This is a genomic window from Streptomyces sp. JLBJ103, from assembly GCF_058215575.1.
In genome coordinates this window covers 5,781,168-5,838,082 of sequence record NZ_CM177089.1, presented here as the reverse complement: position 1 = coordinate 5,838,082, position 56,915 = coordinate 5,781,168, and the positions used below count along the sequence as shown (strand labels likewise).

At 71.1% G+C, this 56,915-nt stretch carries 51 protein-coding genes and 1 riboswitch (2 of these 52 cut by a window edge); of the genes, 24 read left to right on the top strand and 27 right to left on the bottom strand.

Translation table 11 applies throughout. The annotated features are described in order from the left end of the window. The 6 genes from AC4BEG_RS25785 to AC4BEG_RS25760 all read right to left on the bottom strand — a co-directional run. Positions 1-767, bottom strand: the 5' portion of a protein-coding gene (locus AC4BEG_RS25785; protein ID WP_490702128.1) for a glycosyltransferase family 4 protein. 376 nt of this gene lie to the left of the window's left edge; the window shows 767 of its 1,143 coding nt (coding positions 1-767); its start codon is at positions 765-767; its stop codon lies beyond the left edge, outside the window. Positions 768-836: 69 nt separating this feature from the next. Further along, the gene (locus AC4BEG_RS25780; RefSeq protein WP_490702127.1) at positions 837-2,114 is read right to left on the bottom strand and encodes a hypothetical protein; all 1,278 of its coding nucleotides are present in this window, start codon (positions 2,112-2,114) and stop codon (positions 837-839) included. A gap of 32 nt (positions 2,115-2,146) precedes the next feature. Then, the gene (locus AC4BEG_RS25775; RefSeq protein ID WP_490702126.1) at positions 2,147-3,205 is read right to left on the bottom strand and encodes a C40 family peptidase; all 1,059 of its coding nucleotides are present in this window, start codon (positions 3,203-3,205) and stop codon (positions 2,147-2,149) included. A gap of 282 nt (positions 3,206-3,487) precedes the next feature. Then, positions 3,488-4,513, bottom strand: a complete 1,026-nt coding sequence (locus AC4BEG_RS25770) for a C40 family peptidase (RefSeq protein ID WP_490702125.1) — start codon at positions 4,511-4,513, stop codon at positions 3,488-3,490. Positions 4,514-4,784: 271 nt separating this feature from the next. After that, on the bottom strand, positions 4,785-6,146 hold the full coding sequence (locus AC4BEG_RS25765; protein WP_490702124.1) for an NYN domain-containing protein: 1,362 nt from the start codon (positions 6,144-6,146) through the stop codon (positions 4,785-4,787). A 17-nt stretch (positions 6,147-6,163) separates the two neighbouring features. Beyond that, a complete protein-coding gene (locus AC4BEG_RS25760; RefSeq protein ID WP_362434813.1) occupies positions 6,164-6,409 on the bottom strand; it encodes a hypothetical protein in 246 nt (81 codons plus the stop codon). 187 nt (positions 6,410-6,596) lie between these two features. Here AC4BEG_RS25760 and AC4BEG_RS25755 point away from each other — a divergent pair, with 187 nt between their 5' ends. Then, positions 6,597-7,319 carry a rhomboid family intramembrane serine protease gene (locus AC4BEG_RS25755; protein ID WP_490702123.1) on the top strand — a complete coding sequence of 241 codons (723 nt, stop codon included), beginning with the start codon at positions 6,597-6,599 and terminating at the stop codon, positions 7,317-7,319. Then, a complete protein-coding gene (locus tag AC4BEG_RS25750) occupies positions 7,316-7,597 on the top strand; it encodes an Lrp/AsnC family transcriptional regulator (protein WP_490702122.1) in 282 nt (93 codons plus the stop codon). Before AC4BEG_RS25755 ends, AC4BEG_RS25750 begins: the two co-directional genes overlap by 4 nt. Before the next feature lie 91 nt (positions 7,598-7,688). Here AC4BEG_RS25750 and AC4BEG_RS25745 read toward each other — a convergent pair whose 3' ends face one another. The 6 genes from AC4BEG_RS25745 to ctaE form a co-directional block, all read right to left on the bottom strand. Next, a complete protein-coding gene (locus AC4BEG_RS25745; protein WP_490702121.1) occupies positions 7,689-9,086 on the bottom strand; it encodes an aminotransferase class V-fold PLP-dependent enzyme in 1,398 nt (465 codons plus the stop codon). Between the two features lie 207 nt (positions 9,087-9,293). Continuing rightward, positions 9,294-9,411, bottom strand: a riboswitch (SAM riboswitch). A 79-nt stretch (positions 9,412-9,490) separates the two neighbouring features. Continuing rightward, entirely contained in the window at positions 9,491-10,564 is a 1,074-nt protein-coding gene (gene trpD, locus AC4BEG_RS25740) for an anthranilate phosphoribosyltransferase (protein ID WP_490702120.1), read from the bottom strand. Between the two features lie 237 nt (positions 10,565-10,801). Then, positions 10,802-12,439, bottom strand: coding sequence for a cytochrome bc1 complex cytochrome b subunit (gene qcrB, locus AC4BEG_RS25735; RefSeq protein ID WP_490702119.1), 1,638 nt, complete (start codon positions 12,437-12,439; stop codon positions 10,802-10,804). Further along, a complete protein-coding gene (gene qcrA, locus AC4BEG_RS25730; protein ID WP_490702118.1) occupies positions 12,436-13,494 on the bottom strand; it encodes a cytochrome bc1 complex Rieske iron-sulfur subunit in 1,059 nt (352 codons plus the stop codon). The genes qcrB and qcrA overlap by 4 nt, the downstream gene beginning before the upstream one ends. Continuing rightward, positions 13,491-14,300 carry a cytochrome bc1 complex diheme cytochrome c subunit gene (gene qcrC, locus AC4BEG_RS25725; protein ID WP_490702117.1) on the bottom strand — a complete coding sequence of 270 codons (810 nt, stop codon included), beginning with the start codon at positions 14,298-14,300 and terminating at the stop codon, positions 13,491-13,493. The genes qcrA and qcrC overlap by 4 nt, the downstream gene beginning before the upstream one ends. A 68-nt stretch (positions 14,301-14,368) precedes the next feature. Continuing rightward, the gene (ctaE, locus tag AC4BEG_RS25720; protein WP_362434792.1) at positions 14,369-14,989 is read right to left on the bottom strand and encodes an aa3-type cytochrome oxidase subunit III; all 621 of its coding nucleotides are present in this window, start codon (positions 14,987-14,989) and stop codon (positions 14,369-14,371) included. A 199-nt stretch (positions 14,990-15,188) separates the two neighbouring features. Here ctaE and AC4BEG_RS25715 point away from each other — a divergent pair, with 199 nt between their 5' ends. Beyond that, positions 15,189-15,590: a hypothetical protein gene (locus AC4BEG_RS25715; RefSeq protein WP_490702116.1), complete on the top strand. Its 402-nt coding sequence runs from the start codon at positions 15,189-15,191 to the stop codon at positions 15,588-15,590. Between the two features lie 47 nt (positions 15,591-15,637). Here AC4BEG_RS25715 and AC4BEG_RS25710 read toward each other — a convergent pair whose 3' ends face one another. From AC4BEG_RS25710 to ctaC, 4 genes are all read right to left on the bottom strand, one after another. Continuing rightward, positions 15,638-16,888, bottom strand: a complete 1,251-nt coding sequence (locus AC4BEG_RS25710; RefSeq protein WP_490702115.1) for a L,D-transpeptidase — start codon at positions 16,886-16,888, stop codon at positions 15,638-15,640. A gap of 145 nt (positions 16,889-17,033) precedes the next feature. After that, complete coding sequence (locus AC4BEG_RS25705; RefSeq protein ID WP_201873976.1) at positions 17,034-17,432, bottom strand: cytochrome c oxidase subunit 4; 399 nt, start codon at positions 17,430-17,432, stop codon at positions 17,034-17,036. Next, positions 17,429-19,168 (bottom strand): aa3-type cytochrome oxidase subunit I, encoded by a 1,740-nt coding sequence (ctaD, locus tag AC4BEG_RS25700; RefSeq protein ID WP_490702114.1) that lies wholly within the window; start codon positions 19,166-19,168, stop codon positions 17,429-17,431. Before ctaD ends, AC4BEG_RS25705 begins: the two co-directional genes overlap by 4 nt. Next, on the bottom strand, positions 19,165-20,127 hold the full coding sequence (gene ctaC, locus AC4BEG_RS25695; protein ID WP_490702113.1) for an aa3-type cytochrome oxidase subunit II: 963 nt from the start codon (positions 20,125-20,127) through the stop codon (positions 19,165-19,167). Before ctaC ends, ctaD begins: the two co-directional genes overlap by 4 nt. A 316-nt stretch (positions 20,128-20,443) precedes the next feature. On the opposite strand from ctaC, the gene AC4BEG_RS25690 reads away from it, so the two are divergent. Beyond that, positions 20,444-21,877 (top strand): cysteine desulfurase/sulfurtransferase TusA family protein, encoded by a 1,434-nt coding sequence (locus tag AC4BEG_RS25690; protein ID WP_490702112.1) that lies wholly within the window; start codon positions 20,444-20,446, stop codon positions 21,875-21,877. A gap of 41 nt (positions 21,878-21,918) precedes the next feature. Here AC4BEG_RS25690 and AC4BEG_RS25685 read toward each other — a convergent pair whose 3' ends face one another. Then, on the bottom strand, positions 21,919-22,893 hold the full coding sequence (locus tag AC4BEG_RS25685) for a carbohydrate kinase family protein (protein WP_490702111.1): 975 nt from the start codon (positions 22,891-22,893) through the stop codon (positions 21,919-21,921). A gap of 177 nt (positions 22,894-23,070) precedes the next feature. On the opposite strand from AC4BEG_RS25685, the gene AC4BEG_RS25680 reads away from it, so the two are divergent. Then, a complete protein-coding gene (locus AC4BEG_RS25680; protein ID WP_490702110.1) occupies positions 23,071-23,283 on the top strand; it encodes a hypothetical protein in 213 nt (70 codons plus the stop codon). A gap of 92 nt (positions 23,284-23,375) precedes the next feature. Further along, positions 23,376-24,941: a hypothetical protein gene (locus tag AC4BEG_RS25675; RefSeq protein ID WP_490702109.1), complete on the top strand. Its 1,566-nt coding sequence runs from the start codon at positions 23,376-23,378 to the stop codon at positions 24,939-24,941. Between the two features lie 90 nt (positions 24,942-25,031). On the opposite strand, the gene erpA is transcribed toward AC4BEG_RS25675, so the two are convergent. Further along, positions 25,032-25,385: an iron-sulfur cluster insertion protein ErpA gene (gene erpA, locus AC4BEG_RS25670; protein WP_135340779.1), complete on the bottom strand. Its 354-nt coding sequence runs from the start codon at positions 25,383-25,385 to the stop codon at positions 25,032-25,034. A 231-nt stretch (positions 25,386-25,616) separates the two neighbouring features. On the opposite strand from erpA, the gene nadA reads away from it, so the two are divergent. Further along, complete coding sequence (gene nadA, locus AC4BEG_RS25665; protein ID WP_490702108.1) at positions 25,617-26,804, top strand: quinolinate synthase NadA; 1,188 nt, start codon at positions 25,617-25,619, stop codon at positions 26,802-26,804. Between the two features lie 72 nt (positions 26,805-26,876). Here the strand turns inward: nadA and AC4BEG_RS25660 are convergent, their stop codons facing one another. The 4 genes from AC4BEG_RS25660 to AC4BEG_RS25645 form a co-directional block, all read right to left on the bottom strand. After that, entirely contained in the window at positions 26,877-27,560 is a 684-nt protein-coding gene (locus AC4BEG_RS25660) for a response regulator (RefSeq protein ID WP_490702107.1), read from the bottom strand. Further along, positions 27,557-28,849, bottom strand: a complete 1,293-nt coding sequence (locus tag AC4BEG_RS25655; protein ID WP_490702106.1) for a sensor histidine kinase — start codon at positions 28,847-28,849, stop codon at positions 27,557-27,559. Before AC4BEG_RS25655 ends, AC4BEG_RS25660 begins: the two co-directional genes overlap by 4 nt. Positions 28,850-28,939: 90 nt before the next feature. Continuing rightward, positions 28,940-29,218: a PspA-associated protein PspAA gene (gene pspAA, locus AC4BEG_RS25650; RefSeq protein WP_490702105.1), complete on the bottom strand. Its 279-nt coding sequence runs from the start codon at positions 29,216-29,218 to the stop codon at positions 28,940-28,942. A gap of 44 nt (positions 29,219-29,262) precedes the next feature. Beyond that, the gene (locus tag AC4BEG_RS25645; RefSeq protein WP_490702104.1) at positions 29,263-30,048 is read right to left on the bottom strand and encodes a PspA/IM30 family protein; all 786 of its coding nucleotides are present in this window, start codon (positions 30,046-30,048) and stop codon (positions 29,263-29,265) included. Positions 30,049-30,296: 248 nt separating this feature from the next. On the opposite strand from AC4BEG_RS25645, the gene AC4BEG_RS25640 reads away from it, so the two are divergent. Then, entirely contained in the window at positions 30,297-30,893 is a 597-nt protein-coding gene (locus AC4BEG_RS25640; RefSeq protein ID WP_490702103.1) for a DUF3043 domain-containing protein, read from the top strand. Between the two features lie 71 nt (positions 30,894-30,964). Continuing rightward, on the top strand, positions 30,965-31,717 hold the full coding sequence (locus tag AC4BEG_RS25635) for a methyltransferase domain-containing protein (RefSeq protein ID WP_490707186.1): 753 nt from the start codon (positions 30,965-30,967) through the stop codon (positions 31,715-31,717). Between the two features lie 123 nt (positions 31,718-31,840). On the opposite strand, the gene AC4BEG_RS25630 is transcribed toward AC4BEG_RS25635, so the two are convergent. Next, positions 31,841-32,044 carry a hypothetical protein gene (locus tag AC4BEG_RS25630; protein ID WP_490702102.1) on the bottom strand — a complete coding sequence of 68 codons (204 nt, stop codon included), beginning with the start codon at positions 32,042-32,044 and terminating at the stop codon, positions 31,841-31,843. 140 nt (positions 32,045-32,184) lie between these two features. Here AC4BEG_RS25630 and AC4BEG_RS25625 point away from each other — a divergent pair, with 140 nt between their 5' ends. From AC4BEG_RS25625 to AC4BEG_RS25615, 3 genes are all read left to right on the top strand, one after another. Further along, the gene (locus AC4BEG_RS25625; RefSeq protein WP_490702101.1) at positions 32,185-33,384 is read left to right on the top strand and encodes a bifunctional adenosylcobinamide kinase/adenosylcobinamide-phosphate guanylyltransferase; all 1,200 of its coding nucleotides are present in this window, start codon (positions 32,185-32,187) and stop codon (positions 33,382-33,384) included. 109 nt (positions 33,385-33,493) lie between these two features. Beyond that, positions 33,494-34,609 (top strand): nicotinate-nucleotide--dimethylbenzimidazole phosphoribosyltransferase, encoded by a 1,116-nt coding sequence (gene cobT, locus AC4BEG_RS25620; RefSeq protein WP_490702100.1) that lies wholly within the window; start codon positions 33,494-33,496, stop codon positions 34,607-34,609. Between the two features lie 94 nt (positions 34,610-34,703). Next, on the top strand, positions 34,704-36,494 hold the full coding sequence (locus AC4BEG_RS25615; RefSeq protein ID WP_490702099.1) for a phosphatidylglycerol lysyltransferase domain-containing protein: 1,791 nt from the start codon (positions 34,704-34,706) through the stop codon (positions 36,492-36,494). On the opposite strand, the gene AC4BEG_RS25610 is transcribed toward AC4BEG_RS25615, so the two are convergent. Further along, positions 36,489-37,238 (bottom strand): hypothetical protein, encoded by a 750-nt coding sequence (locus AC4BEG_RS25610; RefSeq protein ID WP_490702098.1) that lies wholly within the window; start codon positions 37,236-37,238, stop codon positions 36,489-36,491. The genes AC4BEG_RS25615 and AC4BEG_RS25610 overlap by 6 nt on opposite strands. A gap of 33 nt (positions 37,239-37,271) precedes the next feature. On the opposite strand from AC4BEG_RS25610, the gene AC4BEG_RS25605 reads away from it, so the two are divergent. From AC4BEG_RS25605 to AC4BEG_RS25575, 7 genes are all read left to right on the top strand, one after another. Beyond that, entirely contained in the window at positions 37,272-38,141 is an 870-nt protein-coding gene (locus tag AC4BEG_RS25605; protein ID WP_490702097.1) for an adenosylcobinamide-GDP ribazoletransferase, read from the top strand. Between the two features lie 193 nt (positions 38,142-38,334). Continuing rightward, the gene (locus AC4BEG_RS25600) at positions 38,335-39,870 is read left to right on the top strand and encodes a leucyl aminopeptidase (protein WP_490702096.1); all 1,536 of its coding nucleotides are present in this window, start codon (positions 38,335-38,337) and stop codon (positions 39,868-39,870) included. Between the two features lie 261 nt (positions 39,871-40,131). Further along, positions 40,132-41,520: a dihydrolipoyl dehydrogenase gene (gene lpdA, locus AC4BEG_RS25595; RefSeq protein ID WP_490702095.1), complete on the top strand. Its 1,389-nt coding sequence runs from the start codon at positions 40,132-40,134 to the stop codon at positions 41,518-41,520. Positions 41,521-41,570: 50 nt separating this feature from the next. Then, a complete protein-coding gene (gene sucB / locus AC4BEG_RS25590) occupies positions 41,571-43,313 on the top strand; it encodes a 2-oxoglutarate dehydrogenase, E2 component, dihydrolipoamide succinyltransferase (protein ID WP_490702094.1) in 1,743 nt (580 codons plus the stop codon). Between the two features lie 146 nt (positions 43,314-43,459). Then, positions 43,460-44,083: a GntR family transcriptional regulator gene (locus tag AC4BEG_RS25585; RefSeq protein WP_201873939.1), complete on the top strand. Its 624-nt coding sequence runs from the start codon at positions 43,460-43,462 to the stop codon at positions 44,081-44,083. 93 nt (positions 44,084-44,176) lie between these two features. Then, positions 44,177-46,855, top strand: a complete 2,679-nt coding sequence (gene aceE / locus AC4BEG_RS25580; protein ID WP_490702093.1) for a pyruvate dehydrogenase (acetyl-transferring), homodimeric type — start codon at positions 44,177-44,179, stop codon at positions 46,853-46,855. An 86-nt stretch (positions 46,856-46,941) separates the two neighbouring features. Further along, complete coding sequence (locus AC4BEG_RS25575; RefSeq protein ID WP_490702092.1) at positions 46,942-47,907, top strand: helix-turn-helix transcriptional regulator; 966 nt, start codon at positions 46,942-46,944, stop codon at positions 47,905-47,907. 153 nt (positions 47,908-48,060) lie between these two features. Here the strand turns inward: AC4BEG_RS25575 and AC4BEG_RS25570 are convergent, their stop codons facing one another. Continuing rightward, positions 48,061-48,981, bottom strand: coding sequence for an SDR family oxidoreductase (locus AC4BEG_RS25570; RefSeq protein WP_490702091.1), 921 nt, complete (start codon positions 48,979-48,981; stop codon positions 48,061-48,063). A 198-nt stretch (positions 48,982-49,179) separates the two neighbouring features. Here AC4BEG_RS25570 and AC4BEG_RS25565 point away from each other — a divergent pair, with 198 nt between their 5' ends. Further along, positions 49,180-49,698, top strand: a complete 519-nt coding sequence (locus AC4BEG_RS25565; protein WP_490707185.1) for a DUF4240 domain-containing protein — start codon at positions 49,180-49,182, stop codon at positions 49,696-49,698. A gap of 73 nt (positions 49,699-49,771) precedes the next feature. Here the strand turns inward: AC4BEG_RS25565 and AC4BEG_RS25560 are convergent, their stop codons facing one another. Then, on the bottom strand, positions 49,772-50,320 hold the full coding sequence (locus tag AC4BEG_RS25560) for a GNAT family N-acetyltransferase (protein ID WP_490702090.1): 549 nt from the start codon (positions 50,318-50,320) through the stop codon (positions 49,772-49,774). Between the two features lie 66 nt (positions 50,321-50,386). Between AC4BEG_RS25560 and AC4BEG_RS25555 the strand changes: the two genes are divergently transcribed. Both AC4BEG_RS25555 and AC4BEG_RS25550 read left to right on the top strand, forming a co-directional pair. Then, positions 50,387-51,286: a TIGR01777 family oxidoreductase gene (locus AC4BEG_RS25555; protein ID WP_490702089.1), complete on the top strand. Its 900-nt coding sequence runs from the start codon at positions 50,387-50,389 to the stop codon at positions 51,284-51,286. A 294-nt stretch (positions 51,287-51,580) separates the two neighbouring features. Next, positions 51,581-52,900, top strand: a complete 1,320-nt coding sequence (locus AC4BEG_RS25550; protein ID WP_490702088.1) for an NAD(P)/FAD-dependent oxidoreductase — start codon at positions 51,581-51,583, stop codon at positions 52,898-52,900. Positions 52,901-53,275: 375 nt separating this feature from the next. Here AC4BEG_RS25550 and AC4BEG_RS25545 read toward each other — a convergent pair whose 3' ends face one another. Next, on the bottom strand, positions 53,276-54,841 hold the full coding sequence (locus AC4BEG_RS25545) for an NsdA family TPR-like regulatory protein (RefSeq protein ID WP_490702087.1): 1,566 nt from the start codon (positions 54,839-54,841) through the stop codon (positions 53,276-53,278). 248 nt (positions 54,842-55,089) lie between these two features. Here AC4BEG_RS25545 and lipB point away from each other — a divergent pair, with 248 nt between their 5' ends. Both lipB and lipA read left to right on the top strand, forming a co-directional pair. Further along, positions 55,090-55,905, top strand: a complete 816-nt coding sequence (lipB, locus tag AC4BEG_RS25540; RefSeq protein WP_490702086.1) for a lipoyl(octanoyl) transferase LipB — start codon at positions 55,090-55,092, stop codon at positions 55,903-55,905. A gap of 172 nt (positions 55,906-56,077) precedes the next feature. Further along, positions 56,078-56,915, top strand: partial view of a lipoyl synthase gene (gene lipA / locus AC4BEG_RS25535; protein ID WP_490702085.1) — the 5' portion only. It continues 113 nt past the right edge of the window; the window shows 838 of its 951 coding nt (coding positions 1-838); the start codon lies at positions 56,078-56,080; its stop codon lies off the right edge, out of view.

Here is a 56,915-nt window from a genome sequence, read left to right as displayed (position 1 = left end):
TCCGCCACCCCGGTGGTCTCCGCCAGCCGATGCAGGTCCTTCTCGTACGGGCCGCCGCCCACGATGAGCAGCACCGCGTCCGGCACCCGCCGCAGGATCGACGGCATCGCCTCGATCAGCGTGTCCTGCCCCTTGCGCGGGACCAGCCGGGAGACACACACCACCACGGGCCGGTCGGCCAGCCCCAGCCGGGCCCGGATCTCGTCCCCGCCCGACCCCGGGTGGAACGTCTTCTCGTCCACCCCGGGCGGCAGCTGGACCATCCGGGACGCGGGCTCGGGGCCGACCGCCGCGGCGATCCGGGAGCGGGTGTACTCGCCGAGGTAGGTCAGGGTGTCGGTGCCCTCGCCGATCCGCCGCAGCAGGGTGCGGGAGGCGGGCAGTTGCGCCCAGGCGGCCTCGTGTCCGTGCGTGGTCCCCACCAGCCGCCGCGCCCCGGCCTTGCGCAGCGCCGGGGCCATCAGGCCCAGCGGCGCGGCGGCGCCGAACCACACCGAGGTGCAGCCGTGTTCCCGCAGCAGCGCGGTGGCGCGGCGGGTGACCCGCGGAGTGGGCAGCAGCATCGTCGTACGGTCGCGGACCACGCGGTACGGCTGCTCGGCGTCGAAGCGGGCGGTGGCCTCGGTGCCCTCCTGGCCGCGCTTCCAGGTGGAGGCGTAGACGACGATCCGCTCCGGGTCCAGGCGCAGCGCGATGTTGTGCAGGAACGCCTGGATGCCGCCGGGGCGGGGCGGAAAGTCGTTGGTCACAAGCAGGGTCTTGTCCATCGCCGCCGACAGTACCGGGTTGCGGCGGCGCTCCGCGGGCCCGGGGCGAGGCGGCGGAAGCAGGTCGTACTACCCCAGCTCCGTCGCCATGTACTTACGCCATGCGTCCGTGAACTCCTCCGGACTCATGTCCAGCACCCGGTGCAGCGCCGACTCCACCGCCCCGGAGCGCCGGGGCGCCTCGCCGACCGCGCGGTAGAACTCCACCAGCTTCCGCGCCCCCCACCGGTCTGCGATGAGCCGACAGGCCAGCCAGCCCTGCTCGTACGCCTGGGAGAGCCGGTCCGGATCGCTGCCGAAGCGGAAGTCGTCGTCGCGCGGAAGGGCGCGCGGCAGATGGCCGGAGGCCACGGAGTCGGCCAGCTCCGGGGCGACTTCGCCGGGGGTACGGCCGGGGGTGCGATAGCCGACCCAGTCGGCGAACCCCTCCGAGAGCCACAGCGGGGTGGTGGCGGTGGTGGCGGAGCGGGTGGCCACATGGGTCGCCTCATGGGTGATCACGACCTGGTGGCCGAAGTCGCCGAGGACCTCGTACGCCTCGGGGTTGACGATCACGCGGTCGGCGGCCGAGGGGCGGCCGGCGTTCCCGCCGGTCTCCCCCGTGGTGACGGCCGCGATTCCGCGGTAGCCGTTCGGGGAGGCGCCCAGCAGCGCGGCCATCCGGTCCAGATCGGCCGGGACCTCGACCACGATCCGCCCGGCCCAGACACCGGGCCACACCCTGCTGAGCGCGGGCACCGCGCGGTCCGCGGCGTCGGCCACGTCGCGCAGCAGCCGCCGCTTGTGGCCGACGCCGAGCACAAGGGTGTGCGCACCGCGCACCACCTCCACCCGGCCCTGGTCCCACAGCTGCTCGCCGGAGTGCTTGCCGTCGACCACACCGTCGTCGGAGGCGACGTACCAACTGCCGCCGCGCTGCGCCAGCGTCAGGTGCTGAGCGGAGACCGCAGGCGCGGTGTCGTAACCCGCCAGCCGGTAGTGGAGTTCGACCTGTGCGGCCAGGCGGCGGCCGCCGCCCAGCGCGGGCTGGAAGCCGCCGGTGCGCACCAGCCGGTAGCTCCAGGAGCGCAGCGGTACGGCGGCCAGCTGCCGGAACACCCGGCGCTGCTCGTCCCGGTAGTGCCGGGAGCCGCGGTCCACGGTGGCCAGGAAGGCGGCGGCGTTCCGTTCACGGACCGCTTCGGCCCGCCGGTCGAGCATGTGCTGCACGGACCGGGTGTCCCGCCCCAGGGGGTCGTCGGAGCCGGTCACCTGACCGCATCCGGTCAGCGCCGCCACCGGCAGCACCCACACCAGCGGCAGGCACAGCAGCGCCCGCCATCCACCCGACCTCCACCGACCCACCACGCCATAGATCGTACGAGCCCGCGCGGCCGGGTTCAGACGCGTGTGACGGAAGAGATCGGCATCATGCCGACGGGGTCGTAGCGGACCCGCGCCCCGGGGTGGGGGGCGTGGATCACCTGGCCGTTGCCCGCGTACATCGCCACATGGCTGGCGTCGGCGCGATAGACGACCAGATCGCCGGGGCGGGCCTGGGACAGCGGCACCTGCTGTCCGGCCCCGGACTGGGCCTGGGAGGTGCGCGGAATGGCCACTCCGGCGCGGGCGTAGGCCCACTGGGTCAGCCCCGAGCAGTCGAAGGCGGTGGGCCCGGCCTGGCCCCAGGCGTACGGCTGTCCGAGGGCCGCGCGGGCCGCGCCGAACGCCGCCGCGGCCCGTGGGGAGGACGGCGGTAGCGACCCGGTGAAGGCACCGGGGACGCCGTAGGCGCCGCGCCCGTCACGCGAGACGCGTGCGTATGCCGCGCGCTCGTCCGGGGACAGTTCATTGACCATCCGCCGCGCGATGGCCAACTTGCGCTGTACATCCCGCTTGTGGCGGGCCACGGCCTTTCGGCTGTGTTCCAGCCGCACCAGGTTCGCGGCGGCCGCGGCGCGCTGCTGGCGCAGGGTGCGCTGGGCCTCCTGGAGGACCCGCAGCTGGGCGCTCTGGCGGTGGCCGATGCGCTCGAGGGTGGTGGCCTTGTCGAGGTAGGCGGCGGGCTCCTCGGAGAGGATCAGCGCAAGGCCCGGGTCGACGCCGCCGCTGCGGTACTGCCCGCCCGCGAACGCCCCGAGGGCCACCCGCATCCGGTTGACCCGCTCCTGGCCGCGGGCGACGCGATCCTGGATCCGGTCCACCTGGCGGCGCAGCGTATCGGTGCGGGCCTCGGCCGCGTTGAAGCGCTCGGTGGCCCGCTCCGCCTCCGCGTAGAGGCGCTCGATCCGGTTGCTCAGCAGCCGGGCGGCGGGATGGCCGTCGGCGGGGTCGTGCGGTTCGGCTCCGGCGGAACCGGCTCCCAGGGCGGCGGCGGTGGCCGCGGCGGCCGCCGTGGCGGCGGTCCAGACGGTCGCCCGGCCGAGGCCGGGCTTCGGGACGCGGCGACATGACGCCATGAAAGCCGCACTCCTTCCGCGGTGCGGGGCCCCGCTGTACCGGGTTCCGCAGGGTGGGTTCCGTCGTACCGGAACGAACTGCGGGCAGACAGTAGCCGGGTGACTACGCGGTGTCCAAACGCGGAAAGGGGTGCGCAGACGCGGACGCCCCGCCGGAGACGCAGGTCACCGACGGGGCGGGAGCCAGGGGAAGGTGTGGGGATTCGCCCGATCGGACGGCTTTCCCGATGTTTCGACGCCTGGTTCTCGAGGGTGTGTCCGAGCGGAGAGCCGCTCAGTGGCTCAGATCCGCACGCCGAACTGGAACGGCATGTTGTCCATCGCCTCGAAGCGGACGTTGGCGCCGGGCTTGGGGGCGTGCAGCACCTGCCCGTTGCCCGCGTACAGACCTATGTGGTGCAGATCGCCGTAGAAGAGCACCAGGTCGCCGGGCTTGAGCTCACCGCGGCCGATCCGGGTACCGGCGTTGGCCTGATCCTGGGAGATACGCGGCAGCTGCACCCCGGCCTGCTGGTACGCCCAGCCGGTGAGCCCGGAGCAGTCGAAGGAGGAGGGACCGGTCGCGCCCCACACATACGGGGAGCCGATCTTGGTCTTGGCGGCGGCCAGCGCGGCGGCCGCGCGCTGCGAGTCGGGCACGTCATGGCCCAGGTTCACACGCTCGCTGGAGCGGTTGGCGCGCTCCTGCTCCTTGGCGGCGAGGGCGGCGCGCTCCTTGGCGGAGATGCTGTTGAGGAGCTTCTGGGCCTTGGAGAGCTTGCCCTGGATCTCCGACTTCTTCTCGCCCAGCGCCTTACGGGTGTCCGCCAGGTCCGTCAGCTTGGTGGACGCCTGCTCGCGCTGCTGCTTGAGGGAGCGCTGCTTGTCGCCGATCTTGCGCAGCTGCTCGGCCTGCTTGCCACTCAACTGGCTGAGCGTGGACGCCTTGTCGAGGTAGGTGTCCGGGTCGGAGGAGAGCAGCAGCTGCACCGAGGGGTCGATACCGCCGGAGCGGTACTGGGCGGTGGCCATCGAACCGAGGCCGTCGCGCAGCTTGTTCAGCTCCTCCTGGCCGCGCGCCACCTTGTCCTGGAGGTCCCCGACCTGCTTCTCGAGCTTGGTCTGCTTCTCCTTGGCCCCGTTGTACTTCTCGGTGGCCTGCTCCGCCTCTTCGTAGAGCTTGTCGACCTGCTCCTTGACGTCCTTCTTGTCCTGCTTGGGAGCAGCCTGGGCGGCCTGGGAAGTGAGGGCGACGGCCGCAGCGGCGGTCGCGGTGAGGACGGTCACCCGAGTGCGGCTCGGCTGCTTGGGTCGACGGTGGGACGCCACGAAGGCGAGCTCCTTCTTCCTCCAGCCGCCTACCGGGTGGGTGGGGGGTCGAAACCCCGGCTCCGCAAAAAAGCGCTCGCGGACTCGGCGGTACCCCCGCTGTCATCCCCGATGGATGATCAACCGCGCGGAGGTTCGAGGCGACGATAGTGACCCTGCCGTGATCCGTTCAAATCCCAACGGCAAAAAAATGCCCCTCCGAGCACATCTTTTACAAACATCACACGGGCAGTAGCGGCCAATTGACGCTGCGCTGATAATCAGACTTCATTCAGGTCCGGGCAAGTCGCTTCAGCAACAGGGCCGATGCCACCGGACGCGCACCGGCGCGCGCCACCCCGTCCGCCACTTCGCGGTCGGTCGACACCACGACCACCGGCCGGCCCGGCGGCTCGGCCCGCACCAGCTGCCGGATCAACTCGTCCGCCGTCACCCCTGGCTTGCTGAACAGCACCCGCACCCCGCGCGGTGGCGCCAGCAGCACCGGAGCGGCCAGCTCCGCACCGTCGAAGACACAGGTCATCTCCGCGCCGGTCCGGGCCGCCAGCACCGCGAGACCGCCCAGCAGCCGCAGCCGCTGCTTCTCCAACGGCATGGTCGGATAGCCGGTTTTGGTGACGTTGTAGCCATCCACCACCAAATGCGCCTGCGGCAGCGCGAGCAGCTGGTCCAGCAGGGCCGGATCGGTTTCGGACAGCGCTCTGGTCGCTATGTCCTTGGGGGTCATCCGGCCCGGTTCCACCGCGTCCACCGTGTCGGCGGGGCGCATCGAAGCGGGCGGCAGCGCCAGTTCGCGCCGCAGGCCCTGCGCCGCGTCCAGCACCGTGTCCAGCAACAGCCGCACCCGCATGTCCTCCACGCTGCGGCCCTCGCGCACCGCCCGGCGGCTCGCCTCCAGCGCCGACTCGGTCTCCGCGAGCCGGGCCCGCAGCCGCCGCGCCTCACCGTCCGCGGTCGCCTGCCGCACGGCCGCCTCGGACCGTACGGCCTCCAGCTCGGCCTCGGCCTTGCGCAGCGCCGCGGCACCGCGCTTCACATCGCTCTGCGCGCTGCGCAGCTTGCGCTGGAGCGCGTCGCCCTCCTTGCGCGCCGCCTCCAGCTCCCCGCGCACCCGCTCCGTCTCGTTGCGCGCCGCGGCCCTGGCCTCCGCCAGCTCCTCGCGCAGCCGCTGGAGCTCCCGCTCGGCCTCCTCCCCGGCCCGCTCGGCCGAGGCCCGCTGCGCCTCCTCACCGGCCGCGTCGACCAGCTTCACCCAGCCGGTCGGACGCAGGACGTACGCCACCGCGGCGACATCCACCGGATCGGCCGCGGCGGGCGGCGAACCGCCCTCGATGGCCTCCGACAGCTCCGGCTGGGTCTCGCGCAGCCGTGCCGCGATCCGCTGCCGGAAGACCGGGTCGCTCTCCACCGCGGCGGCCATCGCGTTCCCCGCGAACTTCGCGCGGCGGGTCGGCGTGAAACGGGCGTACTGCCGGAGCTGGGCAGGCAATTCGGTGACCGTCAGGCCGCCGAAGGCGTCCGCGACGAGCCCCACGACACGCCGCCGCACCCCTTCCGGCAGGGGGCGGTCGAGCGCCTCGGTGACGCCCTCGGCGTCACCGGCCGCCCCGGGGCCGCCCGTCCGCTCCACCACCTGTCATCGCTCCGTTCTCAGGCGCTCGCACCCGTACTCGGCCGGTCCACCAGCTCGATCTGGTCGACCGCGTTGCACCAGCGACAGCGCACTGACTCAATGGTCTCACTGACCACCTCGCGCTCCTCGACCTTCGGCTCCCCGGCCAGGTCGAGATGGACATACTCCACGGCCTTCGTCGAGCGGGTCACATCGAATCGGGTGAGGTTGCCGCACAGCGTGCAACGCCAGCGGGTCTCGGCTGTCGGCGTGGGAACGGCCATCGGTCTCGGGGCCTCGCTTCTCTGCTCGTCTCTCGGGGGTCGGATCTCAGGGGCTCAGATCCGGGGCTCAGGGGCGTCCTGTAACCCTACGGCCTGAGCCCTGGCCCGTGCCGTGCCCATACCGCCCCTCGACACCGCGCGGCGAGGCGCTCTGGGCAGGTTGTGCCCGGTACGCGATGATCTGGCCATGATCGATACGTCTGAGGGTTCCGGTGAGACGTCCGGCCGCCCCCTGATGACGTACACCTTCATCGTCATCTGCTGCCTGATCTTCGTCCTCGGCCCGGCCTCCGGCCTCAACCCCGAGTACGGCACGGGCGGGGAGCTGCTCCAGGCCCAGTCCGCCTACTTCGAGCGCTGGGGGGTGGTCCCCAGCGCCCTGTGGAGCGGCGGGCCCGGTCAGCCGCTGACCCCGCTCACCGCGCTCTTCGTCCACGGCAACTGGCTGCACCTGCTGGGAAACATGCTGTTTCTCTACGTCTTCGGTGCGATGACCGAGCAGCGCATGGGACGAGTGCAATTCGCCCTCTTCTACCTCGCTACCGGCTATCTGGCGCTCCTGGGCTACGCCGCGGCCCACGCCGACTCCGGGCAGACCCTGGTCGGCGCCTCCGGAGCGATCTCCGGGGTCCTCGGCGCGTTTCTCTGGCTCTTCCCCCGCGCCCGGGTCACCAGCCTCTTCCCGTTCCTGTTCTTCATGCCGCTGCGCTTCCCCGCCTGGGTGGTCCTGGCCTTCTGGGTCGCCCTCCAGTGGCTCGCCGCCCGCGAGGCCAACGACCACCCGGGGGTGGCGTATCTGGCCCATCTGGTGGGCTTCACCCTCGGCTTCCTCTACGCGTGGGCGCGCTTCGGGCGGACGGCTAGAGTGGGCGGCGCAGTCAGGTCCAGCGAGGGAGAAAGCCAGCCATGATCACTTCGATCGTGCTCATCAAGACCAGCGTGGACCGGATTCCGGAGATCGCAGAGAAGATCGCCGCGCTGGAGGGTGTGAGCGAGGTCTACTCGGTCACCGGTGCGCACGACCTGATCGCGATGGTGCGGGTGGCCGAGCACGACGACCTCGCGGACATCATCCCGGGCAAGATCAGCAAGGTCCCCGGGGTGGCCGCCACGGAGACGCACATCGCCTTCCGTACGTACTCCCAGCACGACCTGGAAGCGGCCTTCGCCATCGGCCTCGACGGCTGACCCACCCACCTCCGGGGCTCCCCCGACCCCCTCACGGGGCTCCGCCCTGGCCCCGGCTGGGCGCCGGGGCGGGGCACCGGACCGATGGGGGTCAGTCGCGGGCGGGGACGCAGCGGCCGTCTTCGGTGCGGTAGGTCCACTGGGCGCCGTCGCGGACCAGTTCCTTCACCGCGCGGACGAAGCGGTCCACATGCTCGTCCGGGGTGCCCGCGCCGAAGCTGACGCGGATCGCGTTCAGGGAGCGCTCGCCCGGCGCGGCCTCGGGGGCGCCGCATTCGCCCGGCTCCTCCGGCTCGCTGCCCAGCAGTGTGCGGACCAGCGGGTGGGCGCAGAAGAGGCCGTCGCGGACACCGATGCCGTACTCCGCGGAGAGCGCGGCCGCGAAGTGCGAGCTGTTCCAGCCGTCCACCACGAACGACAGCACCCCCACCCGCGGGGCGTCCTCGCCGAACAGCGAGAGCACCCGCACCTCCGGCACCTCCGCCAGGCCCTCCCGGACCGCGGCGATCAACTGCCGCTCACGGGCGACCAGTCCGTCGAATCCGGCCTCGGTCAGCGCCTTGCAGGCGGAGGCGATGGCGTAGACGCCGATGACGTTCGGCGAACCCGCCTCGTGCCGGGCGGCGGTGGTGTGCCACTCGACGTCCACCCCGCCGTCGTCCCGCCGGGCGACCTTGCGGCTGGCGCCGCCGCCCGCCAGGTACGGGCGCGCCTCGCGGAGCCAGTCGGCGCGTCCGGCCAGCACTCCGGCCCCGAAGGGGGCGTACAGCTTGTGCCCGGAGAAGGCGACCCAGTCGACGTCCTCCGCCGCGATGTCGACCGGGTGGTGGGGGGCGAGCTGGGCGGCGTCGAGGACGATACGGGCGCCGTGGGCGTGGGCCGCGGCGGCCAGCTCCCGTACCGGCCACAGCTCACCGGTCACATTGGACGCACCGGTCACGCACACCAGGGCGGGACCCCCGGTCCGCTCCGCGAGCGCCCGCTCCAGCGTCTCGACGGCCTGCCGCGGGGAGCGCGGCGCGCTGAGGTAGCGCACGCGGACGTCCTCGCGCTGCTCCCACGGCAGCAGCGAGGCGTGGTGCTCGGTCTCGAAGACGAAGACCTCGGTACCGGACGGCAGCACCGCGGCCAGCAGGTTGAGCGCATCGGTGGTGGAGCGGGTGAAGACGACCTGGTCATCCGCGCGGCAGCCGAGGAACGCGGCGACGTCCGCGCGGCTGTTCTCGAACAGATCGGTGGACAGCTGCGAGAGGTACCCGGCACCGCGGTGGACGCTGCCGTAGTACGGGGCGTAGGCGGCGATGTCGTCCCAGACCCGCTGGAGGGCGGGGGCGCTGGCGGCGTAGTCGAGCGCGGCGTAGGTCACCTCACCACCGGTGACCAGCGGCACGAGGACATCGGCGCCGAGCACGGGCAACGGCTCACAGACATCGGCGGCGGAGACATCAGCGGCAGCGGGGGCAACGGAGGCGGCAGGGCGCACGGACATGGCGAATTCTCCCGGAAGGCGAAGGCGTGAAGGCGTGAATGCGTCACACGCGGACCCGGCGGTTCACCGCCGGTGCGGGCGTGGAAAATCGCTCAACGCACGGAACAGGGCACCGCGCGGAGGCTGTGGGATACGGGCCGTCCGGCCCTAAAGCATTCGCTGCGTCACGGAAGAACTCCCTCGACCACCAGGACCCCTAGTGCGAGGGGTCCGCGCTTGCCGCAGACCTCGCTGCCTGCGGCCTGGTCATCACCCGGGGCACCCCGCCACGGACGGAGGGTTGCCGGACAGCGGGCCGGGGCCGTAGTCGCTGTCACTCGTGACCTGGCCAGGAGTATGCCATACGAAGAAACGACGCACCGCCCCTGTCCGGCATCCGGGCAAGGGCGGTGGGACGGCAGGCCTTACGCGTTGCTGGCGCGTACCCATCGCTCCAGGGCGTTGCGTGCCGCCCCCGAGTCAATGGACTCCGCGGCGCGCGTCAGCCCCTCCGCGATCTGCTCGGTGAGCGTCTTGGCGCCCGGCTCGGGGTCCAGCGCGGCCAGCGCGGCGGCCGAGTTGAGCAGCACCGCGTCCCGGACCGGCCCGGTCTCCCCCGCCAGCAGCCGGCGTGTCACATCCGCGTTGTACGAGGCGTCGGCGCCGCGCAGGGCCTCCACCGGGACGAAGTCGATACCGACGTCGCGCGGGTCGAAGGTCTCCTGGCGTACGGTGCCGTTCCGCACCACCCACACCTGGGAGGTCGCGGTCACGGTCAGCTCGTCGAGGCCGTCGTCGCCCCGGACGACCAGCGCGGACGAGCCGCGGTCGGCCAGCACACCGGCGACCAGGGGGGCCATCCGGGCGTCCGCCACACCGGTCGCCTGGGTGCGCACCCGGGCCGGGTTGGTGAGCGGGCCGAGGATGTTGAACGTGGTGCCGATGCCCAACTCCCGGCGGGCGGCGGCGACATGGCGCAGCGACGGGTGGAACTTCACCGCGAAGCAGAAGGTGATCCCCGCCTCCTCGGCCACCTCGACGACCCGCCGCGGGGTCAGATCGAGATTGACGCCCAGCTTCTCCAGGACGTCGGAGGCTCCGCTGGCGGAGGACGCGGCGCGGTTGCCGTGCTTGACCACCCGCGCTCCGGTACCGGCCACCACCAGCGCCGACATCGTCGAGATATTGACGGTTTTGGCGCGGTCGCCGCCGGTGCCGACGATGTCGACGGTGTCCCCGGGGACCTCGATCACTGTGGCGTGCTCGTACATGGTCCGGACGAGCCCGGACACCTCGGCCACGGTCTCGCCCTTGGCCCGCAGCGCCACGATGAATCCGGCGATCTGTGCGTCGGTGGCCTCACCGCACATGATCCGGTCCATGGCCCAGGCGGTGTCATCGGCGCTGAGGTCCTGGCCGTCGAGCAGTGAGGTGAGCACATCCGGCCAGGTGCGGCCCGCCGAGGTGCTGTCGCCTCCGGCTGGGGTCACAACGTCCATGGTCCGCTCCTGGATCCGTGGGGTGGGCAGGGGAAGGGGGATCCGCACAGGTGTCCGCGGTCGGCCCCGCCGTTAGCCTAGCGGCGACGTGGTCCAGGATGCCGAGCCCCCGGTGGCCGGAAACCGGCGGACACAGCCGGCCACCACGCTCATCCGAACGGCCAGGGCCCCGGCCGGACCGTGGTGGTCCGGGCCGGGGCCCTGGTCTGTGGGTGGCGTCAGCGGGGTACGAAGGGATCAGTGGTGGCCGTGGCCACTAGTGATTTCCTGGTACTCCTCACGGGTCGGCTTCGGGATCACTGCCTGCTCGCCGTAGTAGCCCTTGGAGAGCTTCGAGCGGAGCTTCTGCGAACGCTTTATCTTCCGCGCGACCCCGTTCTCGTCGACCGCCGGGCCGACCTCGAACGGCTTCGGCTGCTCGTGCTGGGTCAGCGTGTGCAGCTGCTCCTGCGAGAGCGGCTCATGGACCTCGACGAACTCACCGTGCGGCAGCCGCTTGATGATGCCGGTCTCCCGGCCGTGCAGCACCTTGTCGCGGTCACGGCGCTGGAGGCCCATGCAGATCCGCCGGGTGGCGATGAAGGCCAGCACCGGGCCGGCGAAGAAGCCGATCCGGACGAACCATGTGATCGCGTTGATCGACAGATGGAAGTGGGTCGCCCAGAGGTCGTTTCCACCACCGATCAGCATCACGAAGTACGCGGTCAGCCACGCCACACCGAAGGCGGTACGGGTCGGGGCGTTGCGCGGGCGGTCCAGGATGTGGTGCTCACGCTTGTCACCGGTGATCCACGACTCGATGAACGGGTAGACGCCCATCGCCAGCAGCACCACGGGGAACAGCACGATCGGGATGAACACACCCAGGACGAGCGTGTGGCCCCAGAGATTGATCTCCCAGCCCGGCATCACACGGACCAGACCCTCGGCGAAGCCCATGTACCAGTCGGGCTGGGCACCGGTGGACACCTGGTCCGGCCGGTAGGGACCGATGGTCCAGATCGGGTTGATCGTGGCGATCGCGGAGAGGACCGCGATCACGGCGAAGACCAGGAAGAAGAAGCCGCCCGCCTTGGCCATGTAGACCGGCAGCAGAGGCATGCCGACCACGTTCTTGTTGGTCTTTCCGGCCCCGGGGTACTGCGTGTGCTTGTGGTAGAAGACCAGGATCAGGTGCGCCACCAGCAGACCGAGCATGATGCCCGGCAGCAGCAGGACGTGGACCGGGTAGAGCCGGGCGATCAGATCCGTGCCGGGGAACTCGCCGCCGTACACGAACATCGTGATGTAGGTGCCGATGACCGGGACCGACAGGAACACACCCTCGATGAACCGCAGACCGGTACCGGAGAGCAGGTCGTCGGGGAGCGAGTAGCCGGTGAAGCCGGTCAGCATGCCGAGGAAGAACAGCAGGAAGCCGAACAGCCAGTTGATCTCACGCGGCTTGCGGAACGCACCGGTGAAGAACACCCGCATCATGTGCACGAACATCGCGGCGAGGAAGATCAGCGCGGCCCAGTGGTGGATCTGCCGGATCAGCAGACCGCCGCGCACCTCGAAGCTGATGTCGAGCGTGGAGGCGAACGCCTCCGACATCCGCACGCCCTGCATGGGCTCGTACGGGCCGTGGTAGACGACCTCGCCCATGCTCGGGTGGAAGAACAGCGTCAGATACACACCCGTGAGGATGATGATGATGAAGCTGTAGAGCGCGACCTCACCCAGCATGAAGGACCAGTGGTCCGGGAAGATCTTGCGCATATTGGCCTTGGCCATGCTGTAGATGCCCAGCCGGCCGTCGGCCCAGTCAGCAACGCGCTCGCCCGCGGACGCTTTGCCGCGCCGCCCGTCGTCGTTGGCCTGTGCAGTACTCATCCGCGCTCCCAGAAAGCAGGACCGACGGGCTCCGGGAAGTCGCCCATGGCTTCGAGGTACCCCTCGTCATTCACCGTGATGTGCAGCTGGGGCAGCGCATGCCCGGCGGGACCGAAGATCACTCGGCCACCGTCGGAGAGGTCGAAGGTCGACTGGTGACAGGGGCACAGGACGTGGTGGGTCTGCTGCTCGTACAGGTTGATCGGGCAGCCGACGTGTGTGCAGATCTTCGAGAACGCGACGATGCCGTCGTGCGACCAGTCCAGCTCGCGCTTGTCCTTGATGTCCTCCGGCTGGAGCCGGATCAGCATCAGGGCGGCCTTGGCGATCTCCGTCTGGAAGTCGTGCTGGTCCTCCTTCATGCCCTCGGGCATGGCGAAGGTCAGCGAGCCGACGGCGATGTCCTCGGGGCGCAGCGGCTGCATCGTGTTCTGGTTCATCAGCAGCTTGCCCTTGGCCCACTTGGTGTGCCGCAGCTTGGTGCCGGGCATCGGGCCGAGGCCACCCAGCAGCACCACGCCGGAGAGCGGCACCAGCGCCAGGGCACCGAAGAGGGTGTTGCGCGCCAGCTTGCGGCGGCCGAACCCGGACTCGGCGGCACCGGCCCGGAAGTCCGCCATGACCTTGGCCTTGACCTCGGGGCTGGCCTCGATCGGGTGGCGCTCGTCGGCGATCTCCACATCGGACATCAGGGTGCGGGCCCAGTGGACCGCGCCCGCGCCGATGCCGAAGAGGGCGACGCCGAGCGTCAGGCCGAGCGTGAAGTTGAGCGCGCTGATGTGGCCGATCGGGAAGACATAGATGTACTTGTCCACCGGGATCGCCACATACGCGGCGATGAAGGCGATCGTGGCCAGCATCGAGGACGTGAAGAGCAGGGCGACGGTGCGCTCGGAGCGCTTGGCGGCCCGCTCGTCGATGTCCTGCTTGCGGTGCTCGTGCGGCGGCATGCCCGGATCGGCGAAGGGGTCCTCGGAGACCTCCACCGCGCCCTCGGCGGACTCCCGCTTCTCGGGCAGCTGCTCGTCTGCTTCTGGAATCTCGTGGCTACTCATGACTTCTTGGCCTTTGCGGTCCGGGCGGCGACCCAGATGGTGAGGACGATCAGGGCGCCCATGCCGAAGATCCAGGCGAACAGTCCCTCGCTGACCGGGCCGAGCCCGCCGAGCTCAAGGCCACCGGGGGTCTTGGTCTTGTCGCTGTTGACCGTGTCGAGGTACGCGATGATGTCCTGCTTCGACTTCTCCGGCATCGTGGTGTCGGGGAAGTTCGGCATGGCCTGCGGGCCGGTCTGCATGGCCTCGTACAGGTGCTTGGGACTCACGCCATCGAGGGCGGGCGCGTACTTGCCGTTGGTCAGGGCACCGCCCTTGCCGGCGAAGTTGTGGCACTGCGCGCAGTTGGTACGGAAGAGCTCTCCGCCCTTCGCGACGTCCGCGCCATCGATGTTGTACTGACTCTTGGTGGGCGTCACCGGGCCGGCGCCGAGCGAGGCGATGTACGCGGCGAGCTGCTCGGTCTCGGCGTCCGTGTACACCTTCTTCTTCTTCGGCATCTGGGCGCCCGGCTGCTGGGCGGGCATCCGGCCGGTGCCGACCTGGAAGTCGACGGCGGCGGACCCGACGCCGACCAGGCTCGGGCCGTCGGAGGACCCCTGACCGCCCGTGCCGTGGCAGCTGGCGCAGCCAACGGCATAGAGCTTCTTGCCCTCCTCGATGGCGAGGGACTGGGCGGAGCTGTCATCAGCCTTCGCCTCGCTCGGCGAGAACGCGGCGTACAGCCCCCCAGTGACCGCCAGCGCGAAGAGTAGGACGACGAGCGCAGCCAGCGGATGGCGCCGTCGTGCGGAGAGCTTTTTCACGGATTACCCCGGTGTCAGGATCTTCTGCGTCGGTGCTTTAAGGACGTGGTTCCGGTGCGGTGACCGGCTTACTTGATCATGTAGATCGTGGCGAAGAGGCCGATCCAGACGACATCGACGAAGTGCCAGTAGTAGGACACGACGATGGCCGCCGTCGCCTGCTGGTGGGTGAACCTCTTGGCCGCGTACGTCCTGCCCAGGACCAGCAGGAAGGCGATGAGGCCGCCCGTCACATGCATTCCGTGGAAGCCGGTGGTCAGATAGAACACCGAGCCGTACGGGTCGGACGAGAGCGAGAGCCCCTCGTGCTTGACCAGCTCGGTGTATTCGAAGATCTGACCGCCGATGAAGATAGCGCCCATGATGAAGGTGATCACGAACCAGGTGCGCAGCTTCTTCACGTCGCCGCGCTCGGCGGCGAAGACGCCGAGCTGGCAGGTGAGGGAGGAGAGCACCAGGATCGTGGTGTTCGTCGCCGAGAACGGGAAGTTCAGCGCGGACGCCATTTCCTTCCAGTGCTCGGCTCCGGTCACCGATCGCAGGGTGAAGTACATCGCGAAGAGGGCCGCGAAGAACATCAGCTCGGAACTCAGCCAGATGATGGTTCCGACGCTGGTGAGGTTCGGCCGGTTGACCGACGGGTGCGCGTGCCCGGTATCTACTGCTGTTGCTGTCGCCACGACCGACATTATGTCGGTCGCTTATCCGGCCCTCACTCCCGGGGGTGCCGTTCGGAGTGTCAACGCCATCGGCCCTGCTCGTCGGCGCCCTTCCGGGCAGTCCCTCGAAGGGGGTAGAGATCCGTACGCCCCCTCCTCCGGGCGGCTGTACCGGAGTAGCATCCGCCACAGGAGCCCAGCGGATCACTTAGTTCATCCGGAGGACACGATGCGGCCTACCGCCACGGTGCTGGTCTACAGCGATGACGCGAGCACCCGCGAGCAGGTGCGGCTCGCCGTCGGACGGCGGCCCGCAGCCGATGTGCCCCCGGTGGAGTTCCTGGAGTGCGCGACCCTCCCCGCCGTCCTGACGGCGCTGGAGGAGGGCGGTATCGACGCCTGTGTGCTGGACGGCGAGGCGGTGCCCGCGGGCGGGATGGGCGTCTGCCGGCAGATCAAGGACGAGGTCTTCCGCTGTCCGCCGGTGCTGCTGCTCATCGGCCGCCCGCAGGACGCCTGGCTGGCCACCTGGAGCCGCGCGGAGGCCGCGGTCACCCATCCGGTGGACCCGGTGGCCCTGGCGGACGCGCTGGCCGGGCTGCTCCGCACGCGGCCGGCCGTGAGCGCCTGACCGCAGGGGTCTCCTGACGGCCGGGGCGGTCACGGCTGTCGCCACCGTCACACCTGGGGCCGGAGCCGGGCCGAGTCGGCCGGGGTCGAGCCGTCCCGCTGACCGGCGGCGAGGGCACTGCCCTGACGCCAGTCGTTCCAGGCCATGTTCCAGTCGCCGTAGCCGTTGTCGAACGTCGTCATATCGGCGCCGTTGCTGTTCACGACCTTGACGACGTCGCCGAGCTTCACGGTGTTGAAGAACCACTGGGCGTTCTCCGTGCTCATACCGGTGCAGCCGTGGCTGACGTTGGCCACGCCCTGGGATCCGGTGGACCACGGCGCGGCGTGCACGTACTCACCGCTCCAGGTGACCCGGGCCGCCCAGTAGACCATCAGGTCGTAGGAGTTGCCGAGGCCGATACTGGCGCCGGTCATCCGCACCGCGGACTCCTTGGCGAGGATCACCTTGACGCCATTGCGGGTATCGAATCCGGGCATACCGGTGGTGATCGGAATGGTCCGGATCGGCACTCCATTGCGCTTCACCGTCATCTGGTGGGTGCCGGAGTCGGTGAGGGCCTCGATGCGGTCACCGGTGGTCAGCTTCAGCGACTTGGCGTCACCGCCGTAGAGCCCGCCGCCGATCCTGATGCCCTTGAGGTTGGAGTGCACATTGATGGTGGCGTGGGCGGGCCAGTAGTCCTGCGGACGGTAGTGCAGGGTCTTGTTGTCCACCCAGTGCCAGACACCGTCCACCGCGGGCTGTGAGTCCACCTTCAGGGCACGCTCCACCACGGACCGGGCCGAGGGGTCCTTCACCGGCCGGCTCAGCTTGGCGGTGACGGGCTGCCCGACCCCGTACTCCCCCGCCTTCGGCCCGAAGGTGACCTTCAGCAGCCTGTGGGCGGAGCTGGTGGTGAAGTCGATGGTCCGGCGGCCGGGCGCCCCGTTGGAGTCCTCCGTGCTCACCCGGAGCGTGTAGTGCGCTCCGGCGGCCAGCGGCACGGTGCTGCGCCAGCGGCTGCCGTCCTCGGTCAGCTCGCCCCGGACGTAGCGCCCCGCGGCGTCGGTGGCGGTGACGTCCGTGATCCGGCCGTCGTCGCCCTTGGACGTCACTTCCAGTGGCTTGTCCGGATCGGCCTTGTGGTCCCCCCCGTCGCCGCTGAACGAGATCTGGTCGGCGGCGTCGTACGGCTTGGCGGAGAGCGGGTTGGAGGAAGGGCCCCCGCAGCCGCTGAGTCCCGCCATCAACGACGCCACCAGCAGGGTGCAGGTGAGCACCGCCCGGGTTCGAGGTGATCGCGATGTGTGGCTCATGGACACACGCTATGAACGGCCGCCCGGGACGGCGCGCGGAGTGAAGCACCGGAGTGACGCCCGCCGGAATGGGAGGAGATACGCGCGGGGCCCGGACACCTTCGGAAGGTGTCCGGGCCCCGTGCTCAGCCGGTACGAGAACCGGTTACTGGTTCTGGTTCTCGCCGCGGTAGTACTCGAAGACCCAGCCGAACAGACCGACCATGATGATCGGGGCCGAGAAGTAGAGCAGCCACCAGTCGAAGACCACACCGAGGAAGGCCAGCGCGCCACCGAAGCCCAGGGACAGCGGCTGCCAGCTGTGCGGGGAGAAGAATCCCAGCTCACCGGCGTCGTCGGCGACGTCCGCGTCCTTGTTGTCCTGCGCCCCGACATCCACCCGGCGCGCGGTGAACGCCAGGTAGTAGCCGATCATGACGCTCAGACCGAAGGCGAGGAAGAGCGCGGTGGTGCCCGCCGGTTCCTTGGACCACACGCCATACACGATGGCCATGATCAGGATGAAGACGGCGAGCCAGATGAACATCCGGCCTTGGACCTTCACTTGCCGGCCTCCTTGCCACCCGCGAGGGCCTTGTCATCGTCGGAGGCACCGTGGTTCTCGAGCTGGTCGAGCGCCGCGATCTCCGGGTGGTGCAGATCGAAGGCCGGAGATTCGGAGCGGATCCGCGGCAGCGTGAGGAAGTTGTGCCGCGGCGGCGGGCAGGAGGTCGCCCACTCCAGCGAACGGCCGTAGCCCCACGGGTCGTCGACCTCGACCTTCTTGCCGTACTTGGCGGTCTTCCAGACGTTGTAGAAGAACGGCAGGATCGACAGACCGAGCAGGAACGAGGCGATCGTGGAGATCGTGTTCAGCGTGGTGATGCCGTCGGCCGCCAGGTAGTCGGCGTAGCGGCGGGGCATGCCCTCCGCACCGAGCCAGTGCTGCACCAGGAACGTGCCGTGGAAGCCGATGAACAGCGTCCAGAAGGTGATCTTGCCGAGCCGCTCGTCCAGCATCTTGCCGGTGAACTTCGGCCACCAGAAGTGGAAGCCGGCGAACATCGCGAACACCACGGTGCCGAACACCACGTAGTGGAAGTGGGCCACCACGAAGTACGAGTCCGAGACGTGGAAGTCCATCGGCGGCGAGGCCAGGATGACACCGGTCAGACCACCGAAGGTGAAGGTGATCAGGAAGCCGATCGCCCAGAGCATCGGGGTCTCGAAGCTCAGCGACCCCTTCCACATGGTGCCGATCCAGTTGAAGAACTTGATACCGGTCGGAACCGCGATCAGGAACGTCATGAAGGAGAAGAACGGCAACAGTACGCCGCCCGTCACATACATGTGGTGCGCCCAGACCGTGACCGACAGACCGGCGATCGAGATCGTCGCGGCGATCAGCGAGATGTAACCGAACATCGGCTTGCGGGAGAAGACCGGAATGATCTCGGAAATGATCCCGAAGAACGGCAGCGCGATGATGTACACCTCTGGATGGCCGAAGAACCAGAAGAGGTGTTGCCAGAGCAATGCTCCGCCATTGGCCGCGTCGAAGACATGGGCCCCGAATTTACGGTCCGCCTCCAGGGCGAACAGCGCGGCGGCCAGCACCGGGAAGGCCAGCAGCACCAGCACCGCGGTGAGCAGAACGTTCCAGACGAAGATCGGCATCCGGAACATCGTCATGCCCGGAGCGCGCATGCAGATGATGGTGGTGATGAAGTTGACCGCACCGAGGATCGTGCCGAAGCCGGAGAAGGCCAGACCCATGATCCACATGTCCGCGCCCACACCCGGTGAACGGACCGCGTCCGACAGCGGGGAGTAGGCGAACCAGCCGAAGTCGGCCGCGCCCTGCGGAGTGAGGAAACCACCCACCGCGATCAGCGAGCCGAAGAGGTACAGCCAGTACGCGAACATGTTCAGCCGCGGGAACGCCACATCGGGCGCACCGATCTGGAGCGGCATGATCCAGTTCGTGAAGCCCGCGAACAGCGGGGTGGCGAACATCAGCAGCATGATCGTGCCATGCATGGTGAACGCCTGGTTGAACTGCTCGTTCGACATGATCTGCGTACCCGGGCGGGCCAGCTCGGCGCGCATGAAGAGCGCCATCAGGCCGCCGATGCAGAAGAACGCGAACGACGTGACGAGGTAGAGCGTGCCGATCGTCTTGTGGTCGGTGGTGGTCAGCCACTTGACGACGACATTGCCGGGCTGCTTGCGGCGCACCGGCAACTCGTTCTCATACGAGTCGGTGACGTCGGCACCCTGAGGTTCGTTGAGGATGCTCATGTGTTATTGGTCTCCGCGTTCTTGGCAGCGTCCGTCTGCTCAATGCCCGCCGGGATGTAGCCGGTCTGGCCCTTCTTCGCCAGGTCCTTCAGGTGCTGCTGGTAGCGCTCCGGCGAGACTACCTTGACGTTGAAGAGCATCCGGGAGTGGTCGACGCCGCACAGCTCGGCGCACTTGCCCATGAAGGTGCCCTCGCGGTTCGGGGTGACCTCGAAGCGGTTGGTGTGCCCCGGGATGACGTCCATCTTCATCAGGAAGGGGACCACCCAGAAGGAGTGGATGACATCGCGGGAGGTCAGGATGAACTGGACCGACTCACCCTTGGGCAGCCACAGGGTGGGCCCCGGGTTTCCGGTCTGGGGGTTCCGCTGGCCGGGGACACCCGCGTCGTAGACGCCCTCGGCGCCCTTGGGCACCGCGGAGAGCATCCGGTCGGGGATGGCCTTGATCTCCTTGGCGGTCTGCTTCGGAGTGGCGGTCTTCCCGTCCACGTTCTCCATGTAGTTGAAGCCCCAGCTCCACTGGTAGCCCACGACGTTGACGACGTGGTCCGGCTTCTTGGAGGTCTTCAGAAGAGCGTTCTCATCGCGCGCGGTGAAGTAGAACAGCACCGAGACGATGATGATCGGGACCACGGTGTACAGCGCCTCGATGGGCATGTTGTACCGGGTCTGAGCGGGAACCTCGATCTTGGTCCTGCTGCGGCGGTGGAAGATGACCGCCCACAGGATCAGGCCCCAGACCAGAACGCCCGTGGCGAGCGCAGCCGCCCACGAACCCTGCCAGAGGGAGAGGATCCGCGGCGCCTCCTCCGTGACCGGGGTGGGCATTCCGAGGCGGGGGAAGTCCTTCGATGTGCAACCGGTGGCGGTCGCCAGGACCAAGCCCGCGGCCAGCGCCTGCAGCAGCTTCCGCCGCACCGGGCGCCGCGACGAGCGGTCGGAGCCGTTGGGACTCACGTAGCGCCTTCCCGAGAGTCTCGCCCGCGCGGTCGGCCGCGGCCGTTTGTGGGTCGGTCGCCGGCCCGGTGCGGGCAGGGGTTTGGATGTTTATGCGGACCAAACCCTACTGGACGCTATTTGGGGCCGCGCGGCCAGGGTGCCCAACGCGCCGGGCCGCACCCCGATGGGGTGGAATGACCCCCTCCGCCAGCGGTTTTCGCCCTGGTACGGCAGGTTGGGCGGCACCGGATCCGGGGCGCGGGGGGGTGCGGCGGGACCGGTTCCGATCGTCGCCGCGGAGACCGCGCGGTCCACACCGACTAGCGTTCCTCACGTGCCCTATTTCGACGCGGCCTCGTCCGCTCCGCTGCACCCGGTCGCCCGGCAGGCGCTGCTCGCCGCCCTGGACGAGGGGTGGGCCGACCCCGCGCGGCTGTACCGCGAGGGGCGCCGCGCCCGGCTGCTGCTGGACGCCGCGCGGGAGGCGGCGGCCGAGGCCGTCGGCTGCCGCCCGGACGAGCTGGTCTTCACTCCATCGGGGACACGCGCGCTCCACGACGGTATTGCCGGAGCGCTCGCGGGGCGCCGCCGGGTCGGCCGTCATCTGATCGTCTCCGCCGTCGAGCACTCCGCGGTGCTGCATGCCGCCGCCACCCATGAGGCGGGCGGCGGCACGGTCACCGAGGTGGGGGTGGACCGCGCCGGACGGGTCGCGCCGGACGCCTACGCGACGGCTCTGCGGGAGGCCCCGGGACCCACCGCGCTGGCCTGCCTCCAGTCCGCCAACCACGAGGTCGGCACGGTGCAGCCGGTGGCCGAGACCGCGGAGGTGTGCGCGGCGGCGGGCGTACCGCTGCTGGTGGACGCGGCACAGTCGCTCGGTTGGGGCCCGGTGGACGGCAATTGGTCACTTATGACCGCAAGTGCCCATAAATGGGGAGGCCCCTCGGGGGTCGGGCTGCTCGTTGTCCGCAAGGGGGTGCGCTTCTCGCCCCAGGGCCCCGCGGACGAACGGGAGTCGGGCCGCTCCCCCGGTTTCGAGAACCTCCCGGCCGTGGTCGCCGCGGCCGCCTCGCTGCGCGCCGTACGGGCGGAGGCGGACGCCGAGGCGGCGCGGCTGCGGGGTCTGGTGGAGCGGATCCGGGCGCGGGTGCCGGAGCTGGTGCCGGATGTGGAGGTGGTGGGCGATCCGGAGCGGAGGCTGCCGCATCTGGTCACCTTCTCGTGTCTCTATGTCGATGGGGAGACACTTCTCCATGAGCTGGACCGCGCGGAGTTCTCGGTCTCGTCCGGCTCCTCCTGCACCTCCTCCACCCTGACCCCGAGCCATGTGCTGCGGGCGATGGGGGTGCTGTCCGAAGGCAATATCCGGGTCTCGCTGCCGCTGGGGACGGCCGCGGCGGAGGTGGACCGGTTCCTGGAGCTGCTGCCGGGGGTGGTCCGGGAGGTCCGCGGACGGCTCGGCGCCCCGGAGCCGGCGCGGCCCGCGGCGGCGGAAACGGCCGTGGAAACGGCCGTGGAGACAACGGTGGAGACGGCCGGATCCGAGCTGGTGGTGGACTCACTCGGCAAGCGGTGCCCGATCCCGGTGATCGAGCTGGCCAAGGTGATCGGCGAGGTCCCGGTGGGCGGGGTGGTCACGGTGCTGTCCGACGACGAGGCGGCCCGGCTGGACATCCCGGCCTGGTGCGCCATGCGGGACCAGGAGTACGAGGGCGAGCGCCCGGCCGAGCGCGGTGTCGCCTACCGGGTCCGCCGCCGCACCTGACGTCTCCGGCCCCCGGGGAGCCCGGGGGCCGGCGGCGGGTGTCAGACCAGGTGGTCGTTGACCTCGGCGGCGGCGTCATGGCCGTACGCCTTGGCGAACCGCTCCATGAAGTGGCCGCGGCGCAGCTCGTACTCCTGGGTGCCCACGGTCTCGATGACCAGAGTGGCGAGCATGCAGCCCACCTGGGCGGAGCGCTCCAGCGACAGCCCCCAGTGCAGACCAGCGAGGAAGCCCGCGCGGAAGGCGTCGCCGACGCCCGTCGGATCGGCCTTCTCGTCCTCCTCCGGGCAGCCGACGACGATCGGCTCCTCGCCCTCGCGCTCGATCCGGACGCCCTGCGCGCCCAGCGTGGTGACGCGGGTGCCGACCTTGGCGAGGATCTGCTCGGAGGTCCAGCCGGTCTTGGTCTCGATCAGCGCGGCCTCGTACTCATTGGTGAACAGGTACTCCGCCCCGCCCACCAGGAGCCGGATGTCCTCGCCGTCCATCCTGGCGAGCTGCTGGGAGGGGTCGGCGGCGAAGGGGATACCGCGCGAGCGGCACTCCTCGGTGTGCCGGACCATCGCCTCCGGGTCGTCCGCGCCGATGACCACCAGGTCCAGCCCGCCGACCCGGTCGGCGACCGGCTGGAGCTCGATCTGCCGGGCCTCGCTCATGGCGCCGGTGTAGAAGGACGCGATCTGGTTGTGGTCGGTGTCCGTGGTGCAGACGAAGCGCGCGGTGTGCAGCACCTCGGAGATCCGGACGGACGCGGTGTCCACGCCGTGGCGGTCCAGCCAGGCGCGGTACTCGGCGAAGTCCTCACCGGCCGCGCCGACCAGGATCGGACGCAGACCGAGCACCCCCATACCGAAACAGATGTTGGGGCCCACACCGCCGCGGCGGACGTCGAGGGTGTCGACCAGGAAGGAGAGGGAGACCGTATGCAGCTGATCGGCGACCAGCTGGTCGGCGAAGCGGCCGGGGAAGGTCATCAGATGGTCGGTGGCGATGGAGCCGGTGACGGCGATACGCACGGAAGTCGCTCCTGCGGGGCGGCGGCGGGGTCGGAGCCCCTACGCTAGCGCCTTGCCAGTCCCGCAGGAACGCAAGAAACTACCAGATAGTAGGGCTATTTTCGCCAGAGATCCGGTGCATACGGTGCGTACGCATCCGATATTCATCCGCGACCCCTTCGGACCGGGAGGCTCCCCATGCCGGAGCACGTGATCAACGCCCTTCCCACCGGTGCCATCGAGCCCGAGTTCCTGGCAGAGCTGCGCGGCCAGGGGGCACGGATGGTGCCGCACTGGCCGGTCACCGCATCGCCTCCCGCCGCTCCGGTGTCCCTGTCACGGATCCGCGGGGTCACCGTGCCGCCCGCATCCGCGCAGCTGCTGGACAAGATGTCCGATTACGGCGACTGACGGAACCGTACTCCCGTCCGCCCCGTCTCACCGGCGTCCCCTCGCGAGGAAATGGGACCGTACAACGTGAGCGGAGCCAAAGGAGCGAAACGGTGAGCACCGAGGAGACCGACACCCCGCAAACCCCCGACGACGACCATCCGCGTCCGCGGCGCCGTTCGCCACTGGCCGTGGTCTCGGTGGCGGCAGCGGTACTGGTCGCCGGTGGCGGCGGGGCCTACTGGGCCTCGACCGCGGCGGACGGCAGTGGCACGGCGCACAAGGACGGATCACCGAAACCCCTCGCACTGGACGTCTACACGACCGCCGGACGCGATGGCATCGCACCCGGGGAGCCCGATCCGGGTGGCGTGCGCTACGTGGCGGAGAAGAAGCTGCCCGACGGGCCGGACTCGGCCCCGGTGTATCTGTCCGGCCCGAAGGTCACCAAGGATGAGGTGGCACGGCTGGCCAAGGCGCTGGACGTGCCCGGCAGCCCGCGCGGCGACCACGGCTTCTGGAAGGTCGGGGGCACCAAGGACGCGGCCGGTCCGGTGCTGCGGGTGAGCCAGGACGGTCCGGGCAGCTGGAGCTACTCCCGCTACGGCACCCCCGCCGACGGCTCCTGTGTGCGCCTGCCGGGCGCGGACAGCGACGCCGGTGCGGGCGAGCGCAAGGGCGACGGCGGCGCCACCCAGGACTGCCCCGTCTACCGGGACGGGAAGTCCGGCAAGAAGGGCGATGACGACCACCCCGAACGGAGCGACGCCGACCACGACAAGGTGGTGTCCGAGGCGAAGGCCAAGCGCACCGCCGAGCCGGTGCTGAAGGCGCTCGGACTCTCGGACGCCACGCTGGACGCGACCGGCCGCTACGCCGCCATCCGCATGGTGAACGCGGAGCCGCGGGTGGGCGATCTGCCGACGCACGGCTGGTCGACCACCCTCCAGGTGGCTGCCGACGGCCAGTTGGTCGGTGGCAGCGGCACCCTGGAGCTCCCCAAGGAGGCCGACACCTATCCGCTGATCAGCGCGGACGAGGCGCTGAAGAAGCTCAACGCGGCGACCAGGGGCCGGGGTCCGGCCACGGGCGCGAGCTGTCCGTCGGCCACCCCGGGCTCGGACGCGCCGGAGCAGGGCGGCTCGATCGCGCCGTGCGAGCCCAACCCCTCGGGCAGCTCCGGCAAGGTGATGGTGCGCAAGGCGACCTTCGGGCTGGCCTCGCACATGGTGGACGGACGGCGGGCGCTGGTGCCGTCGTGGATCTTCGAGACCCGGCCGACCGGGACCAACGGTGTCTCGATGACCCTTCCGTACCCGGCCGTGCGGCCCGAGTACATCAAGAAGGCCGCCGGTACCGAGAGCCCGGGACAGGGCGAGAGCGGTAAGCCCGACAAGTCCGGCAAGGAGAAGATCAACCACGTCATCTCCTACACCGCGGACGACAAGACCCTGACGCTGCGCTTCTGGGGCGGGGTGTGCAACACCTACTCGGTCTCCGCGAAGGAGACGTCGAAGCAGGTGACGGTGGAGATCAAGAGCAAGCCCAAGCACCCCGGACGGGCCTGCATTCTGATCGCCAAGGAGATGACCGAGAAGGTCAAGCTGGACAAACCGCTGGACGACCGCAAGGTGGTCGATCAGTCGACCGGCAAGACGGTGCCGCTGCGGAAGAAATAAAGAAGCCAGGAGACACCGCACAGAAGGCGGCGGTCCCGGCCGGGACCGCCGCCTTCTCGGCGTCGTCGAGCGCGCACCCCGCGGGAGGGCTCAGCTGAAGGAGTCGCCGCAGGCGCAGGAGCCCGTCGCGTTCGGGTTGTCGATCGTGAAGCCCTGCTTCTCGATGGTGTCGACGAAGTCGATCGAGGCACCGCCCAGGTACGGGGCGCTCATCCGGTCGGTGACGACCTTGACACCGTCGAAGTCCTTGACGACGTCGCCGTCGAGCGAGCGCTCGTCGAAGAAGAGCTGATAGCGCAGGCCGGAGCAGCCGCCGGGCTGGACGGCGACGCGCAGCGCGAGATCGTCACGGCCCTCCTGCTCCAGCAGGCTCTTGACCTTCGACGCGGCGGCGTCGGACAGGATGATGCCCTCGCTCGCGGTGGTCTCGTCCTGAACGGTCATCTGCTTCTCTCCCGGGTTGTACGGACTGCTTGCCGTCGGCTCAAACCAACGGCCCCCCGGATTCATTCCGGGCCCATCGCTTTGTTCCTGCGTTCTTCATGCTCGCACACGGCCCGGCAGACCGGGAATGCGTCACATCGACACGATGCCCATCGTCAACGTGACGTGAAGCAGTTATGATAGATAGCGTCATTTTGACGATTAACCAGGGTTCCCAGCGAAGAAAGAAGGGTGCGTGACGTGACCACCGCCCAACCCCTCGACGTGCAGCCGACCCCGCTCGCTCTGCTGCTTCTCGGCCGTGAGGCCGACCCGCGGAGCGAGCGCGGTGTGGAGTGCCCCGGAGATCTTCCGGCGCCCTCCGACCCGGATCTGGTGGCACGCGCCCGCGCGGCCAAGGAGAAGCTCGGGGACAAGGTCTTCGTGCTCGGCCACCACTACCAGCGCGACGAGGTCATCGAGTTCGCGGACGTCACCGGGGACTCCTTCAAGCTCGCCCGGGACGCGGCGGCCCGGCCGGACGCGGAGTACATCGTCTTCTGCGGTGTGCACTTCATGGCGGAGTCCGCCGACATCCTGACCGGCGACGACCAGCAGGTCGTCCTCCCCGATCTGGCAGCGGGCTGCTCGATGGCCGACATGGCCACCGCCGAGCAGGTCGCCGAGTGCTGGGACGTGCTGACCGAGGCGGGGGTCGCCGAGGCCACAGTGCCGGTTTCGTACATGAACTCCTCGGCGGACATCAAGGCGTTCACCGGCAAGCACGGCGGCACCATCTGCACCTCCTCCAACGCCAAGCGGGCCCTGGACTGGGCCTTCGGCCAGGGGGAGAAGGTGCTGTTCCTGCCCGACCAGCACCTGGGGCGCAATACGGCCGTCCGCGACATGGGCATGTCCCTGGAGGACTGCGTCGTCTACAACCCGCACAAGCCGGGCGGCGGGCTGACCGCCGAGGAGCTGCGGGCGGCGAAGATGATCCTGTGGCGCGGCCACTGCTCGGTGCACGGCCGCTTCTCGCTGGACTCGGTCAACGACGTCCGTGAGCGCATACCGGGCGTCAATGTCCTGGTCCACCCCGAGTGCAAGCACGAGGTGGTCGCGGCCGCGGACTACGTGGGCTCGACCGAGTACATCATCAAGGCCCTGGAGGCCGCGCCCGCCGGGTCCAAGTGGGCGATCGGCACCGAGCTGAACCTCGTCCGCCGGCTGGCGAACCGCTTCGCCGACGAGGGCAAGGAGATCGTCTTCCTCGACAAGACGGTCTGCTTCTGCTCGACCATGAACCGGATCGATCTCCCACATCTGGTGTGGGCGCTGGAGTCGCTCGCCGCGGGCAAGGTCGTCAATCGCATCCAGGTCGACCCGGAGACCGAGAGCTTCGCCAAGCTGGCGCTGGAGCGGATGCTGGCGCTGCCGTAGCGACAGCGCGGTACGCATACGGGGCGCGGGGCCGAGGGCTCCGCGCCCCGTGGCGTGTGCGGGCGTCCGGCGTCAGGCCCCCGGGCGCACCAGGCCCGTCTCGTAGGAGATAACGACCAGCTGGGCCCGGTCCCGCGCCCCCAGCTTGGCCATCGTGCGGTTCACATGGGTCTTGACCGTCAGCGGGCTGACCTCCAGCCGGGCGGCGATCTCGTCGTTGGACAGCCCCCCGGCCACCTGCACCAGCACCTCGCGCTCACGCACCGTGAGCGCGTCCAGCCGGCCGGCGTCGTAGGCGGGGTCCTCGCCGTCCCGGGCGCCGTCGCCCTGGGCCAGGAACCGGGCGATCAGGCCCTTGGTCGCGGCCGGGGAGAGCAGCGCCTCGCCCGCCGCCGCGATCCGGATCGCGGACAGCAGTTCCTCGGGCTCGGCGCCCTTGCCGAGGAAACCGCTGGCACCCGCCCGCAGGGAGTCCACCACGTACTCGTCGACCTCGAAGGTGGTCAGCATGACCACCCGGACCCCGGTCAGCTCCGGGTCCTCGCTGATCATGCGGGTCGCGGTCAGCCCGTCGGTACCGGGCATCCGGATGTCCATCAGGACCACGTCAGCGCCCTTGGCACGGACGATCTCGACCGCCTCCGCGCCGTCGGACGCCTCCCCCACCACCTCCATGTCCGGATCGGAATCCACCAGCACGCGGAACGCACTGCGCAGCAACGCCTGGTCATCGGCGAGCAGCACCTTGATCGTCATGAATCCCCTCCCGTACGGCCCTGCAAGGGAAGTCTGGCCCGCACCCGGAAGCCGCCCTCGGGCAGGGGGCCCGCCTCGCAGCTGCCGCGCAGCGCGGTGACCCGCTCCCGCATCCCGAGCAGTCCGTGTCCGCCGCCGTGCTCGTCGTCCAGCAGCGGCGACGTGGACATGCCCTCCCCGGCGGCCCCGGCGGCGCCGTCGGCCCGGGGCTCCGCCCCCGCCCCGTCGTCCACGACGGTGATCTCCAGCGCGCGGGCGTCCCGGACGATCCGGATCCGCACACCGGCCTCGGGCCCGGCGTGCTTGTGCACATTGGTCAGCGCCTCCTGGACGACCCGGTACGCGGTGAGGTCGACCGAACCCGCCAGCGGTCCGACGCCGCCGCTCGGCTCCGCCTCCACCTCGACCCGCATCCCCACCCGGGCGAAGCCCTCCACCAGCTGGTCCAGCACACCGAGACCCGGTGCCGGTTCGGTGGGGGCGGCGGGGTCGCCGTACTGCCGCAGCAGACCGACCGTGGCGCGCAGCTCGTCCAGCGCCGAGCGGCTGGCCTCCCGGACGTGGGCCAGCGCCTCCTTGGCCTGGTCGGGGCGTTTGTCCATGACATGGGAGGCCACTCCGGCCTGCACATTGACCAGGGCGATGTGGTGGGCGACCACATCGTGCAGCTCCCGGGCGATCCGCAGCCGCTCCTCGGCCACCCGGCGGCGCGCCTCCTCCTCGCGGGTGCGCTCGGCCCGTACCGCCCGTTCCTCGACGGCGGCGACATAGGCGCGGCGGCTGCGCACCGCGTCGCCCGCGGCGGCGGCCAGCCCGGCCCAGGCGAAGATGCCCAGGTTCTCCTGGGCGTACCAGGGGCTGAGCCCGAAGAGCATCGCGGTCCCGGTCAGCAGCACCGCGGTGATGAGGCCGACCCGCCAGGTGGTGGGGCGGTCGGTGCTGGCGGCGAGGGTGTAGAGCGCCACCACCACGGCCAGCACGATCGAGGCGCGCGGCGGTCCGCTCCGGGTGGTGGTGATCTCCACCACGGTGAGCGCCGAGGTCACCGCGAGCACACTGCCCGGCAGATCGCGGCGGAGCACCAGGGAGGCGGCGGCGAGCAGCGCCAACAGGACGAAGACCGGGGTGATGCGCTGGCCACGCAGATGCGGGTTGGCCAGCGCGCCGATGATGATCAGCGCGAAGATTCCGATGGCCACCAGGATGTCCAGGGCCCTCGGGTGCGCGGCCAGCCAGCGGCAGGGACGGGCCAGGCCCGGCCCCACGGAGAGGGGAGTCACGGGATCCAACGGTAAGCGCCGAACCTGACCGCTCCGCTTCGGGGGCGGCCGGTCACCGGCGGGCAAAGGGGGCACGACCTGTGCTGGAGTGCGGTCGGGCTAGCCCGGGATCAGGCCGTCGTCCGTGAGCAGAGCCTTGACTTCCTCGAGGGTGGCGTCGGGGGCGGGCAGGATCAGCTCGGACGGTTCGAGGGAGTCGTCCGGCAGCGCTTCGCCCACCGAACGCACGGCGTCGAGGAGCGCGCCGAGCGTCCGCCGGAAGCCGTCCTGGTCGCCGCTCTCGATCTCGGCGAGCAGTTCGTCGTCCAGCTTGTTCAGCCCGGACAGATGACTTTCGGCCACCTGTACCTGGCCCTCCCCCATGATCCGTACGATCACGACGACCTCCTCCGTAGGAGACCTCGCCCGGGTGGGGGCGCGGGCTACTGCTTGTCGAACTTGTGCTGGCCCTGAGACTGCTGGGACTCGTTCTGCTGACCGCTCTCGATGGCCTGCTGGGAGCCGCCGCCGGCCAGCTCGGCCTTCATCCGCTGGAGCTCCAGCTCCACGTCCGTACCGCCGGAGATCCGGTCCAGCTCGGCCGCGATGTCGTCCTTGGCCATCCCGGACTGGTCGTCGAGGGCACCGGAGGCCAGCAGCTCGTCGATGGCGCCCGCGCGGGCCTGGAGCTGCGCGGTCTTGTCCTCGGCGCGCTGGATCGCCATGCCGACGTCGCCCATCTCCTCGGAGATGCCGGAGAACGCCTCGCCGATCCGGGTCTGCGCCTGGGCCGCGGTGTAGGTGGCCTTGATGGTCTCCTTGCGGGTGCGGAAGGCGTCGACCTTGGCCTGGAGCCGCTGGGAGGCCAGGGTGAGCTTCTCCTCCTCGCCCTGGAGGGTCTGGTGCTGCGTCTCCAGATCGGTGACCTGCTGCTGGAGCGCGGCACGGCGGGAGAGCGCCTCCCGCGCCAGGTCCTCGCGGCCGAGCGCGAGCGCCTTGCGGCCCTGGTCCTCCAGCTTGGCGGACTGCCCCTGGAGCTGGTTCATCTGGAGCTCAAGACGCTTGCGGGAGGTGGCCACGTCGGCGACGCCGCGGCGGACCTTCTGGAGCAGCTCGAGCTGCTTCTGGTACGAGTAGTCAAGGGTCTCGCGCGGGTCCTCGGCCCGGTCCAGGGCCTTGTTGGCCTTCGCGCGGAAGATCATCCCCATACGCTTCATGACACCGCTCATGGGCCTCGCGCGCCCCCTTCTGACGGACTTGAGACTCCAGCACTCCAACAGACCCAGCCTACGGGCCCTGCTTCCATTACCGCACTGTTCGGGCCCGCTCGCGCTCCTCCTCCAGGACGATCGGGAGGCGGGCGCCTCCGGCGCAGGGAGTAGGTGACCGCTGTGTCCCGATACGGCGGCAGTGCCGTTGCCGGATCGTTCCCCATGAGGCTGGGGCGCACACCCATGAACCCGTACCCTTGGGCCTTGTGTTCCGAAGCCGTTCCAAGGATGAGCAGGCCGCCACCGCCAAGGTGACCGCGGACCAGCCGCAGCAGCCCCGTGACCCACAGGCGCCCAAGGGCCGCCCCACGCCCAAGCGCAGTGAGGCCCAGACGCAGCGCCGCAGCCTGGCGAAGGCACCGGCCAACCGCAAGGAAGCCGCCAAGCGCCAGCGGGAGGCCCGCCGTACCGATCTGGCCCGTCAGCGCGAGGCGCTCGCCAGCGGTGACGAGCGCTACCTCCCGGCTCGTGACAAGGGGCCGGTGCGCCGCTTCGCCCGCGACTTCGTGGACTCCCGGTTCGTCGTCGCCGAGTTCTTCCTGCCGCTCGCGGTGGTCATCCTGGTGCTGAGCATGATCCGTGCCGGTGCCATGCAGAGCTATGTGCTGCTGCTGTGGATGGTCGTCATCGTGATGATCGTCATCAACTCGTTCATCCTCGGCTTCCAGCTGAAGCGCGCGCTGCGCAAGAAGTTCCCCGACGAGAATCTGCGCGGCGCCGTGGCGTACGCGCTGATGCGCACTCTCCAGATGCGCCGGCTGAGGCTGCCCAAGCCGCAGGTCAAGCGCGGAGAGCGGCCCTGAGCGGGAGATCAGCGGACCGCGGCGGACACGCGTCCGGCTCATCCGGCTTCACCGGCGGGGCGGAGGGCTGGCTGAGCCGCCTCGGGGGCCTGCGGAACACTGTCCGGCAGGCGCTGGTCGCCCAGCAGCTCGACGAGCAGATCACCGCCCGCTATCCGGTGGGTCGGCGGCTGCGGGTGCTCGATGTCGGCCTCGGCCAGGGCACCCAGGCCCTGCGACTGGCCCGCGCGGGCCACGAGGTGACCGGTCTTGAGTCCGACCCGACCATGCTGGCCGCGGTGCGCGGCGCGCTCGCGGACGAGCCGGAGGGCATCCGGGCCAGGGTGCGGCTGATCGAGGGCGACGGCCGGGACACCGGCGCGCACTTCCTGCCGGGCGCCTTCGATGTGGTGCTCTGCCACGGTGTGCTGATGTATGTGTCCGAGCCGGATCCGCTGCTGGCGGGCCTCGCCCGGGTGCTGGCGCCGGGCGGTCTGCTCTCGCTGCTGGTGCGCAACGCCGACGCGCTGGCGATGCGGCCGGGGCTGGCCGGGGACTGGGACACCGCGCTGGCCGCGTTCGACTCCCCCGCGTACACCAACCGGATCGGGCTGCGGGTGCGGGCCGACCGGCGGGAGGAGCTGACCACGACGCTCACCGCGATCGGCGCTCCGCTGCACGCCTGGTACGGGGTACGGGTCTTCACCGACCAGGCCGGGAGCGACACCCCGCCCCCGCCGTCCCCGGAGTGGGAGCGGCTGCTGGCGGCCGAGGAGCGGGCCGGGCGCACCGATCCGTACCGCTCGGTGGCGGCCCTGCTGCATCTGTGCGGGGTACGCGGCTGAAGCGGTTCACCGGGGCTCACCGGGCCTCACCGGGCCTCACCGGGCCGAAGGAGTATGGCGGCGCCACGGGGCGCCGCCACCTCCGGTGCCGGGGAGCTCAGCCGCCGGCACTCATCGCCGTGCTCATTCGCCCCGCAGACTCATCGGGCCGTAGATCTTGGTGCCGTCCTCGAAAAGGGTGACCTGCTCGGCCCCTCCCTCGAGGAGCTCCTTCCACTCCTCACCGATCCATGACTCCGCATCCCCCTGGGTCGGGAAATCCTCCGGCTGTACCGCGGGCTTCGTCTCCGTCCCATCGGACTTCTCGAACCGCCACGTCCACGCCATGTACGCCTCCTCCATCCCGCCGGTCGACGGGTGATACCCGCCGGTCCACAGGTGATAACTGCCCGCAGCCTAGGCGACTGATCACTCCGTACGGGGTGGCCCCGCGCGACCCGCGCTTGCGGACGCGAGACGATCGAGGCGTGGAACTCACACTTCTGGGCACCGGAGCCCCCGACGGGCTGCCACGGCACGACTGCCCCTGCGCGTCCTGCGCCACCGCCGTCGGGGAGGAGGCACGGGCCGCGACGGCCCTGCTCATCGATGGCGCGCTGCTCCTGGACCTCACCCCGGGCGCCGCCTTCGCCGCCGCCCGCGCCGGGTATTCGCTGGTCGGTGTGCGGCAGGTGCTGCTCTCGCATCCGCACGCGGGCCCGGCCGTCGAGTTCCCCGCCGGACTGCCCGCACCGGGGCGGGTGCCGGACGGCCGTGAGCTGTCCCTGATCAGCGGCCACCGGGTGCGGGCCATCGCCCTGGACTCCCCCGGCACCGGCTACGCGATCACCGGACCCGACGGCACCCGGCTGCTGTATCTGCCGCCCGGCGGGGCCCCGGCCGGGCTCACCGAGCAGACCCAGCCGTACGACATGGTGCTGCTGGACGTCATCGGCCGCCCGGACGCGCTGGCCCGGCTGCGGGCGAGCGGGGCCGTGGGCGCGACCACCGACGTCCTGGGGGTCCATATCGACCACACCGTGCCGCCCGGCCGGGAACTCCACCGCCGGCTGGCCACGGCGGGCGCCCGGACGGTCCCGGACGGCCGGACGGTGATCGTCGGCGAGTACCACGCGGTGCCGGACCTCCCGCGGCGCACCCTGGTGCTGGGCGGGGCCCGGTCCGGCAAGTCCCTGGAGGCGGAGCGGCGGCTGTCCGCCTTCCCCGATGTGCTGTACGTGGCCACCAGCGGCACCCGCGAGGGCGACCCCGAGTGGGCCGCCCGGATCGCCGCCCACCGCGACCGGCGGCCTGGCTCCTGGCGCACCACCGAGACCTGCGAACTGGCCCCGCTGCTGGCGGAGGACGGACCGCCGGTGCTGATCGACTGCCTGGCGCTGTGGCTCACCGACGCGATGGACTCCGTCGGGGCCTGGGACGACGAGAAGTGGGCCCAGGGCGGTGCGGACGCCCTGCGAGAGCGGGTGGACGCCCTGGTGGCCGCGGTCCGGGCGACCGGCCGCACCATGGTGGCCGTCAGCAACGAGGTGGGCGCGGGCGTAATCCCCGCGACGGCCTCGGGCCGCCGCTTCCGCGATGAACTGGGGCGGCTGAACGCGGCGTTCGCGGCCGAGTGCGAACAGGTGCTGCTGGTGGTGGCCGGTCAGGCGCTGCCGTTGCGCGACTGACCGGGCCCGCGCCGAAGGGGGCTTCGACGCCCCGGAGGCGTATCGAGCGTGAGGTCCCCGTCGCCCACCGGGGGCGCAACGCGGCACCCCCGACGGTAGGGTTCGCGGCGTGAGTGCCCTGAATCTCGATGACTTCGTCGATCTGATCGAGCGCCCCGACGGGGGTATCCGCCGCGATGCCGAGGAGCGCCGGGCACGGCTCGCGCCACCGGCCGACGCGCTGGGGCGGCTGGACGAACTGGGCGAGTGGCTGGCCGCCGCCCAGCAGCGGGTGCCGGTACGGCCCGTCGAGCGCCCCCGCGTCGTGCTGTTCGCGGGTGACCACGGCATTGCCGACCTCGGTGTCTCCGCGCGTCCCGCCGGAAGCGCCCATCGGCTGGTGCGCGCGGTGCTGGACGGCGAGAGCCCCGTCGCGATCCTCGCCCGCCGCTTCGGCGTACCGGTGCGCGTGATCGACATGGCGCTGGACTGCGACCCGGCCGAGCTGCCCGAGGAAGTCACCCGCCATCGGGTGCGCCGGGGTTCGGGACGGCTGGACATCGAGGACGCCCTCACCCACGAGGAGGCCGAACGGGCCTTCCGCACCGGGATGGCCATCGCCGACGAGGAGGCCGACGCGGGCACCGACCTGCTGGTCCTGGGCGATCTGAGCGTGGGCGGCACCACGGCCGCGGCGACCCTGATCGCCGCGCTGTGCGGCACCGACGCCTCCGTGGTCACCGGGCGCGGCGGCGCCGGGATCGACGACCTGGCCTGGATGCGCAAGTGCGCGGCGATCCGGGACGGGCTGCGCCGGGCGCGCCCGGTCCTCGGCGACCAGCTCCAGCTGCTGGCCACCGTCGGGGGCGCCGACCTCACCGCGATCACCGGCTTTCTGCTCCAGAGCGCGGTGCGCCGTACCCCGGTGATCCTGGACGGGGTGGTCTCGGCGGCGGGCGCGCTGGTCGCCCAGCGGGTGGCGTTCCGCGCCCCGGACTGGTGGCTGGCCGGTCAGAACAGCGGGGAACCGGCGCAGGAGAAGGCGCTGGACCGGATCGCGCTCACCCCTTTGCTCGACCACGGCGTCACTGTGGGAGAGGGGACAGGGGCGCTGCTCGCCCTGCCACTGGTGCAGGCGGCCGCGGCCCTGGCGGCGGAACTGCCCGAGCGCGAGGAGGCCGGGGACAGGGAATCCGGGGAGACGGAACCTGGGGAGACCGGGGACACGGAACCCGGGCAGGACTGAGCACCGGCTGAGCACTGCGGTTGAGCGGTCCGGACATATCGGACACGATGGTCCGGACCGCCACCCCGCCTCACCCCTCCTCCGCTCGGCCGTGATGGGAGAGGAAGAGGTCCGCTTGGAACGCCACGCTTTTGCCGTCCGGCCGCCGCGCGCCGCCGCGTTCACCGTCTGGTACCTGCGGACCGTCGCCTTCGTCAATCTGCTCGGCGCGGTGTGGGTGTCGTTCGGCAACGACATCAAACGGCACAACGTCGATGAGTACTTCACCCCGTATCTGCTGACCGCGGGCTTCTTCTCTGCCGCCTTCTCGATGTTCCTGGCCATCACCATGCGCCGGCACAAGCGCGCGGCCTGGATCCTCAACCTGGCCCTGAGCGGGCTGACCCTGGTGTTGATCGCGCTCGCCATGACCTGGGCCCCGGCCCGGCACCATCCGCAGAACTGGGTCTCGCTGCTGCTCACCGCGGTGTTCGTGACCGCGCTGCTCATCGGGCGCCGGGAGTTCTACGCCAAGGGCGACCGGTCCAACCCCAAGCTGGCCGCGGCGGTCGCGGTGGTCGGGCTGCTGATCGGCTCGCTACTGGCCGCCGCGCTGGTCACCGTCACCAACACCGCGCCCGACGAGTACCGCTCCACCTTTCTGGACCGCTGGCACTACGGCACGCTGCGGCTGATCTCGCTGGTGGCCGTGGAGGGGCGCTTCGAGGGCATCGAGACGCCCGGCTGGGTCAATGTGGTCATCAACGTGATGAGCACGGCCCTGCTGCTGCTCGTGCTCTGGGCGGCGTTCCGCTCCCGCCGCGCCGTCGACCCGATCTCCACCGACGACGAGCGGCGGCTGCGGGCGCTGCTGGACCGGCATGGCGACCGTGACTCGCTCGGCTACTTCGCGCTGCGCTACGACAAGAGCGCGGTGTGGTCCCCGTCGGGCAAGTCGGCGGTGACCTACCGGGTGGTGGGCGGGGTGTCCCTGGCCTCCGGCGATCCCATCGGCGATCCGGAGGCCTGGCCGGGCGCGATCGACCGCTGGCTGGCCGAGGCACGGGAGCATGGCTGGATCCCGGCGGTGATGGGCGCGAGCGAGGAGGGCGGCACGATCTACGCCCGGCACGGTCTGGACGCGCTGGAACTGGGCGACGAGGCGATCGTGGACACCGGGGAGTTCACCCTCGAGGGGCGGGCGATGCGCACCGTCCGCCAGGCGTACAACCGGGTCGAAAGGGCCGGTTACACGGTCAGCATCCGCCGTCACGAGGACATCCCGGCGGCGGAGATGGCCGGTCTGCTGCGGCTGGCCGACGACTGGCGGGACGGTGAGACCGAGCGCGGCTTCTCGATGGCGCTCGGGCGGCTCGGCGACCCGTGCGACGGCCGCTGTGTGATGCTCGTCAGCACCGATGCCGAGGGCGAGCCGCGGGCGCTGCTGAGCTTTGTGCCCTGGGGTGCGCACGGGCTGTCGCTGGATCTGATGCGACGGGACCGGGACGCCGAGAACGGCTTGGTGGAGTTCATGGTGCTGGAGTTGATCCAGCGCGCGGGAGAGGTCGGGGTCGATCAGATCTCGCTCAACTTCGCCATGTTCCGGTCGGTCTTCGAGCGTGGCGCACGGCTGGGCGCGGGGCCGGTGCTGCGGCTGTGGCGCTCACTGCTCAGCTTCTTCTCCCGCTGGTGGCAGATCGAGTCGCTGTACCGGGCCAACGCCAAGTACCGGCCGATCTGGGAACCGCGCTATCTGCTCTTCGAGAAGTCCACGGAGCTGCCCCGGATCGGGATCGCCTCAGCCCGCGCGGAGGGGTTCCTGGAGGCGCCGGGGCTGCCGAAGTGGCTGAACCGCACCAGGCTGGCCAAGGGGGCGCGGGTCGAGCGGGCCGAGCAGGGCTCATGAGGGCGGCGTGGGTTCGGAAAAGCCGCCGATCCAATCCTGGAGCCGCCGCCCCACCCGTTTCCAGCGGGCGTCATGCCGCTCGGCCCGCTTCTCCGCCTTCGCCCTCGCCCGCGGCCGGCGGCGGTAGCAGCGCCGGGCCCACCACGAGTCGGGACGGGCCAGCCGCACCGCGCCGACGATCGCCACGACGGGCACCAGCACCCCGATCACCGCGATCCGCAGCTTCCCCTTGACCAGCGCGAACAGCGCGAACGCGAAGTTGATCGCCACCTCGGCGACCACCACCCCACGACTGCTCCGCTCCGCCTCCGACACCTCGTTCACCCCGAACGGGAGGAAGCCGCTGAGCACCAGGGCGACCAGCGAGGCGGTGATCACTACCACCTCGACGCTCTTGCGGCCCTGCTCGGACCAGTAGACGTCATGGAGGTGGAGGATCAGCGCGAACTCGTCCAGCACCAGCCCCGCCCCCACCCCGAACAGCACCGCCGAGATGGCGGCCCCGATCCCGTGCCGTCCGCTGCCGACCGCGCCGAACCCGCCGATGACGGTGAGCACCACACCGGGCACCACATGGTGGATATGCAGCCCGCCCGGGCTGATGTCGCGGAACGGGCCCCGCCCCGCCTTGATCATCCGCGTGATGGTGCGGACGATGACGAACGACAGGATGAACGAGGCCAGGGCGAGAAGCAGCGGCAGCTTGCCGGGCTCGACGATGTTCCGCTCCCACCAGTGGCCCATGGCCCCTCAGCGTGCGCGATAGCCTGCCGCGCGATGGACACCACGCCGGAGCAGTCCCCCGCACGACCGCCGGAGCCGGAGCGCCCGGCGGACTCCGGGCTTCCGCCCGTGCCCGACCACCCCCCGCGCCCCTCCTGGGACGACGGGCTCCGCTTCGCCTTCGGCACCCTCACCGTGCTGCCCGTACGCGTGGCGCGCTGGGATCGTTCGGCGGCGCGCGCCGGAATGCTGTGCGCCCCGCTGGCCGGACTGGTGGTCGGGCTGTGCGCCGCCGCGCTGGGCGGGGCGCTGCTGCTGCTCGGCGGCGGTGCCCTGTTGGCCGCCGTCGCCACCGTGGCCGTACCCGCCGTACTGACCCGCGGTCTGCACCTCGACGGACTCGCCGACACCGCGGACGGGCTCGGCAGCGGCAAGCCCGCCGAGGACGCGCTGCGCATCATGAAACGTTCCGACATCGGGCCGTTCGGCGTCATCACCCTGCTGCTGGTGCTGCTCGGTCAGGTGGCCGCGCTGACGGAGCTGTACGCGGCGGGCTGGGCGCAGGGCGCGGTGGCCGCCGCCGCGGCCGGGACCGCCGCCCGCTGCGCGCTGACGCTCGCGGCCCGCGCGGGCGTGCCTCCGGCCCGGCCGGAGGGTCTTGGCGCGGCGGTCGCGGAGGCGGTGCCGTTGCGTTCGGCGCTGGTGGTGGCGGTGGCCACGGTGGCCGTCGGCACCGCGGGCGGACTGGTGTCCGGACCGCTGTCCGCGCTGCGCCACGGGCTCGCGGTGGTGGCCGCCCTGGCCGCCGCCGAACTCCTGCTGCGCCACTGCCGCCGCCGCTTCGGCGGGGTGACGGGGGATGTCTTCGGCGCCCTGGCGGAGACCGCTGCCACCGCGGCACTGGTCGTCCTGACCCTCGGCTGACCCCTCCCGTCACCGGCTGCGTACCGCGCCCGGACGCGGTGAGAGCTACCCTCGCGGTGAGCCGCGACGAGCCCGCCGCTGGGGCGTCCGGCGACCGGCGCATACGATGCCGACGGGCGCGGCCGACCGCCCCCGCCTCGCGGGGACATCCGATGTCGGCCGTCGAAATCACCGGAAGAGGGACCCGACCACTGTGACTGCACTGACTCTCAGCACCTCCTCCGCCGCGGCACTGCGCGCGGACGCCGTTGTCATCGGCGTGGCAAAGGGGGCGAAGGGCCCCGTCGTCGCCGTCGGCGCGGAGGCCGTGGACAAGGCGTTCGACGGCAAGCTCGGCACCGTTCTGGAGACGCTCGGCGCGACCGGTGCCGAGGGCGAAGTGACCAAGCTGCCCGCCGCGTCCGGTCTCAAGGCACCGGTCGTGCTGGCGGTCGGCCTGGGCGAGGCTCCGGCCAAGGGCGACGGCTACGACGCCGAGGCGCTGCGCCGGGCCGCGGGGGCGGCCGCCCGTGCGCTGTCCGGTTCCAAGAAGGGCGCGTTCGCGCTGCCGGTGGAGGACGTCGCGGCCGCCGCGGCGGTCGCGGAGGGCGCGCTGCTGGGCGCCTACGCGTACGACAAGGCCAACAGCGGCAACGGCGGCGCGGCGAAGGGCAAGAAGAAGAACGGCAACGGCCCGCTGGCCGAGGTCGCCCTGATCGGCGGCAAGCCGCGGGACAAGGCGTACAAGGCCGCGGCCGAGCGCGCGGTGGCCCTGGCCGCCGAGGTCAACCGGGCCCGCGATCTGATCAACGCGCCGTCCAACGTGCTCACCCCGGCGTCCTTCGCGGCGACCGCGGTGGCGGCGGCCAAGGAGTTCGGCCTCAAGACCGAGGTGCTGGACGAGAAGGCGCTCAAGAAGGGCGGGTACGGCGGCATCCTCGGCGTCGGCCAGGGCTCGGACGCCCCGCCGCGGCTGGTGCGGATCGCCTACACCCACCCCAAGGCGGAGAAGACGCTGGCGCTGGTGGGCAAGGGCATCACCTATGACTCGGGCGGTATCTCCCTCAAGCCGGCCGGTCACAACGAGACGATGAAGTGCGACATGAGCGGTGCCGCCACGGTGTTCTCCACCGTCATCACCGCCGCGAAGCTGGGGCTTCGGGTCAATCTGACCGGCTGGCTGGCGCTGGCGGAGAACATGCCGTCCGGTTCGGCCACCCGCCCCGGCGATGTGCTGACGATGTACAGCGGTAAGACCGTCGAGGTGCTGAACACCGACGCCGAGGGGCGGCTGGTGCTCGCCGACGCGATCACCCGCGCCTGCGAGGAGAAGCCGGACGCGATCGTGGACGTGGCCACGCTCACCGGCGCGATGGTCCTCGCCCTGGGCACCCGCACCTTCGGGATCATGGCGAACGACGAGGCGTTCCGCACCACGGTCCACGAGATCGCGGAGGAGGTCGGCGAGCAGTCCTGGCCGATGCCGCTTCCGGCCGACCTCCGCAAGAGTATGGACTCGCCGGTCGCCGATCTGGCGAACATGGGGGAGCGGATGGGTGGCGGTCTGGTGGCCGGTCTGTTCCTCCAGGAATTCATCCAGGACGACATCACCTGGGCCCACCTGGACATCGCGGGTCCGGCTTTCAATGACTCCGGTCCGTCCGGCTACACCCCCAAGGGCGGCACCGGTGCCGCCGTACGCACGCTGGTGCGGCTCGCCGAGCGCACCGCGGCGGGCGATCTGGGCTGAGGCCGAAAGTCCCGCCGATTTCGCCATCAACGAAATCGGTGGGGCTACGGATTCCGTATACGCACAAGTAACCCCTGAACTGGGGTCTGGAGATTTCTCACAGCACGGCCCCGCGTCCCGCCTCACGTCAACAAGTGCGAAGATGTTGTCTCGGCAGGACAGGGCCCCCGACACCAGGGCCGAAGCAATTGCGGCCGAACAACAGCCGCCGCCCGGCCGACCGACGGCCGGCTCCGGCGCACCATGCATGGAGGACGTGACGTGGCGAATGACGCCAGCACCGTTTTCGACCTAGTGATCCTCGGAGGCGGTAGCGGCGGTTACGCCGCTGCCCTGCGCGCGGCGCAGCTGGGTCTGGACGTCGCCCTGATCGAGAAGGACAAGCTGGGCGGCACCTGCCTGCACCGCGGCTGCATCCCCACCAAGGCTCTGCTGCACGCCGGTGAGATCGCCGACCAGGCCCGCGAGGGCTCGGAATTCGGTGTGAAGACCACCTTCGAGGGCATCGACATCGAGGGTGTGCACAAGTACAAGGACGGCGTGGTCTCGGGCCTGTACAAGGGCCTCCAGGGTCTGATCGCGTCCCGCAAGGTCACCTATGTGACGGGCGAGGGCCGGCTGTCCTCCCCGACCTCGGTCGATGTGAACGGTCAGCGCTACACCGGCCGCCACATCCTGCTCGCCACCGGCTCGGTGCCGAAGTCGCTCCCCGGTCTGGAGATCGACGGCAACCGCGTCATCTCCTCGGACCACGCCCTGGTGCTCGACCGGGTGCCGAAGTCCGCGATCGTGCTGGGCGGCGGTGTCATCGGCGTCGAGTTCGCCTCCGCGTGGAAGTCCTTCGGGGCCGACATCACCATCGTCGAGGCGCTTCCCCACCTCGTCCCGGTCGAGGACGAGAACAGCTCCAAGCTGCTGGAGCGCGCCTTCCGCAAGCGCGGTATCAACTTCTCCCTCGGCTCCCGCTTCTCCGGCGTCGAGTACACCGCCGACGGCGTCAAGGTCTCGCTGGAGAACGGCAAGACCTTCGAGGCCGAGCTGCTGCTCGTGGCCGTCGGCCGCGGCCCGGTCTCGCAGGGCCTGGGCTACGAGGAGGCCGGGGTCGCCATGGACCGCGGCTATGTCCTGGTCGACGAGTACATGCAGACCAACGTCCCGACCATCTCCGCCGTCGGTGACCTGGTCCCCACCCTCCAGCTGGCCCACGTCGGCTTCGCCGAGGGCATGCTGGTGGCCGAGCGGCTGGCCGGTCAGAAGACCGTTCCGATCGACTACGACGGTGTGCCGCGGGTGACGTACTGCCACCCCGAGGTCGCCTCTGTCGGCATCACCGAGGCCAAGGCCAAGGAGCTGTACGGCGCGGACAAGGTCGTCGCGCTGAAGTACAACCTCGCGGGCAACGGCAAGAGCAAGATCCTGAAGACCGCGGGCGAGATCAAGCTCGTCCAGGTCCGGGACGGCGCCGTCGTCGGTGTCCACATGGTGGGTGACCGGATGGGCGAGCAGGTCGGCGAGGCCCAGCTGGTCTACAACTGGGAGGCGCTGCCAGCCGAGGTCGCGCAGCTCGTCCACGCCCACCCGACCCAGAACGAGGCGCTCGGCGAGGCCCACCTGGCCCTGGCCGGCAAGCCTCTGCACTCCCACGACTAATCGCACGAGCGCGAACCATCCGTACAGATCGTTAAGGAGCAACCGAAACCATGGCGGTTTCCGTAACCCTGCCGGCGCTCGGCGAGAGCGTGACCGAGGGCACCGTCACCCGCTGGCTCAAGGCCGAGGGTGAGCGTGTCGAGGCCGACGAGCCACTGCTCGAGGTCTCCACCGACAAGGTCGACACCGAGATCCCGGCCCCGGCGGCCGGTGTACTGACGTCCATCAAGGTCGCCGAGGACGAGACGGTCGAGGTCGGCGCCGAGCTCGCCGTCATCGACGACGGCGGCGCTGCCCCCGCCGCGGCCCCCGCCCCGGCGGCCGAGCCGGCTCCGGCCGCGCAGCCCGAGCCCGCCCCGGCGGCCGAGGCCCCCGCCCCGGCTCCGGCTCCCGCGGCCGCCCCGGCCGGTGGCGCCGAGGGCACCGATGTGGTGCTTCCGGCGCTCGGTGAGTCGGTGACCGAGGGCACTGTCACCCGCTGGCTCAAGGAGGTCGGTGACGCGGTCGAGGCCGACGAGCCGCTGCTCGAGGTCTCCACCGACAAGGTCGACACCGAGATCCCGGCCCCGGCCGCGGGCACCCTGCTGGAGATCCTGGTCGCCGAGGACGAGACCGCTGAGGTCGGCGCCAAGCTGGCCGTCATCGGTGCCGCGGGTGCCGCTCCGGCCGCCGCGCCGGCTCCGGCCGCCCCGGCTCCGCAGGCGGCCCCCGCCCCGGCCCCGGCCCCCGAGCCGGTCAAGGAGGCCCCGGCCCCGGCTCCGGCTCCGGCTCCGCAGGCGCCCGCCGCTCCGGCTCCGGCGCCCGCTCCGGCCCCGGTCGCCCCGGCCGCGCCGTCGATCCCTGCCCCCTCGGCCCCCGAGGCCGAGGGCGCCTATGTGACCCCGCTGGTGCGCAAGCTCGCCGCCGAGAACGGCGTGGACCTGGCCACCGTCAAGGGCACCGGCGTCGGCGGGCGGATCCGCAAGCAGGACGTCATCGCCGCCGCCGAGGCCGCCAAGGCCGCCGCCCAGGCGCAGGCCCCTGCCGCCGTCGCGCCGGCCGCCAAGAAGGCCCCGGTGCTCGAGGTGTCCCCGCTGCGCGGCCAGACCGTCAAGATGACCCGCATGCGCAAGGTCATCGGCGACAACATGATGAAGGCGCTGCACAGCCAGGCCCAGCTGTCCTCGGTCGTCGAGGTCGACGTCACCCGGCTGATGAAGCTGCGCGCCCAGGCCAAGGACGGGTTCGCGGCGCGTGAGGGCGTCAAGCTCTCCCCGATGCCGTTCTTCGTCAAGGCCGCGGCCCAGGCACTGAAGGCCCACCCGGTCATCAACGCCCGGATCAACGAGGACGAGGGCACCATCACCTACTTCGACTCGGAGAACGTCGGCATCGCCGTGGACTCCGAGAAGGGCCTGATGACCCCGGTCATCAAGGGTGCGGGCAACCTCAACCTGGCCGGTATCGCCAAGGCCACCGCCGACCTGGCCGGCAAGGTCCGCGCCAACAAGATCACGCCGGACGAGCTGGCCGGTGCGACCTTCACGATCAGCAACACCGGTTCGCGCGGTGCGCTGTTCGACACCATCATCGTGCCGCCGAACCAGGTCGCGATCCTGGGCATCGGCGCCACGGTGAAGCGTCCGGCCGTCATCGAGACGTCCGAGGGCACCGTCATCGGCGTCCGGGACATGACGTACCTCACGCTCTCCTACGACCACCGCCTGGTGGACGGTGCCGACGCGGCCCGCTACCTGACGGCCGTCAAGGAGATCCTGGAGGCCGGTGAGTTCGAGGTCGAGCTCGGCCTCTGACCGGCTCACGGCGGACGCCTGCGCTGTCGGCCGCGCCCCGTACGGACTTCCGTGCGGGGCGCGGCCCTTTTCCGTTCCCGGACCACGGAGCTTCCGCTGCCTGGATAATGATTTTCGTTCACCGCTGGTTCCGAAGGAGTGCCCCCATGACCCCGCCCGTCGTCCACTCGCTGCGCGAGCAGATCCGCGAGCACATCGTGGAGGGGATCGTCAGCGGGCGCTGGAAGCCGGGCGAGCGGATCGTGGAGCGGCGGATCGCGACGGAGCTGGACGTCAGCCAGACCCCCGTCCGGGAGGCCCTGCGGGAGCTGGAGTCGCTACGGCTGATCGAATCGGCCCCCAACAAGGGCGTCCGGGTGCGGAATCTGGCCGCCTCCGACCTCGAGGAGATCTATCCGGTACGGGCCGGGCTGGAGCAGATGGCGGCGGAGCTGGCGGCGCCCCGGCTGGCCGAGGACACCTCCGCCCTGGAGCCCGAAGTGCGGGCGCTGTACGAGGCGGACCGCAGGGCCGACGGCGAGGCCCAGGTCCGGCACACCGTCGCGTTCCACCGGGAGCTGGTGCGGGCCTCGGGCAACAGCGTGCTGTTGCACACCTGGGAGTCGCTGGGCATCGAGATCTGGACAACGCTGTCCATCCGCTGGCTGGGCACCGTCCAGCAGTCCTACGCCGAGGAGCACCAGGCGGTGGTGGACGCGTTCCGCCGCCGGGATCCGCGGGTGGGCGAACTCGTCAAGGAGCATGTGCTGGGGTGTGCACCGCGTGCCTGATTTCGCGGCACGGAATGCCAATTTCGCGGTGCGGAGCATTTTTTTCGCTCACGGGCTTTTGATCGATCATCGATCAGACTTACAGTCGGCAGCATGACCGATCTCGCCAGCACGCAGCCGAGTGCGCTCGACCAGATCCCCGACCGGGACCCCGAGGAGACCGCGGAGTGGGGCGCCTCACTCACGGCCGTCACCCAGGCCGCCGGTCCGCACCGCGCCGCGTACCTGATGCGCCGCACCCTGGAGCGCGCCGAGGGCGCCGGGCTCGCGCTGCCGCCGCTGCTGGAGTCGGACTACGTCAACACCATTCCGACCGCCGCGGAGCCCGCCCTCCCCGGTGACGAGGAGATGGAGCGGCGGATCACCGCCTGGAACCGGTGGAACGCGGCGGCGATGGTCACCCGCGGCAGCCGGGACGGCCTCGGCGGCCACATCGCCACCTTCGCCTCCGCCGCCTGGCTCTACGAGACCGGCTTCCAGCACTTCTTCCGCGGCAAGGAGGCCGCGGGCGGCTCGGGCGACCAGCTCTACATCCAGGGCCACGCCTCCCCCGGCATCTACGCCCGCGCCTTCCTCGACGGCCGGCTGACCGAGCACCACCTCGACCACTTCCGGCGCGAGGCGGGCGGAGACGGTCTGCCCTCCTACCCGCATCCGCGCCGGCTGCCCTGGCTGTGGGAGTTCCCCACCGTCTCCATGGGGCTCGGCCCGCTCTCCGCGATCTACCAGGCGCGGTTCAACCGCTATCTGGCGAGCCGCGGCATCAAGGACACCGCGGGCTCCCACGTATGGGCCTTCCTCGGCGACGGCGAGATGGACGAGCCCGAGTCCACCGCCGCACTCGCCCTGGCCGGGCGCGAGGGCCTGGACAACCTGACCTTCGTCATCAACTGCAACCTCCAGCGGCTCGACGGCCCGGTGCGTGCCAACTTCAAGATCGTCCAGGAGCTGGAGGCGCAGTTCCGCGCGGCCGGCTGGAATGTGGTCAAGTCGCTCTGGGGCTCGGCCTGGGACGAGCTGTTCGCGCTGGACGCCTCGGGCGCGCTGGTGCGCCGGCTGCGCGAGGTGCCCGACGGGCAGTTCCAGACCTACGCCACCCGCGACGCCGCCTACATCCGCGAGCACTTCTTCGGCGCCGACCCGGAGCTGGCCCGGCTGGCCCAGCGCGTCACCGACGCCAAGCTCACCGAGTGCTTCCACACCTCCCGCGCGGGCCATGAGCCGCGCAAGGTGCACGCCGCCTACCGCGCCGCCGTGGACCACAAGGGCGCCCCGACCGTGGTTCTCGCGCAGACCGTCAAGGGCTGGACGCTCGGCCCCGGTTTCGAGTCGCGCAACGCCAACCACCAGATGAAGAAGCTCACGGGCAAGGAGTTCCGCACCATGCGGGACCTCCTGGAGCTGCCCATCCCGGACAGCAAGCTGGACGACGAGCTCGTCCCGTACGCCCACCCCGGCGCCGACTCCCCCGAGGTGCGCTACCTCCAGGAGCGCCGCGCGGCCCTCGGCGGTCCGGCGCCCGCCCGCAAGGTCCACCCGGTGGCGCTGCCCGAGCCGTCCGCCAAGCCCTTCGAGACCCTGGCCAAGGGGTCCGGCAGCCAGGAGATCGCCACCACGATGGCCTTCGTCCGGCTGGTCAAGGATCTGATGCGGGACAAGGAGACCGGGAAGCGCTGGGTGCCGATCGTGCCCGACGAGGCGCGGACGTTCGGCATGGAGTCGCTCTTCCCGACCGCCGGGATCTACTCCCCGCTCGGCCAGACCTACGACCCGGTCGACCGCGATCAGCTCCTGTACTACAAGGAAGCCACGAACGGTCAGATCCTCAACGAGGGGATCACCGAGGCCGGTTCGATGGCCGACTTCACCGCCGCCGCCACGTCGTACGCGACCCACGGCGAGCCGATGATCCCGTTCTACATCTTCTACTCGATGTTCGGCTGGCAGCGTACCGCCGACCAGATGTGGGCGCTCGCCGACCAGCTCGGCCGCGGCTTCCTGATCGGCGCCACCGCGGGCCGCACCACCATGACCGGTGAGGGCCTCCAGCACGCCGACGGCCACTCGCATCTGATCGCCTCCACCAACCCGGCGGCGCTCGCCTACGACCCGGCGTTCGCCTACGAGGTCGGGGTGATCGTGCGGGACGGCCTGCGGCGGATGTACGGCCCGGACGCCGAGGACGTCTTCTACTACCTGACCGTCTACAACGAGACCAAGGTCCAGCCGCCCATGCCCCAGGGCGAGGGCGTCGAGGAGGGCATCCTCAAGGGCCTGTACCGCTACCGGGAGGCCGAGGCGCCCGCCGCCGACGCCCCCCGGATCCAGCTCCTCGCCTCCGGCACCGCCATCCACTGGGTGCTGGAGGCCCAGAAACTCCTCGCCGACGACTGGGGTGTGGCCGCCGACGTGTGGTCCGCCACCTCCTGGAGCGAGCTGCGCCGTGACGCCCTGTCCTGTGACACGGCGCGGCTCACTGGCGAAGACCGGGTCCCGTACGTCACCCGTGCCCTGGCAGGCGCACCGGGCCCGGTCCTCGCGGTCAGCGACTGGATGCGCGCGGTACCCGACCAGATCAGCCAGTGGGTGGAGCAGGACTGGTACTCCCTGGGCACCGACGGCTTCGGCCTCTCCGACACCCGTGAGGCCGCCCGCCGCCACTTCGGCGTGGACGTCCCGGCGATCGTGGTGACGGCCCTGGACCGGCTGGCCCGCCGTGGCGCGGTGAGCGCCACCGCCGCCAAGGAGGCCGCACGCCACTACGGGCTGTAGCAGCTCGATCCCTCCGGCTCCGCCGTTGTGCGGCCGCGTCTGGCGGTCGCACAACGGCGGTTCTCATGCCGAGGCATGATGGGCGGGTGCGTGCTGCCCGGCTGATCAAAATGGTGCTTCTGCTCCAGGCCCGGCCCTCGATGACGGGGGCCGAGCTCGCCCGTGAGCTGGAGGTCTCCGAGCGGACCGTCACCCGCGACGCCGCCGCGCTCTCCGAAGCGGGGGTCCCGGTCTACGCGGACCGGGGACGCGCCGGGGGCTACCGGCTCGTCGGCGGCTACCGCACCCGGCTCACCGGGCTGGGGCGTACCGAGGCCGAGGCGCTGTTCTTGTCCGGCGTACCGTCCGCGCTGCGCGAGATGGGGCTCGCGGACGCCGCCTCCGCGGCCCGGCTGAAGGTGTCCGCGGCCCTCCTCCCGGAGCTGCGCGACGCCTCCCACAACGTGGCCCAGCGCTTCCATCTGGACGCCCCCGGCTGGTGGCAGCCGCCGCAGACGCCCGAGCTGCTGCCACCGCTGGCCGACGCGGTCTGGGACGACCAGTGGATCACGGTCCGCTACCGGCGCCGGGAGACGGAGGTGGCACGGGAGCTGGAGCCGTACGGCCTCGTGCTCAAGGCGGGCGTCTGGTATCTGGCGGCCCGCGCGGAGGGCGACTTCCGGGTGTACCGGGTGGACCGCTTCGCCTCCGTCGCGCCCCGTGGTGACCGCTTCGACCGGGTCGAGGAGTTCGATCTGCCCGCCTTCTGGGAGGAGCGGGCGGCCCAGTTCGCCCGCTCGATCCTGCGAGAGAAGACCGTGCTGCGGCTCACCCCGGACGGGGTCCGGCGGCTGCCGTACGTCACGGACCGTGCGGCGGGCGAGGAGGCGGTGCGCGGGGCCGGGGAGCCCGACGGACAGGGGCGGATCACCGTCACCCTGCCCGTCGAGTCGTACGACGTGGCGTACGCGCAGCTGCTCGCGCTCGGCCCGGAGGCCGAGGTGCTCGAGCCGCCGGAGCTGCGGGAGCGGTTCGCCGAAGCCGCGCGCCGCACCGCGCGGCTCTACCAGTAGCGCTCCGCGGGATGTGCCGGGGGTGCCCGGGGTGCCGTCACACGACTGCGGCAGCGTCGTGGCTGGTCGCGCAGTTCCCCGCGCCCCTTCGGGGCGCGACCGAACCGCACCGGACATCAGCGACGCTGCTCAGCCGTCCCGGGGCGCCGCTCGCTACCGGTAGTCCTCCGCGGTGCCCGCCTTGCCGCCGAAGACGATGTCGCGGAAATAGCCGACGCCGTCCGGCCGGGAGCCGTCGAGGTCGGTGAAGCCGTAGACCTTGGCCAGTTCACCGCTGAAGACCGACTTCCCGTTCCAGCGGGCCCGGTCCGGGTCGGCGGCGAGCGCGGCGACCGCCCGCCCGACGAAGTGCGGCGTCTCGGCGATGGCGAAGTGCGGCTCCTTCTCCACCGCGTCCCGCCAGTTCTCCTCGGTCACCCCGAAGTGGTCAAGCATCTGCTCGGAGCGCAGGAAGCCCGGGGAGACGCACACCGCCGTGGCGTCGAACTCCTTCAGCTCCTGAGCGAGCCCGTACGCCGTGCGGATGGGCGCGTTCTTGGTGATGTCGAAGAAGAGGTTCACCCGGTAGGTCTCGTTGAACTCCGCGTCCCCGTCGGTGATCTCGACCACCAGTCCGCCCGGGTTCCGGACCAGCAGCGGCAGTGCGAAGTAGTGGGTGATCAGGTGGGTGTCGATACCGAGCCGGAGCATCCGCAGCCCGCTCGTCAGGTTCGTCTCCCAGGTCTTCTTGTTGAATTCGATCAGCGCCTCACCACCCCAGACGTCGTTGACCAGGACGTCCAGTCGCCCCTGCTCCCGGTCGATACGCTCGATGAGCGCCCGTACCTGCTCCGGTTCCAGGTGGTCCGTCGGCACCGCGATGCCTGTGCCACCCGCCGCCGTGATCAGTTCCGCGGTCTCCTCGATGGTCTCCGTCGCCCGCCCGACCTCGCTGACCCGGTCCCGGGTGGTGCGCCCCGTCGCGTAGACGGTGGCGCCCGCCGCGCCCAGCTCGACGGCCATGGCCCGGCCCGCGCCGCGCGTCGCCCCCGCGACGAGTGCGATCCTGCCCGCCAGCGCGCCCTGTGTGCTCACGAATCCGTGTCCCTTCGATGGGTGTCCGGTATGGCTGTGCGTTCGACGGTCGCAGGGAAACCCGACATCTTCTGTCGCTTTTTGTTCGTACTTCCCCCGGGTCTCCGGCGGCCGGGTCCCTCTCGATAACGAGAGGGCCGCATCCGGGTCGCTCCGCGTGCGGGGGCGCCGGGGAGGGCCGATCCTGGTCCCGTGATGATGGACGAGACGGAGTTCTGGGGGCTGGTCGACAGCGCTCGGGAGGCCGCCGAGGGCGACCCCGAGGACCAGTCCGACCTGCTCGTCGAGCAACTGTCCCAGCTCGACCCGGACGCCGTGCTGGACTTCGCGCGGCACTTCGAGGCCCGCTCCAACCGGGCGTACCGCTGGGATGTGTGGGGTGCGGCCTGGGTGCTGCTGGGCGGGGTCGGCAATGACGCGTTCGAGGCGTTCCGCTTCTGGCTGATCGGTCAGGGCCGGGAGGTCTTCGAGGGGGCGCTGCACGAGCCGGACGCGCTCGCCGAACTTCTGGACGACTTCGATGAACAGGTGGACGGGGACTGCGAGGACCTGGGGTTCGCCGCGGACGAGGCGTACGAGCGGCTGACCGGCGCGGCCCTGCCGGAGCTGGGGCTCCCGGCACCGCCCAACGAACCGCAGGGCGCGGCCATCGATTTCGAGGACGAACGGGAGCTGGTGGAGCGGTACCCCCGGCTGTGGGAGCGCTTCCGGGCCTGACGGGCCGGTGTCCGGGGCGGCTAGTGCCGCGTCAGTCAGGCGGGGCGAACCTTGGCTGATGCGGCACGTGCGCTCAGCCGGTGAGGGCGCGGGCCATCAGGACGTCGTCCACATACGTCCCCTCGATCAGGAACTCCTCCCGCAGGACGCCCTCCACGATGAACCCCTCGGACTCGTACAGCCGTCGCGCGGGGGCGTTGGGCGCCAGCACCCGCAGGGTGATGCGGGTGGCGCCCGCCCGCCGTGCCTTCTCGTACGCCGCGCCCAGCAGCGCCCGCGCCGCTCCCCTGCCGCGCGCCCGCTCGTCGACCGCGAGCCCCTGGATCTGCTGGACATGGGCGTTGGTGGCGAGCGGGGTCGCCGGGACGAGCCGGAGGTAGCCGACCGGGCGCCCGCCGAGCTCGGCCACAAGGATGTGATCGGGGCGGTTGCGGTCGTGGAAGAAGGGGTCGTCGGGGGGCTGGGGGCGCGGCTGCACCGAGTGCAGCGGTGACCAGGCGCGACGGTCCAGTCCGGCCAGCGCGGTCTCGTCCTCGGCCACGGCGGCGCGGACGATCAGCTCGTCCGGGTCGGCCACCCGGACCGGTGCGTCGGGCCGGGACGGCACTGTCTGCTCGGACATGTGCGCCAGTGTGCCACTCGGCCCCGTCGTCCGACATCCCTTCAAGATCGGGGGCAGGATGATGCCATGCGAATCGCGGTCACCGGCTCCACCGGACTCATCGGCACGGCCCTCGTCCACGCGCTGCGCGAAGACGACCACCAGGTCGTACGGCTGGTGCGGCACACCCCGCGCGGAGAGGGCGAGGTCGAGTGGGATCCGCAGCGGCAGTGGGTGGACACCGCCGGGCTGACGGGGTGTGACGCGGTGGTCCATCTCGCGGGGGCGGGTGTCGGTGACCGCCGCTGGACCGACGCGTACAAGAAGGAGCTGCGGGACAGCCGGGTGCTGGGCACCGCCGCCATCGCCGAGGCGGTGGCCTCACTGGACACTCCGCCGCGGGTGCTGATCAGCGGAAGCGCCGTCGGGTTCTACGGGGACACGGGGGCGCGCGCGGTGGACGAGAACGCGCCCCCTGGCGACGGCTTCCTCGCGCATCTGTGCCAGGAGTGGGAGGAGGCGACCGCGGCGGCCCAGGAGGCGGGCATCCGCACGGTGTTCGCGCGCACCGGACTGGTCATCGCCCCCGAAGGCGGGGCGTGGGGACGGCTGTTTCCCCTGTTCAAGGCGGGGCTGGGCGGACGGATGGGCAGTGGCCGCCAGTACTGGAGCTTTATCGCCCTGTACGACCACATCGCCGCGCTGCGCCATGTCATCGCCACCGACGAACTCGCGGGTCCGGTCAATCTCACGGCGCCCACGCCGGTCACCAACCGCGAGGTCACGGCGGCCATGGGCCGGGTGCTGCACCGCCCCACACTGTTGAGCGTGCCGTCCCCGGCACTGCGGTTCGCGCTGGGCGAGATGTCCGGCGATGTGCTCGGCAGTGTGCGGGCGCTGCCCCGCCGGCTGATGGACTCCGGCTTCGCCTTCACCTATCCGCATATCGACGAGGCCCTGCGCGCGGCGCTGAAGAACCGGCGCTGAGCGCGCCACGCCGACGGTCCGCCGGAGGGGGTGCACGGGGCGGCGCCCGGCTGCACTGACGGTGCGTCAACTGTCCTCGGCGCAGACCGATTTGGGATCGAAACGGACCGGCGTGCGACCGTTGTGCGACCGTGCTCGGTCAATGCGCGACTGCCCTCGAACGTCTTTCTGACTACCGTCACGTACGTCTGGCGTTACCCACCTCACGGAGCGGTGTCGCGGAACTCACGCTTCTGGTCCGCTGGTTGGGGCATCAGGCCCCCGTAGCGTACGCACCGACCTCGAGGAGGGCACGTGCTCAGCAGCGCGCACCGCACGGACGTCGTCATCGTGGGAGCCGGTCTCGCGGGGCTGGCCGCGGCTCAACTGCTGGCCGGCGCCGGGGTGGCGGTCACGGTCCTGGAGGCCGCGCCACGGGTGGGCGGCCGGATGGCGACGGACAGCGTGGACGGCTTCCGGCTGGACCGCACCGGACAGTTGATGAACACCTCCTTCCCGGAGCTGCGGCGCACTCCGGGGCTCGGCTCGCTCGCCCTGCGCCCGTTCACCCAGGGCGTGCTGATCCACAGCGAGGGCCGCACCCAGCGGTTCGGCACTCCCCGGAGCATGAGGGGCGCATTCACATCGGCGCGCGCCTTGGCGAACGCCGCCCGTGCTCCCCTGGGCAACGGGCTCGACCAAGCCCGACTCGGTGCCGCGCTCGGCAGGCTCGCCACCCTGCCCGCGGACCGCCTGCTCGCCCGCCCCGACCGGCCGGTCCACGAGACCCTGGGGGGGCGGGGCCTACCTGCCCGCACGGTTCAGGGGGTGCTGCGTCCACTGCTGGTGTCGCTGCTCAGCGACCCGGAGCTGACCACCTCGAGCCGCTGTGCCGATCTGGCCCTGCGCGGCTACGCACGCGGCCGCCTCTGCCTCCCGGCGGGCGGCGCGTCCACCGTCCCCGAGCTGCTGGCCGCCACACTACCGCCGGGGACGGTGCACACCGGCGTCCGCGCGGTATCGGCCTCCACCACCGCCGTGGCCACCGCGGAACACGGCGAGATCGGCTGCCGCGCGGTCCTGGTGGCCACGGGGGCACATGACGCCGCGGCCCTCCTGCCCGGTCTGCGACTGCCGGCCTTCCACCCGGTGACGGTGCTTCACCACACCGCCGACCGGCCGCCGCTGCGCGAACCCGCGCTGGTCCTCGCGGCGAGCGGCTCGGGCCCGGTGGCCCACACCATGGTGGCCAGCGAGGTGGACCCCTCGCGCACCCCGCCCGGCCGGGTGCTGATCACCTCCACGGTGCTCGGCCCGGCCGCCGGACAGCCCACCGCCGACCTCGACCGGGCCGCCCGGGGCCAACTGGCCGCGGTCTACGCCACCTCCACCGCAGACTGGGAGCTGCTGGCCGCGCACCACGACCCGTACGCCGTCCCGGCCATGCCCGCGCCCCACGATCTGCGCCGCCCGGTGCGGCTGCTGTCCGGGCTGTACGTCTGCGGCGACCACCGCGACTCCAGCTCGGTGCAGGGCGCCCTCGTCTCCGGCCGCCGCGCGGCCCGCGCGGTCCTCACCGACTTCGGCGCCCCACCAGGATCCGGCACCACCCCCAGCCTCCCGGCCGCGGCCTGACCCCACGGCTGGGCGGCGCCATCCGGTTCCGGCCAGATGGCCCGGCGACGACGGAACGCCCGGCACGGGCTGAGCGACCCGTGCTCCGGCGACCCGGACCGCGCGCGAGAACACCCGGATCCAGCCACCGGCCGGGCGGGACACCCGGTTCGGGCCGGACATCACCGACCACCGGCCCGTGTCCGGGGCATACGGGCCGGCCCGCCGCGTGTGCGCGAGGAAACCCGCCCGGGACCGGCCACCGGCCGGTCCCGCAGAGGTGCGGGCCGACCCGCCGCGCGCGGCGGGGAGGGCGGCCGCGACCCCGCCCGGCGACGGGACGGCCGCCGCCGTCCGCCGTGGACCCGCACCGCTGCGTGGCGCCCGACGACGGGGCTACTGGAGTGCCGCCACCCGCTCGCGGTAGCCCCGCACCGGCGCCGCGTCCCGGTACGGCTCGAGGCGGCGCTCAAAGTCCCGTACGTACTCCAGCGCCCGCATCGACCGCATCTCCGACGCCTGCTGCGCCGCCTCCGCGCCCAGTGCGCACGCCTGCTCCAGCTCGCCCAGGCCCAGCCGCGCCGTGGCCAGCACCACCCGGCAGAACAGCCTGCTGCGCGCGTATCCGCTGCCGCGCAGCTGGAGCGAGCGCTCGGCGTGCTGGGCGGCGGCCCGGTACTGCTGGAGGTCGCGGTGACAGTGGCCGAACTCGTCGGCGAGCTGCGCCTCGTCGAAGAACCGCGCCCAGTACGGCACATCGTCTCCGGGGCGCGCCGTCTCCAGCGCCCGTTCCGCCCGCGCCAGCGACGCGGTGCAGGCCCGCACCTCGCCCAGCACTCCGTGGCCACGCGCCTCGACCGCGTGCAGCAGCGACTGGAGCACCGGCGGGGCGCCGCCGCCGACGCCCTGCTGGGCCACCCGGGCCAGCTGCACGGCCTCCCGGCCATGGCCCAGATAGACGGCCTGGCGGCTCATCGTCACCAGCACATAGCTGCCGTACGCCCGGTCCCCGGCCGCCTGCGCCAGCCGCAGCGCCTGGACGAAATAGCGCTGCGCCAGACCGTGGGCGGCGATGTCGTACGAGGTCCACCCGGCCAGCCGGGTCAGATCCGCGACCGCCCCGAACAGCCGCCGCCCCACCACCTCGCTGTAGGTGCCGCGCAGCATCGGCTCGCCCTCGTGCTCGAGATAGCGCACCAGGGCCTGGCGGGCATGGCCGCCGCCGTAGGTCTGGTCCAGGGTCCGGAACAGTTCGCCGACCGAGCGCAGCGCCGCGATGTCTCCGGTGGTCACCCGGTGGCCCGGCCCGCGCTGACATCGGTCCGCCTGCCGCTGCCGGGGGACCGGGGCCCGGCCCGCCGTGGGCGCGCGTCCGGCCCCGGCGGGCTGGCCGCCCGTACGGCCGCCCTGGGCGGGCAGCCGCACGGCCGCCGCCGCGCCCGCGCCACCGGCTCCCGGGGTACCCGCGCCGGGCGCCCCGGACGGGCCCGCGCCCGCCGGGGGTTCACCGCGCGCCACCCGGTCGTCGGGCCGTCCGATCAGCCAGTCACGGCTGGGGACCACCAGACCCGCCGGGGTGAACGCGATCTTCCGTAACTCCGCATGGCTGCCGGAGTCCTTCCGCCACAGCCCGCTGACGATGTCCACCGCCTCCTGCGGGGTGGCGGCGAACTCCAGTCCCGCGTAGACCGGCGCACAGGCGTCCAGGCCCAGGTCCTGCGCCGTCAGCCGGCGCCCCAGACGCCGGGTGAACACCTCGGCGATCAGCGCCGGGGTGGTGCCGCGCGGCTGCTGTCCGCGCAGCCAGCGGGTCACTGACGTCTTGTCGTAGCGCAGGTCCAGGCCGTGCTCCAGACCGAGCTGGTCCACCCGCCGGGCCAGCCCTGCGTTGGAGAAGCCCGCCTCGGCAATGAGCGCCGCGAGCTGACGATTGGGAATGCGCTGCGGGGGTCGTTCCGTCATCAGCCTGCCGGTCTCCCTGATCGCCCTGTGGAACGGCGCGAATTTAACTGCCGCTCGAGGGGCTGATCGCGGCCGTCGGGGGGCATTCATCCGATCGTGTGAGAACGAGCCCGATGGGGACGTACGGGTCCGCGGTCGTAGAGTGGCTGGGGCGCCGCCGCCAGGCTTCGCCACCCACGTGTACGAGGTGACTTGGTACGAGGTGACTCGTACGAGGTCCTTGAACGAGGTCCGAACAGGAGCGTGCCGTGACCGCATCGTCCCCGGGGGAGATCCCCGGCTCCTCGTCGCTGCGCTATGTCCACCTGGGATTCGGCGCGGACGCGGTGGACTACGAGGAGGCGTGGCAGGAGCAGCGCCGGGTGCACGCCGCGCGCTTCGCGGACGAGATCCCCGACACCTGTCTGCTGCTGGAGCACCCGGCGGTCTACACCGCGGGGCGGCGCACGGCCGACAACGAGCGGCCGCTCGACGGCACCCCGGTGGTGGACGTGGACCGCGGCGGCAAGATCACCTGGCATGGCCCCGGCCAGCTGGTGGGCTATCCCATCCTGAAGTTGCCGCGTCCGGTGGATGTGATCGCGCATGTCCGGCGCCTGGAGGAGGCGCTCCTGCTGACCTGCGCGGAGTTCGGTGTGGAGACCAGCCGGGTGGAGGGCCGCAGCGGGGTGTGGGTGCTGGGCGACCCGCTCGAGGAGCGCCGGGCGCTCGGCGGGCTGAGCCTGGACTTCGACCCCCGGATCGACGACGAGGAGTTCGATCCGCGGATGAACGGCCCGGAGTACGCCCCGTCCAACGCCGGGCAGCGCCGTGAGGACCGCAAGATGGCCGCGATCGGGGTGCGGATCGCCAAGGGCGTCACCATGCATGGCTTCGCGCTGAACTGCAATCCGGACAACACCTGGTTCGACCGGATCGTGCCGTGCGGTATCCGGGACGCGGGCGTGACCTCGCTCTCGGAGGAGCTGGGCCGGGACGTCCCGGTCTCGGAGGTGCTCCCGGTGGTCGAGAAGCATCTGCGGGCCGTCCTGGAGGCGTCGGTCCCGATGCCGCGGGCCGTCTAGGCCCAATGCCGGTGAGCGCTCACAGGGCCCAGGGAATGCGCCCTGAGGCCCATGGGTTGCCCTGGACGTAAATCCGTACGAATGACGGGCGTACCCTGGTGACCGCCGACGATTCGAAAGCCGCGCCAGCAAACTCGCCAGCCGAGCCGCCAAGCAAAGAGGAGTGCCGGACGTGTCCGCAGTCGCACCCGACGGACGGAAGATGCTGCGTCTGGAGGTCCGGAACAGCCAGACCCCCATCGAGCGCAAGCCGGAGTGGATCAAGACCCGGGCGAAGATGGGCCCCGAGTACACCGAGCTGCACGGCCTGGTGAAGCGCGAGGGCCTGCACACGGTGTGCCAGGAGGCAGGCTGTCCGAACATCTTCGAGTGCTGGGAGGACCGCGAGGCGACATTCCTCGTCGGTGGGGAACAGTGCACCCGGCGCTGTGACTTCTGCCTGATCGACACCGGCAAGCCGGAGCCCCTGGACCGCGACGAACCGCGTCGGGTGGCCGAATCCGTACGCACCATGGAGCTGAAGTACGCCACGATCACCGGCGTCGCCCGTGACGACCTGGAGGACGGCGGCGCCTGGCTGTACGCGGAGACCGTCCGCCAGATCCACTCCCTGATGCCGGACACCGGTGTCGAGCTGCTGATCCCCGACTTCAACGCGGTTCCCGAGGCGCTCGCCGAGGTCTTCTCGTCCCGTCCCGAGGTGCTCGCGCACAACGTGGAGACGGTCCCGCGGATCTTCAAGCGGATCCGTCCCGGCTTCCGCTACGAGCGCTCGCTCGAGGTCATCACCAAGGCGCGCGAGGCGGGTCTGGTCACCAAGTCCAACCTGATCCTGGGCATGGGCGAGGAGCGCGAGGAGATCAGCCAGGCGCTCCAGGACCTCTACGACGCGGGCTGCGAACTCATCACGATCACGCAGTATCTGCGGCCGTCCGCCCGCCACCACCCGGTGGACCGCTGGGTCAAGCCGCAGGAGTTCGTCGAGCTCAAGGAGGAAGCGGAGGAGATCG

What these genes read in the sequence shown, in the direction of transcription:
- erpA (WP_135340779.1), bottom strand. Translation starts at nt 25,385, where the DNA reads ATGACCGTTCAGGACGAGACCACCGCGAGCGAGGGCATCATCCTGTCC.
- AC4BEG_RS25545 (WP_490702087.1), bottom strand. Translation starts at nt 54,841, where the DNA reads ATGACGGAACGACCCCCGCAGCGCATTCCCAATCGTCAGCTCGCGGCG.
- AC4BEG_RS25750 (WP_490702122.1), top strand. Translation starts at nt 7,316, where the DNA reads ATGATCACTTCGATCGTGCTCATCAAGACCAGCGTGGACCGGATTCCG.
- AC4BEG_RS25680 (WP_490702110.1), top strand. Translation starts at nt 23,071, where the DNA reads ATGCCGGAGCACGTGATCAACGCCCTTCCCACCGGTGCCATCGAGCCC.
- aceE (WP_490702093.1), top strand. Translation starts at nt 44,177, where the DNA reads ATGACCGATCTCGCCAGCACGCAGCCGAGTGCGCTCGACCAGATCCCC.
- qcrB (WP_490702119.1), bottom strand. Translation starts at nt 12,439, where the DNA reads ATGAGTACTGCACAGGCCAACGACGACGGGCGGCGCGGCAAAGCGTCC.
- qcrA (WP_490702118.1), bottom strand. Translation starts at nt 13,494, where the DNA reads ATGAGTAGCCACGAGATTCCAGAAGCAGACGAGCAGCTGCCCGAGAAG.
- AC4BEG_RS25760 (WP_362434813.1), bottom strand. Translation starts at nt 6,409, where the DNA reads ATGGCCGTTCCCACGCCGACAGCCGAGACCCGCTGGCGTTGCACGCTG.
- sucB (WP_490702094.1), top strand. Translation starts at nt 41,571, where the DNA reads ATGGCGGTTTCCGTAACCCTGCCGGCGCTCGGCGAGAGCGTGACCGAG.
- trpD (WP_490702120.1), bottom strand. Translation starts at nt 10,564, where the DNA reads ATGGACGTTGTGACCCCAGCCGGAGGCGACAGCACCTCGGCGGGCCGC.
- AC4BEG_RS25660 (WP_490702107.1), bottom strand. Translation starts at nt 27,560, where the DNA reads ATGACGATCAAGGTGCTGCTCGCCGATGACCAGGCGTTGCTGCGCAGT.
- AC4BEG_RS25565 (WP_490707185.1), top strand. Translation starts at nt 49,180, where the DNA reads ATGGACGAGACGGAGTTCTGGGGGCTGGTCGACAGCGCTCGGGAGGCC.
- AC4BEG_RS25755 (WP_490702123.1), top strand. Translation starts at nt 6,597, where the DNA reads ATGATCGATACGTCTGAGGGTTCCGGTGAGACGTCCGGCCGCCCCCTG.
- AC4BEG_RS25775 (WP_490702126.1), bottom strand. Translation starts at nt 3,205, where the DNA reads ATGGCGTCATGTCGCCGCGTCCCGAAGCCCGGCCTCGGCCGGGCGACC.
- AC4BEG_RS25585 (WP_201873939.1), top strand. Translation starts at nt 43,460, where the DNA reads ATGACCCCGCCCGTCGTCCACTCGCTGCGCGAGCAGATCCGCGAGCAC.
- AC4BEG_RS25645 (WP_490702104.1), bottom strand. Translation starts at nt 30,048, where the DNA reads ATGAGCGGTGTCATGAAGCGTATGGGGATGATCTTCCGCGCGAAGGCC.
- AC4BEG_RS25745 (WP_490702121.1), bottom strand. Translation starts at nt 9,086, where the DNA reads ATGTCCGTGCGCCCTGCCGCCTCCGTTGCCCCCGCTGCCGCTGATGTC.
- AC4BEG_RS25630 (WP_490702102.1), bottom strand. Translation starts at nt 32,044, where the DNA reads ATGGCGTGGACGTGGCGGTTCGAGAAGTCCGATGGGACGGAGACGAAG.
- AC4BEG_RS25610 (WP_490702098.1), bottom strand. Translation starts at nt 37,238, where the DNA reads ATGGGCCACTGGTGGGAGCGGAACATCGTCGAGCCCGGCAAGCTGCCG.
- ctaE (WP_362434792.1), bottom strand. Translation starts at nt 14,989, where the DNA reads ATGTCGGTCGTGGCGACAGCAACAGCAGTAGATACCGGGCACGCGCAC.
- AC4BEG_RS25710 (WP_490702115.1), bottom strand. Translation starts at nt 16,888, where the DNA reads ATGAGCCACACATCGCGATCACCTCGAACCCGGGCGGTGCTCACCTGC.
- AC4BEG_RS25555 (WP_490702089.1), top strand. Translation starts at nt 50,387, where the DNA reads ATGCGAATCGCGGTCACCGGCTCCACCGGACTCATCGGCACGGCCCTC.
- AC4BEG_RS25560 (WP_490702090.1), bottom strand. Translation starts at nt 50,320, where the DNA reads ATGTCCGAGCAGACAGTGCCGTCCCGGCCCGACGCACCGGTCCGGGTG.
- AC4BEG_RS25605 (WP_490702097.1), top strand. Translation starts at nt 37,272, where the DNA reads ATGGACACCACGCCGGAGCAGTCCCCCGCACGACCGCCGGAGCCGGAG.
- ctaD (WP_490702114.1), bottom strand. Translation starts at nt 19,168, where the DNA reads ATGAGCATCCTCAACGAACCTCAGGGTGCCGACGTCACCGACTCGTAT.
- AC4BEG_RS25715 (WP_490702116.1), top strand. Translation starts at nt 15,189, where the DNA reads ATGCGGCCTACCGCCACGGTGCTGGTCTACAGCGATGACGCGAGCACC.
- AC4BEG_RS25615 (WP_490702099.1), top strand. Translation starts at nt 34,704, where the DNA reads ATGGGAGAGGAAGAGGTCCGCTTGGAACGCCACGCTTTTGCCGTCCGG.